Annotated in this window: 52 protein-coding genes, 4 tRNA genes and 2 pseudogenes (2 of these 58 cut by a window edge); 45 read left to right on the top strand and 13 right to left on the bottom strand. The window is 65.7% G+C overall.

The genetic code is table 11. The features are described from left to right. The 9 genes and pseudogenes from hflK to AC07PE_RS01395 form a co-directional block, all read left to right on the top strand. A protein-coding gene (gene hflK, locus AC07PE_RS01435) for an FtsH protease activity modulator HflK (protein ID WP_498760899.1) crosses the window boundary here: on the top strand, positions 1 to 738 show its 3' portion. Its footprint begins 615 nt before the window's first position; the window shows 738 of its 1353 coding nt (coding positions 616-1353); its start codon lies off the left edge, out of view; its stop codon occupies positions 736 to 738. Further along, a complete protein-coding gene (gene hflC, locus AC07PE_RS01430) occupies positions 738 to 1616 on the top strand; it encodes a protease modulator HflC (protein ID WP_498760898.1) in 879 nt (292 codons plus the stop codon). The genes hflK and hflC overlap by 1 nt, the downstream gene beginning before the upstream one ends. Before the next feature lie 210 nt (positions 1617 to 1826). After that, positions 1827 to 2981 (top strand): ATP phosphoribosyltransferase regulatory subunit, encoded by a 1155-nt coding sequence (locus AC07PE_RS01425; protein ID WP_498760896.1) that lies wholly within the window; start codon positions 1827 to 1829, stop codon positions 2979 to 2981. A gap of 3 nt (positions 2982 to 2984) precedes the next feature. Beyond that, positions 2985 to 4295 carry an adenylosuccinate synthase gene (locus AC07PE_RS01420; protein ID WP_498760894.1) on the top strand — a complete coding sequence of 437 codons (1311 nt, stop codon included), beginning with the start codon at positions 2985 to 2987 and terminating at the stop codon, positions 4293 to 4295. Positions 4296 to 4319: 24 nt separating this feature from the next. Beyond that, on the top strand, positions 4320 to 4862 hold the full coding sequence (locus tag AC07PE_RS01415; RefSeq protein ID WP_498760892.1) for a phosphoribosyltransferase: 543 nt from the start codon (positions 4320 to 4322) through the stop codon (positions 4860 to 4862). 138 nt (positions 4863 to 5000) lie between these two features. After that, entirely contained in the window at positions 5001 to 7805 is a 2805-nt protein-coding gene (locus AC07PE_RS01410; RefSeq protein ID WP_498760890.1) for a hybrid sensor histidine kinase/response regulator, read from the top strand. Then, positions 7802 to 8956 (top strand): annotated as a pseudogene (locus AC07PE_RS01405) (SH3 domain-containing protein); the annotation flags it as partial. The gene AC07PE_RS01410 and the pseudogene AC07PE_RS01405, both read left to right, overlap by 4 nt. Positions 8957 to 9248: 292 nt before the next feature. Beyond that, positions 9249 to 9845: a MarC family protein gene (locus AC07PE_RS01400; RefSeq protein WP_498760888.1), complete on the top strand. Its 597-nt coding sequence runs from the start codon at positions 9249 to 9251 to the stop codon at positions 9843 to 9845. A 22-nt stretch (positions 9846 to 9867) separates the two neighbouring features. Next, positions 9868 to 10314, top strand: a complete 447-nt coding sequence (locus AC07PE_RS01395; protein ID WP_498760887.1) for an FKBP-type peptidyl-prolyl cis-trans isomerase — start codon at positions 9868 to 9870, stop codon at positions 10312 to 10314. 2 nt (positions 10315 to 10316) lie between these two features. Here AC07PE_RS01395 and AC07PE_RS01390 read toward each other — a convergent pair whose 3' ends face one another. Further along, positions 10317 to 10808: a ricin-type beta-trefoil lectin domain protein gene (locus tag AC07PE_RS01390; protein WP_498760885.1), complete on the bottom strand. Its 492-nt coding sequence runs from the start codon at positions 10806 to 10808 to the stop codon at positions 10317 to 10319. A 296-nt stretch (positions 10809 to 11104) separates the two neighbouring features. On the opposite strand from AC07PE_RS01390, the gene AC07PE_RS01385 reads away from it, so the two are divergent. Both AC07PE_RS01385 and AC07PE_RS01380 read left to right on the top strand, forming a co-directional pair. Continuing rightward, the gene (locus AC07PE_RS01385; protein WP_498760883.1) at positions 11105 to 12205 is read left to right on the top strand and encodes a trypsin-like serine protease; all 1101 of its coding nucleotides are present in this window, start codon (positions 11105 to 11107) and stop codon (positions 12203 to 12205) included. A gap of 175 nt (positions 12206 to 12380) precedes the next feature. Next, positions 12381 to 13301, top strand: coding sequence for a hypothetical protein (locus AC07PE_RS01380; RefSeq protein WP_498760882.1), 921 nt, complete (start codon positions 12381 to 12383; stop codon positions 13299 to 13301). 62 nt (positions 13302 to 13363) lie between these two features. On the opposite strand, the gene uvrB is transcribed toward AC07PE_RS01380, so the two are convergent. After that, on the bottom strand, positions 13364 to 15448 hold the full coding sequence (gene uvrB / locus AC07PE_RS01375) for an excinuclease ABC subunit UvrB (protein WP_498760881.1): 2085 nt from the start codon (positions 15446 to 15448) through the stop codon (positions 13364 to 13366). Between the two features lie 107 nt (positions 15449 to 15555). On the opposite strand from uvrB, the gene AC07PE_RS01370 reads away from it, so the two are divergent. From AC07PE_RS01370 to AC07PE_RS01350, 5 genes are all read left to right on the top strand, one after another. Next, positions 15556 to 16767, top strand: a complete 1212-nt coding sequence (locus AC07PE_RS01370) for an amino acid aminotransferase (protein WP_498760879.1) — start codon at positions 15556 to 15558, stop codon at positions 16765 to 16767. A 44-nt stretch (positions 16768 to 16811) separates the two neighbouring features. Next, positions 16812 to 16887, top strand: a tRNA-Asn gene (locus AC07PE_RS01365). An 85-nt stretch (positions 16888 to 16972) separates the two neighbouring features. Then, positions 16973 to 17048, top strand: a tRNA-Asn gene (locus AC07PE_RS01360). Positions 17049 to 17165: 117 nt separating this feature from the next. Then, a complete protein-coding gene (locus tag AC07PE_RS01355) occupies positions 17166 to 17660 on the top strand; it encodes an Xre family toxin-antitoxin system antitoxin (RefSeq protein ID WP_498760877.1) in 495 nt (164 codons plus the stop codon). Beyond that, a complete protein-coding gene (locus AC07PE_RS01350; protein ID WP_498760875.1) occupies positions 17657 to 18142 on the top strand; it encodes an RES family NAD+ phosphorylase in 486 nt (161 codons plus the stop codon). Before AC07PE_RS01355 ends, AC07PE_RS01350 begins: the two co-directional genes overlap by 4 nt. Here the strand turns inward: AC07PE_RS01350 and AC07PE_RS01345 are convergent. Together AC07PE_RS01345 and purT are read right to left on the bottom strand one after the other, a co-directional pair. Continuing rightward, positions 18090 to 18728 (bottom strand): class I SAM-dependent DNA methyltransferase, encoded by a 639-nt coding sequence (locus AC07PE_RS01345; RefSeq protein WP_498760873.1) that lies wholly within the window; start codon positions 18726 to 18728, stop codon positions 18090 to 18092. The two genes, AC07PE_RS01350 and AC07PE_RS01345, sit on opposite strands and share 53 nt — an antisense overlap. A gap of 1 nt (position 18729) precedes the next feature. Continuing rightward, positions 18730 to 19944 carry a formate-dependent phosphoribosylglycinamide formyltransferase gene (purT, locus tag AC07PE_RS01340; protein ID WP_498760871.1) on the bottom strand — a complete coding sequence of 405 codons (1215 nt, stop codon included), beginning with the start codon at positions 19942 to 19944 and terminating at the stop codon, positions 18730 to 18732. 122 nt (positions 19945 to 20066) lie between these two features. Here purT and AC07PE_RS01335 point away from each other — a divergent pair. From AC07PE_RS01335 to AC07PE_RS01325, 3 genes are all read left to right on the top strand, one after another. Further along, a tRNA-Asn gene (locus AC07PE_RS01335) sits at positions 20067 to 20142 on the top strand. A 54-nt stretch (positions 20143 to 20196) separates the two neighbouring features. Further along, positions 20197 to 21324 carry an acyl-CoA dehydrogenase family protein gene (locus AC07PE_RS01330; protein ID WP_498760869.1) on the top strand — a complete coding sequence of 376 codons (1128 nt, stop codon included), beginning with the start codon at positions 20197 to 20199 and terminating at the stop codon, positions 21322 to 21324. Between the two features lie 13 nt (positions 21325 to 21337). Continuing rightward, positions 21338 to 21413: transfer RNA gene (locus tag AC07PE_RS01325), tRNA-Asn, on the top strand. 24 nt (positions 21414 to 21437) lie between these two features. Here AC07PE_RS01325 and AC07PE_RS01320 read toward each other — a convergent pair. Further along, a complete protein-coding gene (locus AC07PE_RS01320) occupies positions 21438 to 22337 on the bottom strand; it encodes a LysR family transcriptional regulator (protein WP_498760868.1) in 900 nt (299 codons plus the stop codon). Positions 22338 to 22442: 105 nt separating this feature from the next. On the opposite strand from AC07PE_RS01320, the gene AC07PE_RS01315 reads away from it, so the two are divergent. The 6 genes from AC07PE_RS01315 to AC07PE_RS01290 all read left to right on the top strand — a co-directional run bounded on the left by AC07PE_RS01315 (position 22443) and on the right by AC07PE_RS01290 (position 28631). Next, the gene (locus AC07PE_RS01315) at positions 22443 to 23462 is read left to right on the top strand and encodes an aldo/keto reductase (protein WP_498760866.1); all 1020 of its coding nucleotides are present in this window, start codon (positions 22443 to 22445) and stop codon (positions 23460 to 23462) included. A 4-nt stretch (positions 23463 to 23466) separates the two neighbouring features. Then, positions 23467 to 23904, top strand: a complete 438-nt coding sequence (locus AC07PE_RS01310; protein WP_498760864.1) for an SRPBCC family protein — start codon at positions 23467 to 23469, stop codon at positions 23902 to 23904. A 108-nt stretch (positions 23905 to 24012) separates the two neighbouring features. Then, positions 24013 to 25365 carry an MFS transporter gene (locus tag AC07PE_RS01305; protein WP_498760862.1) on the top strand — a complete coding sequence of 451 codons (1353 nt, stop codon included), beginning with the start codon at positions 24013 to 24015 and terminating at the stop codon, positions 25363 to 25365. Between the two features lie 24 nt (positions 25366 to 25389). Beyond that, positions 25390 to 26484, top strand: a complete 1095-nt coding sequence (locus AC07PE_RS01300; protein WP_498760860.1) for a tartrate dehydrogenase — start codon at positions 25390 to 25392, stop codon at positions 26482 to 26484. A gap of 42 nt (positions 26485 to 26526) precedes the next feature. After that, entirely contained in the window at positions 26527 to 26868 is a 342-nt protein-coding gene (locus tag AC07PE_RS01295) for an HNH endonuclease (RefSeq protein WP_498760858.1), read from the top strand. Between the two features lie 158 nt (positions 26869 to 27026). Next, on the top strand, positions 27027 to 28631 hold the full coding sequence (locus tag AC07PE_RS01290) for a response regulator (protein WP_498760856.1): 1605 nt from the start codon (positions 27027 to 27029) through the stop codon (positions 28629 to 28631). A 28-nt stretch (positions 28632 to 28659) separates the two neighbouring features. Here AC07PE_RS01290 and AC07PE_RS01285 read toward each other — a convergent pair whose 3' ends face one another. Together AC07PE_RS01285 and AC07PE_RS01280 are read right to left on the bottom strand one after the other, a co-directional pair. Next, complete coding sequence (locus AC07PE_RS01285; RefSeq protein WP_498760854.1) at positions 28660 to 29118, bottom strand: response regulator; 459 nt, start codon at positions 29116 to 29118, stop codon at positions 28660 to 28662. A gap of 18 nt (positions 29119 to 29136) precedes the next feature. Continuing rightward, complete coding sequence (locus AC07PE_RS01280) at positions 29137 to 31389, bottom strand: ATP-binding protein (RefSeq protein ID WP_498760852.1); 2253 nt, start codon at positions 31387 to 31389, stop codon at positions 29137 to 29139. Between the two features lie 247 nt (positions 31390 to 31636). Between AC07PE_RS01280 and AC07PE_RS01275 the strand changes: the two genes are divergently transcribed. After that, on the top strand, positions 31637 to 33538 hold the full coding sequence (locus AC07PE_RS01275) for a hybrid sensor histidine kinase/response regulator (protein WP_498760850.1): 1902 nt from the start codon (positions 31637 to 31639) through the stop codon (positions 33536 to 33538). A gap of 2 nt (positions 33539 to 33540) precedes the next feature. Continuing rightward, the gene (locus tag AC07PE_RS01270) at positions 33541 to 34461 is read left to right on the top strand and encodes a pyridoxal-phosphate dependent enzyme (protein WP_498760848.1); all 921 of its coding nucleotides are present in this window, start codon (positions 33541 to 33543) and stop codon (positions 34459 to 34461) included. Between the two features lie 61 nt (positions 34462 to 34522). On the opposite strand, the gene AC07PE_RS01265 is transcribed toward AC07PE_RS01270, so the two are convergent. Further along, positions 34523 to 35734: an esterase/lipase family protein gene (locus tag AC07PE_RS01265; protein ID WP_498760846.1), complete on the bottom strand. Its 1212-nt coding sequence runs from the start codon at positions 35732 to 35734 to the stop codon at positions 34523 to 34525. 189 nt (positions 35735 to 35923) lie between these two features. Next, positions 35924 to 37108 (bottom strand): dienelactone hydrolase family protein, encoded by a 1185-nt coding sequence (locus tag AC07PE_RS01260; RefSeq protein WP_498760844.1) that lies wholly within the window; start codon positions 37106 to 37108, stop codon positions 35924 to 35926. 250 nt (positions 37109 to 37358) lie between these two features. On the opposite strand from AC07PE_RS01260, the gene AC07PE_RS01255 reads away from it, so the two are divergent. The 11 genes and pseudogenes from AC07PE_RS01255 to AC07PE_RS01205 all read left to right on the top strand — a co-directional run bounded on the left by AC07PE_RS01255 (position 37359) and on the right by AC07PE_RS01205 (position 47587). Then, on the top strand, positions 37359 to 37838 hold the full coding sequence (locus tag AC07PE_RS01255; RefSeq protein WP_498760842.1) for a MarR family winged helix-turn-helix transcriptional regulator: 480 nt from the start codon (positions 37359 to 37361) through the stop codon (positions 37836 to 37838). Further along, on the top strand, positions 37835 to 39580 hold the full coding sequence (locus tag AC07PE_RS01250) for an MFS transporter (protein WP_498760840.1): 1746 nt from the start codon (positions 37835 to 37837) through the stop codon (positions 39578 to 39580). The genes AC07PE_RS01255 and AC07PE_RS01250 overlap by 4 nt, the downstream gene beginning before the upstream one ends. Before the next feature lie 21 nt (positions 39581 to 39601). Next, entirely contained in the window at positions 39602 to 40693 is a 1092-nt protein-coding gene (locus tag AC07PE_RS01245; protein ID WP_498760838.1) for an HlyD family secretion protein, read from the top strand. Then, the gene (locus tag AC07PE_RS01240; RefSeq protein ID WP_498760836.1) at positions 40690 to 42123 is read left to right on the top strand and encodes an efflux transporter outer membrane subunit; all 1434 of its coding nucleotides are present in this window, start codon (positions 40690 to 40692) and stop codon (positions 42121 to 42123) included. The genes AC07PE_RS01245 and AC07PE_RS01240 overlap by 4 nt, the downstream gene beginning before the upstream one ends. A gap of 139 nt (positions 42124 to 42262) precedes the next feature. Beyond that, a complete protein-coding gene (locus AC07PE_RS01235) occupies positions 42263 to 42886 on the top strand; it encodes an NADPH-dependent FMN reductase (RefSeq protein WP_498760834.1) in 624 nt (207 codons plus the stop codon). A gap of 37 nt (positions 42887 to 42923) precedes the next feature. After that, positions 42924 to 43544, top strand: coding sequence for a tRNA-uridine aminocarboxypropyltransferase (locus tag AC07PE_RS01230; RefSeq protein ID WP_498760832.1), 621 nt, complete (start codon positions 42924 to 42926; stop codon positions 43542 to 43544). 110 nt (positions 43545 to 43654) lie between these two features. Further along, a complete protein-coding gene (locus AC07PE_RS01225) occupies positions 43655 to 44866 on the top strand; it encodes a PA0069 family radical SAM protein (RefSeq protein WP_498760830.1) in 1212 nt (403 codons plus the stop codon). A gap of 108 nt (positions 44867 to 44974) precedes the next feature. Continuing rightward, on the top strand, positions 44975 to 45538 hold the full coding sequence (locus AC07PE_RS01220) for an AAA family ATPase (protein WP_498760829.1): 564 nt from the start codon (positions 44975 to 44977) through the stop codon (positions 45536 to 45538). A 35-nt stretch (positions 45539 to 45573) separates the two neighbouring features. Next, positions 45574 to 45864 (top strand): annotated as a pseudogene (locus tag AC07PE_RS01215) (RNA 2'-phosphotransferase); the annotation flags it as partial. 104 nt (positions 45865 to 45968) lie between these two features. Next, positions 45969 to 46136, top strand: a complete 168-nt coding sequence (locus AC07PE_RS01210) for an RNA 2'-phosphotransferase (protein ID WP_498760828.1) — start codon at positions 45969 to 45971, stop codon at positions 46134 to 46136. A 125-nt stretch (positions 46137 to 46261) separates the two neighbouring features. Further along, the gene (locus AC07PE_RS01205; protein ID WP_498760826.1) at positions 46262 to 47587 is read left to right on the top strand and encodes a diguanylate cyclase; all 1326 of its coding nucleotides are present in this window, start codon (positions 46262 to 46264) and stop codon (positions 47585 to 47587) included. On the opposite strand, the gene AC07PE_RS01200 is transcribed toward AC07PE_RS01205, so the two are convergent. From AC07PE_RS01200 to AC07PE_RS01190, 3 genes are read right to left on the bottom strand one after another with little or no spacing between them, the layout of a single operon-like run. Continuing rightward, on the bottom strand, positions 47584 to 48120 hold the full coding sequence (locus AC07PE_RS01200; RefSeq protein WP_498760825.1) for an ankyrin repeat domain-containing protein: 537 nt from the start codon (positions 48118 to 48120) through the stop codon (positions 47584 to 47586). The two genes, AC07PE_RS01205 and AC07PE_RS01200, sit on opposite strands and share 4 nt — an antisense overlap. 31 nt (positions 48121 to 48151) lie before the next feature. Next, positions 48152 to 48718 carry a gamma-glutamylcyclotransferase gene (locus tag AC07PE_RS01195; RefSeq protein ID WP_498760824.1) on the bottom strand — a complete coding sequence of 189 codons (567 nt, stop codon included), beginning with the start codon at positions 48716 to 48718 and terminating at the stop codon, positions 48152 to 48154. A 4-nt stretch (positions 48719 to 48722) separates the two neighbouring features. Next, positions 48723 to 49637 carry a LysR family transcriptional regulator gene (locus AC07PE_RS01190; RefSeq protein WP_498760823.1) on the bottom strand — a complete coding sequence of 305 codons (915 nt, stop codon included), beginning with the start codon at positions 49635 to 49637 and terminating at the stop codon, positions 48723 to 48725. A 92-nt stretch (positions 49638 to 49729) separates the two neighbouring features. Between AC07PE_RS01190 and AC07PE_RS01185 the strand changes: the two genes are divergently transcribed. Both AC07PE_RS01185 and maiA read left to right on the top strand, forming a co-directional pair. After that, positions 49730 to 50773, top strand: coding sequence for a fumarylacetoacetate hydrolase family protein (locus AC07PE_RS01185; RefSeq protein WP_498760822.1), 1044 nt, complete (start codon positions 49730 to 49732; stop codon positions 50771 to 50773). Further along, positions 50770 to 51414 (top strand): maleylacetoacetate isomerase, encoded by a 645-nt coding sequence (maiA, locus tag AC07PE_RS01180; protein ID WP_498760821.1) that lies wholly within the window; start codon positions 50770 to 50772, stop codon positions 51412 to 51414. Before AC07PE_RS01185 ends, maiA begins: the two co-directional genes overlap by 4 nt. Before the next feature lie 31 nt (positions 51415 to 51445). Here maiA and AC07PE_RS01175 read toward each other — a convergent pair whose 3' ends face one another. Further along, entirely contained in the window at positions 51446 to 51904 is a 459-nt protein-coding gene (locus tag AC07PE_RS01175) for a CBS domain-containing protein (protein ID WP_498760820.1), read from the bottom strand. A 164-nt stretch (positions 51905 to 52068) separates the two neighbouring features. Between AC07PE_RS01175 and AC07PE_RS01170 the strand changes: the two genes are divergently transcribed. From AC07PE_RS01170 to iscA, 5 genes are all read left to right on the top strand, one after another. Then, positions 52069 to 52836 carry a uracil-DNA glycosylase family protein gene (locus AC07PE_RS01170; RefSeq protein ID WP_498760819.1) on the top strand — a complete coding sequence of 256 codons (768 nt, stop codon included), beginning with the start codon at positions 52069 to 52071 and terminating at the stop codon, positions 52834 to 52836. Positions 52837 to 53164: 328 nt separating this feature from the next. Further along, positions 53165 to 53671, top strand: a complete 507-nt coding sequence (gene iscR / locus AC07PE_RS01165) for a Fe-S cluster assembly transcriptional regulator IscR (protein ID WP_498760818.1) — start codon at positions 53165 to 53167, stop codon at positions 53669 to 53671. Next, positions 53671 to 54927: an IscS subfamily cysteine desulfurase gene (locus AC07PE_RS01160; protein ID WP_498760817.1), complete on the top strand. Its 1257-nt coding sequence runs from the start codon at positions 53671 to 53673 to the stop codon at positions 54925 to 54927. The genes iscR and AC07PE_RS01160 overlap by 1 nt, the downstream gene beginning before the upstream one ends. A 24-nt stretch (positions 54928 to 54951) precedes the next feature. Continuing rightward, positions 54952 to 55350, top strand: coding sequence for a Fe-S cluster assembly scaffold IscU (gene iscU, locus AC07PE_RS01155; RefSeq protein ID WP_036168742.1), 399 nt, complete (start codon positions 54952 to 54954; stop codon positions 55348 to 55350). Between the two features lie 113 nt (positions 55351 to 55463). Beyond that, positions 55464 to 55651, top strand: partial view of an iron-sulfur cluster assembly protein IscA gene (gene iscA, locus AC07PE_RS01150; protein ID WP_498760816.1) — the 5' portion only. Its footprint extends 136 nt past the window's final position; the window shows 188 of its 324 coding nt (coding positions 1-188); the start codon lies at positions 55464 to 55466; the stop codon falls past the right edge of the window.

Raw genomic sequence — 55651 nt, 5'->3', positions numbered from 1 at the left:
GAAGGCCGCGACAAGCTGGCCGCCGAGGCCCAGCGCATGGTCCAGCAGATGCTCGCGCGCTATAAACTCGGCGCCGAGGTCACCGGCGTGACCGTGCAATCCCTGAGCGCGCCGGAGCAGGTCGCCGCCGCCTTCGAGGAAACCGTCAAGGCCCAGGAAGACCGTACGCGCGCCCGCAGCGAAGCGCAGGCCTATGCCGACGACATCATCCCGCAAGCCAGGGGCAAGGCTGCGCGCATGAAGCAGGATGCCGAAGCCTACCGCGCCACCACCGTCAACACGGCGGAAGGCAATGCGGCGCGCTTCAACCAGGTCGTGGCCGAGTACGCGAAAGCGCCGGCCGTCACCCGCGACCGCATGTACATCGACACCATGCAGCAGATTTTCTCCAGCACCAGCAAGGTCATGATCGACGCCAAGACCGCGGCGAACATCAACCTGCCGCTCGACCAGATGCTGACCCGCTCGGTCGCCAACGAGGCGGCCATGGGCAGCCGCTCCGGACCGGTGATGCCGCCGGCGGCGCCGATGGCGCCTGGCGCGCAGGCCGCGCCTGCCCAGCCGGCGCCGCCCGCCAGCGGCACCGTGACCGTGAACGGCAGCTCGGCGCAGCCGCAGGCGCAAGCCCAGACCCAGGCCCCGGCCGCGCAGCCGGCGCAGGAAGCCCGGCCGGCCGAAGCCGCGCACAAGATCGATCCGCGCAGCCGCGAATCCTCGCGTGACAGGGAGACCCGCTGATGAGCCGCCTGATTTCCATCGCCATCGGGGCGGCCATCGTCCTGACCCTGCTGGCCTCGAGCGTGTTCGTGGTCGACCAGCACCGCTATGCCGTGGTCTATGCCCTCGGCGAGCTGCGTGAAGTGATCACGGCGCCGGGCCTGCACGTCAAGCTGCCGGCGCCCTTCCAGAACGTGGTCTACCTCGACAAGCGCCTGCAGACCCTCGATACCGCCGACGGCGAACGCTTCCTGACGGCGGAGAAGAAGGACCTGCTGGTCGACGCCTTCGTCAAATGGCGCGTCAATGATCCGCGCCAGTACCTGACCGCCCTGGGCGGCGGCAATGCCGAGCGCGGCGCCGAGCGCGTGGCCCAGGTGGTGCAGGTGGCCATGAACGCCGAGCTGTCGACCCGCAAGGTCGGCGACGTGGTCTCCGGCCAGCGCGAGCAGCTGGCCGCCGCGCTGCGCGAGCGCGTTGCCGCCAACAGCCGCCAGCTGGGCGTCGAGATCGTCGACGTGCGCCTCAAGCGCGTGGACTTCACGGCCCAGGTGAACAACGCCGTGTACGAACGCATGAAGGCCGAGCGCATCCGCGCCGCCAACGAGACCCGTTCGACGGGCCAGGCCGAAGCCGAGGAAATCCGCGCCGACGCTGAGCGCCAGCGCAGCGTGATCCTGGCCGAAGCCCTGCGCGATTCCGAGACCATCATGGGCGAGGGCGAGGCCAAGGCGTCGCAGATCTACGCCCAGTCCTTCGGCAAGAATCCGGAGTTCTACCGTTTCTACCGCTCGATGGAAGCCTACAAGGCCACCTTCAAGAGCCGCAGCGATGTGCTGGTGCTGGATTCGAATTCGGAGTTCTTCAAGTATTTCCGGGGTCCCGGTAACGGTAAATGAATGCGTGGGCACGGGGTGCCCACCCTACGTGTCATCACGGTCGTAGGGTGGGCACCCCGTGCCCACGGAGCAACGTTAGCAATCGCTCTACGCATCTTCCCCGCCAATCCCGGCCGGTTTTCGGTTAAAATCGTCGATTCGGCGCAGAATACGCGTGCAAAGCCGCGCATTCTGTTGCCCAATCTTTAACAACTCCCATTCGCTTTGCCCATGCCTACCTGGCTATTGCCCGAGAATATAGCTGACGTCTTGCCGTCCGAAGCGCGCAAGATCGAGGAGCTGCGCCGCCTCATGCTCGACACCTTCCGTACCTATGGTTACGAGCTGGTGATGCCGCCGATGCTCGAGTACGTGGAATCGCTGCTGGCCGGGGCAGGGCAGGACACCGACTCCAAGACCTTCAAGCTGGTCGATTCGATGAGTGGCCGCCTGCTCGGCCTGCGCGCCGACATGACCACCCAGGTCGCCCGCATCGACGCCCACCTGCTGAACCGCGATACGGTCACCCGCCTGTGCTACGCCGGCACCGTGCTGCACACCCGCCCGTCGGGCCTGCACGCCACCCGCGAGCAGCTGCAGATCGGCGCCGAGATCTACGGCCACGCCGGCCTCGAAGCCGACGCCGAGATCCAGGAACTGGCGCTGGCCTGCCTGTCGCTGGCAGGCTTCGAGGAGCCGCGCCTGGACCTGTCGCACGCCGGCGTGCTGCGCGCGATCCTGGCTGAAGACCCGCTGGCCAGGCGCGACGAGCAGCTGCTGCACGGCCTGCTGAAGGCCAAGGACATGCCTGGCCTGGACGAGGCCACCGAACACTACGCAAGCGCGACCCGCGCCGCCCTGATGGCGCTGCCGAACCTGTACGGCGACGTCGACGTGCTGGCCCGCGCCAAGGAAGTGCTGCCGGCGCTGCCGGGCATCACGCGCGCGTTGGCCGAACTGGCCGCGCTGGCTGCGTCCATCATCGACCGCGCACAGATCGCGATCGACCTGGCCGACCTGCGCGGTTACCAGTACGAGAGCGGCGCCATGTTCGCGCTCTACGTGCCGGGCCTGCCGAACGCGGTTGCGCGCGGCGGCCGCTACGACCATGTGGGCGAAGCCTTCGGACGCGCGCGTCCGGCCACCGGCTTCTCGCTCGACCTGCGCGAACTGGCGCGGCTGCTGCCGACCGCCGACCGCAAGCACGCCATCCGTGCGCCGTGGGGCAATGCGCCCGAACTGCGCGAAAAAATCGCTGAACTGCGCAAGGCAGGCGAAGTCGTGATCCAGTCCATGCCGGGTCACGAGAATGTACAGGACGAGTTCGAGTGCGACCGTGTGCTCGTGCTCGAACAAGGAAATTGGATTCTCAAAAACTTAGGTTAAGTGATGTCAAATACTGCTAAGAACGTCGTTGTCATCGGCACCCAATGGGGCGATGAGGGCAAGGGTAAGATCGTCGACTGGCTGACCGACCACGCCGCCGGCGTGGTGCGTTTCCAGGGTGGCCATAACGCCGGCCACACGCTGGTGATCAAGGGCCAGAAGACGGCACTCCAACTGATCCCGTCGGGCATCATGCGCGAAGGCGTGGCCTGCTACATCGGCAACGGCGTGGTGGTCTCGGTACCGGACGTGATGCGCGAGATCGACAAGCTGGAAGCTGCCGGCGTCGAAGTCGCATCGCGCCTGAAGATCTCGGAAGCCTGCCCGGTCATCCTGCCGTACCACGTCGCCATCGACGTCGCACGCGAAGCCAAGCGCGGCGTGAACAAGATCGGCACCACCGGCAAGGGCATCGGCCCGGCCTACGAAGACAAAGTCGCACGCCGCGCGATCCGCATCGCCGACATGCTGAACGAGACCCGCTTCGCCGAGAAGCTGCGCGAGAACCTGGACTACCACAACTTCGTGCTGACCGGTTACCTGGGCGGCCAGGCAGTGGACTTCCAGAAGACCTTCGACGACGCGATGGCCCTGGTGCCGCGCCTGCGTCCGATGGTCGGCGACGTCTCCTCGGCCCTGTACGCCGCGCACAAAGCCGGCGGCAGCCTGCTGTTCGAAGGCGCGCAAGGCTCGCTGCTGGACGTCGACCACGGCACCTATCCGTTCGTGACCTCGTCGAACTGCGTGGCCGGCAATGCCGCCGCCGGTTCGGGCGTCGGCCCGGGCATGCTGCACTACATCATGGGCATCACCAAGGCCTACACGACCCGCGTGGGTTCGGGCCCGTTCCCGTCCGAGCTGCCGACCGACGCCGGCGTCGGCGAGCACCTGTCGCGCGTGGGCCACGAGTTCGGCACCGTGACCGGCCGTGCGCGCCGCTGCGGCTGGTTCGACGCCGCGCTGCTGCGCCGCTCGGTCCAGATCAACGGCGTGTCCGGCATGTGCCTGACCAAGCTGGACGTCCTGGACGGCATCGAGTCCCTGAAGCTGTGCACCGGCTACAAGATCGACGGCCGTGACGTCGACATCTTCCCGGTCGGCGCCGAAGAGGCAGCCGCCTGCGTGCCGGTCTACGAAGAGATGCCTGGCTGGACAGAAAGCACCGTCGGCGCCAAGTCGATGGAAGAGCTGCCGGCCAACGCCCGCGCTTACATCAAGCGCATCGAAGAGCTGGTCGGTATCCCGGTCGACATGGTGTCGACCGGTCCGGACCGCGTGGAAACCATCGTGCTGCGCCACCCGTTTGCCGCATAAGAACAACAAGGAATGTCTGAAACTATGAATACTCCTGCATCGACCGAAAAGGACCTGTGGGTCTCCTGGGACGAGTACAACCGCCTGGTCGAGCGCCTGGCGCTGCAAGTCTACGAATCGAACTGGAAGTTCGACATGGTGCTGTGCCTGGCGCGCGGCGGCGTGCGCCCGGGTGACGTCATCTCCCGCATCTTCGACGTGCCGCTGGCGATCCTGTCGACCAGCTCCTACCGCGAAGAAGCCGGCACCAAGCAGGGCAACCTGGACATCGCCAAGTACATGACGATGACCAAGGGCCCGCTGGCCGGCAAGATCCTGCTGGTCGACGACTTGGCCGATTCGGGCGTGACCCTGATGAAGGTGAGCGACCACCTGAAGGCCAACTATCCGGACGTGACGGAAGTGCGCTCGGCGGTCCTGTGGGTCAAGGGTACCTCGGCCTACAAGCCTGACTACCACCTGGAAGACCTGCCGCACAATCCGTGGATCCACCAGCCGTTCGAAGACTACGACGGCCTGCGCCCGCACCAGCTGGCGGCGTGGATGAAGAAGTTCGAGAAGAACTGATTCGTAACGCAGGACTAAAAGATCGGGGCCACGCGCCCCGATTTTTTTCGCCGTCAGCCCGTCCGCGCACACCGGCGCGCAGCTTGAGTATTTGCTATCATTGCCGCCTGCAATGAATACCCGACCTCGGAGCCACCCGTGCACGATCCCCTGCTGAATGCGAGCGGCGACCTTCATGCGCTGCTGTCCGAAGTCGATTGGGCGCGCTCGCCGCTTGGCGAACCTGCCGGCTGGCCCGGTCCCTTGCGGACCGTGCTGGAGCTGATGCTCAACTCGAATGCCGCGATGTTCCTGGTGTGGGGCGCGCAGCGCACCTTCCTGTACAACGAAGCCTATCTTCCGGTACTTGGCGCAAAGCATCCGTGGGCGCTGGCCCGGCCCATGCAGGAGAGCTGGAGCGAGGTGTGGAACGAGGTCGGCCCGCTGCTGGACCGCAGCTTCGGCGGCGAGTCTCTGCATTTCACGCGCCACCCCTTCACGATCGTCCGCAACGGCGGCCTCGAACAGGCCTGGTTCGATTTCTCGTACACCCCGGTCTACCTCGACAAGGGCATGGTCGGCGGCACGCTGTGCGTGCTGACCGAAGTGACGCAGCAGGTGCGCGCCGAGCGCAACCTGCGCGAACAGGCGGAGCAGTTGCAGCTGCTGTTCGAAAACGCGCCCGGCTTCATGGCCGTGCTGCAGGGCCCCGAGCACCGCTTCGAGCTGGCGAACAAATCCTACCGGCAGCTGATCGGCGCCCGCGCCCCGATCGGCAAGCCGCTGCGCGAAGTGCTGCCGGAGCTGGAGCACCAGGGTTTCTTCGAGCTGCTCGACAAGGTGTACGCCAGCGGCGAGCCGTATATCGGCCGGCGCGTGCCGGTCGGGCTGCAGCGGGTGGCCGATGCGGCGCTGGAGGAGCGCTGGGTCGACTTCGTCTACCAGCCCATGTTCGACTGCGACGGCAGCATACGCGGCATCTTCGTGCAGGGCGGCGACGTGACCGACCACGTCGAATCCGAAATGCGCTGCAAGGACGCGGCGGAGATGGCCGAGCGCCAGCGCGACCGCCTGGACACGCTGCTCGAGGCTGTCCCCAGCGGCATCCTGATCGCCGAAGCCAGCGGCAAGCTGGTGGGCGGCAACCGGGCGATGGACCGAATCTGGGGCGCCGGTTACCCGATGTCCGAGAGCTGGCAGGAGTACGCCGTCTACAAGGGCTGGTGGGCCGACGGCTCGGCGCGGCACGGCGAGCCGCTCGCGCCCGACGACTGGCCGATGTCGCGCGCGCTGCGCGGCGAGGAGGATGCCGGCGGCATCATCAACATCGAACCCTTTGACCGGCCCGGCACGCGCCGCACCGTCATGGTCAAGGCCGCGCCGCTGCGCGATGCGGCCGGCGGCGTCGACGGGGCGCTGGTGACGCACTTCGACATCAGCGAACAGGTGCGCGCCGAAGCCGCCCTGCGCGAAAGCGAGATCAAGTTCCGCGCCATCGCCAACGCCATCCCGCACCTGGTCTGGTCCTGCCTGCCGGACGGGATCCACGATTTCTTCAACGACCGCTGGTACGAGTATACCGGTCTGCCTCCCGGCCCGGCCGGGAGCGAGCGCTGGCCAGAGATCGTACACGCGGACGACCTCGCCCGTGCGGGCCAGCTCTGGCAGCAGGCACTGGCAAGCGGCGAGCCCTACGAGATCGAATACCGGCTGCGCTACCATCCGACGGGCGAATACCGCTGGTGCCAGACCCGTGCCGTGGCGGTCGACGGTCCCGACGGCCGGCGCTTACGCTGGCTCGGCACCGTCACCGATGTGCACGAGCAGCGCCTGGCCTCGGATGAGCTGCGGCGCGCCAGCGCGAAAAAGGACGAGTTCCTGGCAATGCTGGCGCACGAACTGCGCAACCCGCTGGCGCCGATCAAGGCCGCGGCCGATCTGCTCAAGCTGGGCGGCACGGACGGCCGGCGCCTGAGCCAGGCCGCCGGCATCATCGACCGCCAGGTGCGCCACATGACCGAGCTGGTGGACGATCTGCTGGACGTGTCGCGCGTGACCCGCGGCCTAGTCGAGCTCGAGAAGAAGCCGCTCGACATGAAGTCGGTGGTGTCGAGCGCGGTCGAACAGGTCAAGCCGCTGATCGAGGCGCGCGGGCACGCGCTGCACGTGCACGCCGGCGCGCGCCACGCGTCGGTGTGCGGCGACCATACGCGCCTGGTGCAGGTACTGGTCAACCTGCTGGGTAACGCCGCCAAGTACACGCCGCAGGGCGGCCGCATCGACGTCGAGGTGCAGGTCGAGGAGGGCGAGGTGCGGGTTGCCGTCGCCGACAGCGGCAGCGGGATCGAAGCCTCGCTGCTGCCCTTCGTGTTCGACATCTTCACGCAGGGCGTGCGCACGCCCGACCGCTCCCAGGGCGGGCTTGGCATCGGCCTGGCGCTGGTGAAGAGCCTGGTGGCCCTGCATGGCGGCGAGGTTGGCGCGCGCAGCGACGGGCCTGGCCGCGGCAGTGTGTTCGAAGTGTCGCTGCCCCGGCTGGAGGGTGCCGGCGGGCTGCCGGCCGACGAAGCGGATCCGGCCCGGCCCGGCGCCGTGGGGAAAGCCAAGCGCATCCTGGTCGTCGACGACAATGCGGATGCGGCCAGCACTCTGGGCGAACTGCTGGCGGCGCTGGGCCATGAGGTGAGGGTCCGCTTCGACGGCAGGTCCGCGCTGGCCGAGCTGCCGTCCTTCGTGCCGGAAGTACTAGTGCTGGACATCGGCCTGCCGGACATCGACGGCTACGAACTGGCGAGGCGCCTGCGCAGTGAACCGGCGACGGCGCAGGCGCGCTACCTGGCCTTGACGGGCTACGGACAGGCGCATGACCGCACGCTCGCCCGTGCGGCGGGCTTCGACCACCACTTCGTCAAGCCGGTCGACATTCTTGCACTGCAGGCGGTATTGGACGGAGACGAACGATGAAAACACGTGCGCTGGCCCTCATCCTGGCAATGACTTGCGCCGCACCGGCGGCACTGGCCGCGGACCCGCCGCTCCCCGCCGTTTCCGCTTCCGGCATCCCCGCCTTCAGCGAGGAGATGCTGAGCCCTGACTTCTGGATCGGCCGCCTGCTGGAGCCGAACGCCGTGCTGCTCGATGCGCGCCAGGCGGCAGCCAAGCGCATGCTGGTCTACGCGCAGGGCGGCGGCTTCGTCGACCTACAGCATGTCCCTGCATCCCTGGAACGCAGTCTGATAGCGGGCTGGGTCGAACAGGCCCGCCAGACCCCGGTGGACATCGGCAGCGACGAAAACGGCAAGCCGGTGAGCGCCGCGCTGCTGGCCTCCATCAACAAGAACGCCGCCGCGGAACGCATCGCAGCGAGCACGCCGGCCCGCTACGGCCTGAGCGTGCGCCGCGCCCAGCTGCGCTCACTGCCGACCGAGCGCACTTTCTACGCCGCCGCCGACCAGCGCGACTACGAGAGCCTGCAGGCCGGCATCCTTTTCCCCGGCGAGCCGGTCGTGATCGCGCACGCGAGCGCGGACCGCCAGTGGCTGCTGGTGATGTCGACGCAAGGCCCGGCCTGGGTGCGCGCGAACGACATCGCCGAAGGCACGCGCGACGAGGTGTTCGCGTATGCCACCAGGGCGCCCGGCCGCGTCGTCACCGGCGATCAGGTGCGCACCGTGTTCACGCCGGAAGCGCCCGAGGTGTCGGAAGTGCTGCTGGACATGGGCACGGCCTTGCCGGCCGCCGACGTCCCTCCAGGTGAACCGGTGAACGGCGCCAGCCCCTACGCTTCCTGGCCGCTGCTGCTGCCGGTGCGAGGGCAGGGCGGCAAGCTGGCCTTCAAACCGGCCCTGCTGCGCCGCAGTACGGACAGCGCGCCGGGCTACCTGCCGGTCACGCGCGCCAACATCATCCGCCAGGCCTTCAAGCTGCTCGGCGAGCGCTATGGCTGGGGGCACCAGTTCAATGCCCGCGACTGTAGCGGCCTGACCAGCGAGGTGTATCGCAGCATGGGCGTGCTGCTGCCGCCCAGCTCGGGCCTGCAGGGCGCCAGCAGCGCCTTCCAGCACAGGACCTTCACGGACAAGGACAGCCACGCCGAGCGCGTGAAGGCGCTGGCCGAGGCGCAGGTGGGCGACCTGATCGTGGTGCCCGGCCACGTGCTGATGATCATCGGCCAGGTGAAGGGCGAGCCCTACGTGATCCAGGACGTGCCCTATGCCGTGTTCAAGGATCCGCAGACCCAGCAGATCAGGAAGACGAAGCTGAACCAGGTGTCGGTGACGCCGCTGCTGCCGCTGTATGCCGACGACAAGACGCTGTACGTGGATGCGATGACGAGCCTGGTGCACGTGAGCAGGCCCTTAGGATGTGGCTATCGGTTAAGATTGCTGGAATTACCTCGGCCCGCTCATGACCCAAAGCTTCTTCCAGACCTTCATCCTGCTCCTGCTCGTTACCGACCCCTTCGGCAACGTCCCGCTGTTCGTCACCGCCCTCAAGGACGTCGCCCCGGAACGCCGGCCGCGCATCGTGCTGCGCGAGTGCGCGATCGCCTTCCTGCTGCTCCTGCTCTTCATGTTCTTCGGGCGCCACTTCCTGGCGGCGCTGCAGCTCACCGACATCTCGCTGCGCATCGGCGGCAGCGTGATCCTCTTGATCATCGCGATCCGCATGATCTTCCCGCATCCGGACGGCGTGCTAGGCCGCAGCGAAGGCGGCGAGCCCTTCATCGTGCCGCTGGCGATTCCGGCGCTGGCCGGGCCCTCGGCATTGGCCACCGTGCTGCTGTTCTCCTCGCAGACGACGGAGGAGGTGATGATCCACGTGGCCGCGCTGGCCGCCGTCGGCGTGGTCTGGCTGGCCGTGTTCCTGGCGGCGGAGCGGCTGCAGAAGGCTCTCGGCGCCCAGGTCATGACTGCCTTCGAACGCCTGATGGGCCTGATCCTCACGGCGATGTCGATCGAGATGCTGCTGGGCGGCGTGCGCGCCTTCGTCAAGACCCTCTGAATCAATCAACCGAAAGACCATCATGAAACGACTGCTTTCCGTCTGCGCCCTCGGCCTCACCCTGTCCTTCACCCTCGCCGCCTGCAAGCGCGGCGAAGCACCGGGCGCCGCCCCGGCCGACGCCACCCCGGCGGCCCTGCAGAAGATCGATACCGTGCCGGGCATCGGCAAGGAAGCGGTGGCCGGTTCCACCGTCGTCGTCCACTACACCGGCTGGCTGTATTCGCCCAACGCGGAGAAGCAGCACGGCGCCCAGTTCGATTCCTCGGTCGGCCGCGAGCCGTTCAGCTTCAACCTGGGCGCCGGGCAGGTGATCCCGGGCTGGGACCAGGGCGTGCAGGGCATGAAGGTTGGCGGCAAGCGCACCCTGATCGTGCCCGCCGCGCTGGGCTATGGCGCGCAGGGCGCCGGCCCGATTCCGCCCAACGCCAACCTGATCTTCGACGTCGAGCTGCTGGACGTGAAGTAAGCCTACATCGTCGGGATGTAGTTGCTGTGCCAGCGGTGCCCCTCCAGGCTCCGCCCGCACGGCGTCACCCGCATGCCGGTCTGCACGGCTTCCAGGCAGCGCGTGGCGCCCGTCTCGCGGTTCGTCAGGCGCATCTGGCGCGGGACATCGCTCACGCGTTCGAGATACCACTGTTGGCTGTCGGCCTTGCTGCAGGGCTCCATCGCCAGCGTGTTCTTGCTGTCGTTCGGATGCACGGCCAGGCAGACGCTTTCGCCGTCCGCCATCGTATGGAATTTGTCGAAGCCCGGCAGCTCGCCGCGGGTGGCGAACCACTGCTGGGTCGGCGCCTGGGTGCAGGCCATCATGGCGACGCTTGGGCCGGCCGTGCCAAGGCAGCGTCCGCGCCCGTCGAGTTCGTTCTGCAGGTAGGTGATATCCGGTGCTGCGAAGGCGGGGCTGGCTGCCAGATGGAACAGTGCGAGCGCCGCGGCGGCGATCAATCGAGCTTTCATGGGCATTCCTTTCTGTTTTGATAAGCCTGGATCGACATTAACACGAGGGTCTGAAACTTTTCCGTAAGATATGTAACGCTCTGTAGCGCCATGCATGATGGGTTTCTATGCGGACATAAATGTGTCTAAATGGAAAACGTGATGCGTCGAGAAATTTTACATTTTTTCCGTGTAAATACTTTACAAAATTCAATAAGAGATTGATTCCATAGGGAATTTTCTTCCTGGCACGTTTCCTGCTGATATGCTGCGGCGTACGTTACCGCACATAACGAGTTCTTATAAAAGGATACGAAATGCCGACACGGAAAACCATCTACCAGAAACTGTTCGGCGCTGCCGCCTTCATCGTTACCGCGATGGCCGCCGGCACGCAGGCGCAGGCCGCCGTCATCGGGTCGACCGGCTCGCTGACGCCGCTGATCGTCTCGGGCGCGCTGCCGGACACGCCGGCAAATCGCGTCGACCCGAACGTGGCATCGTCCGCGTTCTCTGGTGTGGTCAGCATTAACATCCGCTACTACAACGACGCCGGCGTGCGCGAGTCCTACATCTGCTCCGGCGCCCTGGTGGGCAAGCGCCAGGTGATCTCGGCCGGCCATTGCGTCGATACCAACGGCAACGGCGCCCTGATCGACATCAACCGTCCCGGTCAGGACGTGCGCGTCATCTTCAATAACCACGGCGCCGACTACCAGCTGATCAAGGCATCCGAAGTCTCGATGAATCCGGATTACGCCGGCTTCGGCAATTGCCCGGCCGGCGTCAAATCGTTCTGCGTCAACGATGACATCTCGGTCATCACCCTGAGCGAGGATGCGCCCGCCGACGCCAAGATCTACAAGGTCTCGGCCTCGCCGCTCAGCGAAGGCACGCACATCATCATGGCCGGCTACGGCACCTCGGGCGACGGCACCAACGGCTACTACATCAGCCCGAGTTTCTTCACCAAGCGCACCGGCGAAAACTACATCGACCTGTTCGATCTGGACGACGAGAAGCACTTCGCTTCCGGTAACCAGGAGGTGTACTACGCCGACTTCGACGGCGCGGGCAAGGATCTGTTCTGCGAGCAGTTCGGCATCTGCACCCCGCAGCTGGCGAACGACAAGGAAGGCAACATCGGCGGCGGCGACTCCGGCGGCCCGTCCTTCATCATGCGCAACGGCGAGCTGATGCTAGTCGCGAACAACACCTTCGGCGGCACCTGGAACGAAGGCGACGTCGACGGCGCCTTCGGCACCTATTTCGGCGGCATCGTGCTCGGCAGCTACACCGACTACCTGCTCGACGCCACCGGCGGCCACATCACCTTCGTGCCGGAGCCGGGCAGCCTGGCCCTGCTGGCCCTGGGTGGTGCGATGCTGGGTGGCCTGCGCCGCCGTCGCAAGCAGTAAGCGTTTTCGGCTTCGAAGAAGCGGCCTGCGGGCCGCTTTTTTTTGTCGATCGGGTGGCGCCGCACGCTACCCGAGGTGGTGCAGGGCGGGATGTGGCGGACTTCTCAAGCGGACTCTTCCGTCAATTGTTGAGCTCAGGCATTATTGCCACCGTGTTCAATACTCCATTCAAGCCGTGAAGCATTTCACCCTTCCTTCCGCTACCCGCTCCCTTGCCGCCGTGACGGTGCTGGCTGCAAGCTGCCTTGCCGGCTGCTCGCGCCATGAGGCACCGGCCGTACAGCGCCCGGCGCCGGCCAGACCGGCTGCAGTTGCCGCCGCGTCGGTTACTTCCGACCTGGCCGTCGAAGCCCCCAGCGTCGGCAAGGCGCAAGAGGCAGCGCTGATGCAGGCGATTTTTGGCGACGATTACCACGCTCAGGATGGCGCCGCCGTCGCCCAGATTGAGACTGGCGAAAACGAGGGCTACTGGCGCATGACCCTGTACGCGGCCAGGCGCTTGCCCGACGGGCGCACGGCGGTTGTCGTCAACGGCGGTCCGTCCGACGAGAATGGCGGCGACGCTGCTGCCCATGCGTCGCCGGGCATGTTGAACGTCTACACGCTGCGCCAGGCAGACGGGGCATGGCAGGTGATCGAGCGGCATCGGGAAGTCAGCACGATGGGCTCCAGCGGTAACATCGGCATGGTGAAGTGGATCGATCTCGGGGCAGGCAAGACAGGCATCGTCGTGTCCTCGGGCGGCACCTGGTTCGGCAGCACGATCGCCATCGCGGAAATATTCGATCTCGACCACGGCATGCGTAGCCTCGGTGGCTTCAAGGAGTTGTCCAGCAACGCGGGCGGCTGCATGCCGGAAACGGCAGATTGCTGGGACGTCGACGGTAAGATCGGCACCGTGCCGGCACCAGGTGCAAACGAATATCGCGATATCGTCGTCAGTTTCGAAGGCAAGCACTTCCGCGTGACCGAGGACGCGAAAGGCGATCTTGTCGAGCACCCCACGCACACGGTGCGCGAGACGGCGCGCTATCGCTTCAATGGCAAGGAATATGTGCTGGTGTCGGGCGAGAACCCGGTGCCGCCGATTGGCTGAGTCGGCGATGACATAAAAAAAGCGACCCGCGGGTCGCTTTTGCATTGTAGTTCCAAGACCGTTTATTTGCCCAGAATGGACACCACGTTGTCCGCCCCCGGCGCCCCAAATGCCTGCTGCTTCAGCACATGCAGCTGGTCGCGCACCTGGGCCGCCTTCTCGAACTCGAGGTTCTTGGCGTGATCCACCATGAGCTTCTCCAGCCGCTTGATCTCTTTCGAAATCTGCTTCTCGCTCATGCCCTCGATCTTCGCGGTCTCTTCGGCCTGCGACATGTTCTTGGCGGCGGCAGCGCTGTAGACGCCGTCGATCATGTCCTTGATCTTCTTGTTCACACCCTTCGGCGTGATGCCGTTCGCTTCGTTGAAGGCGATCTGCTTGGCGCGGCGGCGCTCGGTCTCGTCGATGGCTTTCTTCATCGAGTCCGTGATCTGATCCGCGTACAGGATCGCCACGCCGTTCAGGTTACGCGCCGCGCGGCCGATGGTCTGGATCAGCGAGCGCTCGGAACGCAGGAAGCCTTCCTTGTCGGCGTCCAGCACGGCCACCAGCGAGACCTCTGGCAAGTCGAGGCCCTCTCGCAGCAGGTTGATGCCGACCACCACGTCGAAGGTGCCCAGGCGCAGGTCGCGCAGGATCTCGACGCGTTCGACAGTGTCGATGTCGCTGTGCAGGTAGCGGACCTTGATGCCGTGGTCGCCCAGGTATTCGGTCAGCTGCTCGGCCATGCGCTTGGTCAGCGTGGTCACCAGCACGCGCTCGTCCTTGGCGATACGGTCGTTGATCTCGCCCATCAGGTCGTCGACCTGCGAGCGGGCAGGGCGCACGATCACCTGCGGGTCGACCAGGCCGGTCGGACGGACCACCTGCTCGACCACGTTGTCGGCCTTTTCCTTTTCGTAATCGGCAGGCGTCGCCGAGACGAAAATACACTGCCGCATCTTGCTCTCGAATTCCTGGAACTTCAGCGGCCGGTTGTCCAGCGCCGACGGCAGACGGAAGCCATAGTCGACCAGGTTGGTCTTGCGCGAACGGTCGCCGTTGTACATCGCATTCAGCTGGCCGACCATCACGTGCGACTCGTCCATGAACATCAGCGCGTCTTTTGGCAGATAGTCGATCAGCGTCGGCGGCGGCTCGCCCGGCATCGCGCCGGACAGGTGGCGCGAGTAGTTCTCGATGCCCTTCGTGAAGCCGACTTCGGCCAGCATCTCGAGGTCGAAGCGGGTGCGCTGTTCGAGGCGCTGTTCTTCCAGCAGCTTGCCCTGTTCGCGGAACTGTTCGAGGCGGTCGCGCAGCTCGGCCTTGATCGAGTCGACGGCGCGCAGCACGGTCGAGCGCGGGGTCACGTAGTGCGAGCCCGGGTAGACCGTAAAGCGCGGGATCTTCTGGCGCACCTTGCCGGTGAGCGGGTCGAACAGCTGCAGCGATTCGATCTCGTCGTCGAACATCTCGACGCGGATCGCGAGTTCCGCGTGCTCCGCCGGGAAGATGTCGATGGTGTCGCCGCGCACGCGGAAGGCGCCGCGCGAAAAGTCCATCTCGTTGCGCGTGTACTGCATCTGGATCAGGCGCGCGATGACGTCGCGCTGCGCGACTTTATCGCCGGCGCGCAGGGTCAGAATCATCTTGTGGTATTCGTTCGGATTACCGATACCGTAGATGGCCGAGACGGTGGCGACGATGACGACGTCGCGCCGCTCCATCAGCGACTTGGTGCACGACAGGCGCATCTGCTCGATGTGCTCGTTGATCGACGAGTCCTTCTCGATGAACAGGTCGCGCTGCGGCACATAGGCTTCCGGCTGGTAGTAGTCGTAATAGGAGACGAAGTACTCGACCGCGTTTTGCGGGAAGAACTCGCGGAACTCCGCGTACAGCTGGGCTGCCAGCGTTTTATTCGGCGCGAACACGATCGCCGGACGGCCCGCGCGGGCAATCACGTTGGCCATCGTGTAAGTCTTGCCGGAACCCGTTACACCCAGCAGCGTCTGGTACATCAGGCCGTCGTCGATGCCTTCGATCAGACCCTGGATCGCGGTCGGCTGGTCGCCGGCGGGCGGGAAGGGCTGGTGCAGCTTGAACGGGGAATTCGGGTAAGTGATGACGGTGGGCTCTGGGGTGTTAACGACCGATAGTTCTGCCATGAATTCAGACCTTTGCTAGAATGGGAATCCGCCTGCGGCACTGCAACATTCAAGCCGCTGTCTATACAACCGCTGCGAACCCAGCCGACAAACCAGAGTTTATCACGATGAATTCCACAGCTCCTGCCAGCATCTTTGGCGCCATTGCCATGGCCCCCCGCGACCCTATCCTCGGCATTACCGAAGCCTTCAATGCAGATACCAATCCGGCCAAGATCAACCTGGGCGTCGGTGTCTACTACGATGACAACGGAAAGGTGCCTCTGCTGGAATGTGTGCGCAAGGCGGAAGCGATGCTGATGGAACAACCGGCGCCGCGTACCTACCTGCCGATCGAAGGCCTGGGTACGTATGACAAGGCTGTACAAGAACTCGTATTTGGGGCCGACAGCGCCGTAATTCAAGAGAAGCGTGCAGTCACCGTGCAGGCCCTGGGCGGCACCGGCGCGCTGAAGATCGGCGCCGACTTCCTGAAGCGTTTCTCGCCGGGTTCGGATGTCTACATCAGCGACCCGAGCTGGGAAAACCACCGCGCGCTGTTCGAAAGCGCCGGTTTCAATGTCAACAACTACGCCTACTACGACGCCGCCACCCACGGCGTGAACTTCGAAGGCATGCTGGCCGACCTGCGCAACATGCCGGAAGGCGCGATCGTCGTGCTGCACGCCTGCTGCCACAACCCGACCGGCGCCGACCTGAACGCCGACCAGTGGGGCCAGGTAATCCAGGCCGTCAGCGAAAACGGCCTGATTCCCTTCCTGGACATGGCCTACCAGGGCTTCGGCTCGGGCATCGCCGAAGATGGCGCCGTGGTGCGCCGCTTCGTCGACGCCGGCGGCCCGCTGCTGGTGTCGAACTCGTTCTCGAAGTCCTTCTCGCTGTACGGCGAACGCGTGGGCGCGCTGTCGGTGGTGCTGTCGTCCGCGGAAGAGGCGGCGCGCATCATGTCGCAGCTGAAGCGCGTGGTGCGCACCAACTACTCGAACCCGCCTGTGCACGGCGGCAAGGTCGTCGCCACCGTGCTGTCGACCCCAGAACTGCGCCAGCTGTGGGAAGACGAGCTGGCCGGCATGCGCGTGCGCATCAAGGAGATGCGCGAAGAGCTGGTGAAAAAGCTGGCCGAAAAAGCACCTGGCCGCGATTTCGACTTCGTGCGCAAGCAGGTCGGCATGTTCTCGTACTCCGGTCTCACCAAGGAGCAGGTGGGCAAGCTGCGCGAGGAATCGATCTACGCCGTCGACACCGGCCGTATCTGTGTTGCCGCGATGAATTCGAAGAACATCGATCGGGTCGTTGACGCCATCGCAAAAGTTCTCTAAACTCTTGGCTCTTCCAATTCAGCACGCATGAATCGGAAGACGATTCCCTGATAGCTCAGTCGGTAGAGCGACGGACTGTTAATCCGCAGGTCCCTGGTTCGAGTCCAGGTCGGGGAGCCAAAGTTTCAAGCCTCGGCGAGGCGTGCACGGTTGGGAAGTTGCCCTGTGCAAGTCGCGATGGGGAAGCTATAATAGCAACATCAATTCCCTGATAGCTCAGTCGGTAGAGCGACGGACTGTTAATCCGCAGGTCCCTGGTTCGAGTCCAGGTCGGGGAGCCAGAATTCAGCAAGAGTTGTCAAAGGCCGCTTCAAACGAAGCGGCCTTTTTCATTTGGCGACGCCGCTTGTGCGCTCTGCTCATTTGATCTACTATTTCTGCTCAAAGGAGCAAAAATCATGACGATGGCAGCGCAGCAAGTTCTCCCTGAGTCCGATGATGACGGCAAGAGCCGCTGGCTCAACTTCCGTGAGCTTTATCAAACGACACCGGTCGACCGCATCGACCTCATCCGCAGCGGCGTCAGCGCCGCCGACTTCAAGAACTTCGTCAGCGGCCTCGATATCCAGCAAGAAAAAGTGTTCACGATGCTGGACATCGCCACCGCCACCGTCAACCGCAAGGCCAGCCGCAACGAATCGCTGTCGCGTGAAGACAGCGAAAAAGTCGTGGGCATGGCCAAGCTCATCGGCCAGGTCGAGGCCATGCTCGAGGAATCCGGCGATCCCGAGCTCATGCATGACTTCGACGCCGCCCGCTGGCTCACCCACTGGATGGAAGAGCCGATCCCCGCGCTCGGCGGCGCCTCTCCCGCCGACTACATGGACACCATCGAAGGCCAGGAAATGATCTCGCGCCTGATCGCGACGATGCAGACCGGGGCCTACGCTTGATCAGCGTCTGGCGTATCGCAACCGATGCGCCCGGCTACACCGCGGACGACCTGAGCGGCACCGGCGCCAAGCTATCGGGCGGCCGCTGGAACCGGCCCGGCAGCGCCGTGATCTATTGCGCCAGCAATATCTCGCTGGCCGTGCTCGAAACCTTTGTCCACCTGAATGCCGGCGGCCTGCCGCTGAACCGCTACCTTGTGGAGTTGGCGATTCCCGACGAGGTCTGGGCGAGAGCGAGCTCGCTGCTGCCGCCCGCGGTGGGCTGGGATGCCATTCCGGCCGGTAAAACCAGTCTCGACGAAGGCGACCGCTGGCTCAAGGCGAATAGCAGCGCGCTGCTGATCGTGCCCTCGGTAATCGTGAGCGAAGAAAGGAATGTGCTGATCAACCCGCTGCATCCGGATGCCGCCCGGATCGCGGCGCACAAGCTCAGGAAGTGGACCTACGATCCCCGGCTGATGCGCTCGGGCGCTGCACGGTGATCGTCAGGTGCTTGTGCGGCAACTGGTCGAATTCCAGGTGCCGGCAAACGCAGCCTGCCTCCGCGATGACCTCGAGCAGGCCCGGAATCCCGAGCGTGCCGTAATAAACTTCCGGCCCCATCGTCGAGTCGACGTGGCTCTCCTCGGCATCCAGGCCGCCGGCGGTGAAAATGAAAACGCCGCCATCTTTCAGCGCATGCATCAGCTTCAGCATCAGCGGGCGCTGCCGGTCCAGCCTGACGTGCCAGATGCTGTCCCAGGCCGAGATGAAGCGATAGCGGCGCGCGGGCTGCCATTCGCAGACGTCTGCGTGGTGCAGCAGGACGGTCGGGTCGGCGTCGCTGGCCAGGTCGAGCATGCGCTTCGAAATGTCGACGCCTTCGATGCGCAGGCCGCGGTCGCGCAGCAAGGCGTTGAAGCGGGTATTGCATCCGCAGCCGACGTTCAGCGCCCAGCCCTCGGCGCCGTCCTCGAGAAAGCGCAGTGCCTGCGCATGCTGGCGGATGCCGTTGCTCTGGCTGAACTGCCCGTCCAGCCAGCGGTCGGCAATCTCATCGTAGGCCGATGCGATTCCGGCATGGTCCATCTCAGGCTTTGCCCGGAACCGGCTTGACCTTGCCCGCCGCCTCCAGCGCACGCTGGCGCGCGGTGTCGACATCCGGCGCCGTCGCCAGCGCCACGCCCATGCGGCGGCGGCTGAAGGATTCCGGCTTGCCGAACAGGCGGATGTCCGCGCCCGGCACGCGCAGCGCTTCAGCCACGCCCTCGAAGGCGATGCCGCTTTGCTCCAGCTGGCCGTAGATGACGGCGGAGGCGCCCGGCGAGCGCAGTTCCGGATTCACCGGCAGGCCGAGGATGGCTTTCGCGTGCAGTTCGAACTCGCTCTGGATCTGCGTCGCCATGGTCACCATGCCGGTGTCGTGCGGGCGCGGGCTGACTTCCGAGAACCACACCATGTCGCCCTTCACGAACAGCTCGACGCCGAACACGCCGCGGCCGCCCAGGCTGGCGGTGACCTTGGTGGCGATCTCGCGCGCGCTCTCGAGGGCGCGCGGGCTCATCGGCTGCGGCTGCCATGACTCGACGTAGTCGCCGTGCACCTGCTTGTGGCCGATCGGCTCGCAGAACTGGGTGGCGATCTCGCCATTGCCGTTCGTCGCACGCACGGTCAGCAGGGTGATCTCGTAATCGAAATCGATGAAGCCCTCGACAATCACGCGGCCGGCATCCACGCGCCCGCCGGCGGCCGCATAGTTCCAGGCGTTTTCGACGTCGTCCGCGCTGTCCAGCTTCGACTGGCCCTTGCCCGAGGATGACATCACCGGCTTCACGACGTTGGGAAAACCGATTTCGGCGCAGGCCTGTTTCAGCTCTTCGAGGCTGCTGGCGAAGCGGTAGGGAGACGTCGCCAGGCCCAGTTCCTCGGCGGCCAGGCGGCGGATGCCTTCGCGGTTCATGGTCAGCTGGGCCGCGCGCGCGGTCGGGATGCAGGTGATGGCGCCGGCGGCTTCCAGCTCGGCCAGCTTGTCGGTGGCGATCGCCTCGATCTCGGGCACGACCAGGTCCGGCTGCTCGCGTGCGATCAGCGCGGCCAGGGCCTCGCCATCCGTCATGTCGATCACGTGGGCGCGGTGCGCGACCTGGTGGCCGGGCGCGTTCGCGTAGCGGTCGACGGCGATCACCTCGATGCCGAGGCGCTGCAGGGAAATGATCACTTCCTTGCCGAGCTCGCCTGAGCCGAGCAGCATGACCTTCGTGGCGGAAGGGGAGAGGGGCGTGCCGAGAATGGGTGCTTTCGTCATTGGTGTGGATGGTGTGGGGGGAAGTGGCCACTATAGCAAAGCGCGCGCAGGCGTGCCGGGCGGCCGCGATTCGCAAAAAAACTTGCCGGATTCTATCCAGCGGTTATAATGCGAGCCTCAATTCCCTGATAGCTCAGTCGGTAGAGCGACGGACTGTTAATCCGCAGGTCCCTGGTTCGAGTCCAGGTCGGGGAGCCAGAATACGGAAAGGCCGCTTCATCGAAGCGGCCTTTTTCATTTCCAGAGCACGCCATGATCTCCGCACTTTCCGAACACGACGCCGCAGCGATTGCCGAACATGCTTTTGAAGCCGACCGGGAAGGCTGGCTGCATCCGGCGCAGCAGGCGCTGATCATTGACCGCGGCTGGCTGCGCATGCTGGCGCCGCGCGCCGTCGGCGGCTTCGAACTGGCACTGCCCGAGGTCGTGCGGCTCGAGGAGTCCATCGCCCGCGTCGACGGCAGCATGGGCTGGACCGTGACCCTGTGCGCCGGCGCCGGCTGGTTCGCCGGCTTCCTGGCGCCGCGGCTGGCGCGCGAGATCCTGGCGACGCCGAATCTCTGCCTGGCCGGCAGCGGCGCCCCGACAGGCTACGCCGACCGCGAAGGGGAGGGCTGGCGGATCAACGGGCTCTGGGATTACGCCAGCGGGGCGCCGATGGCGACCCACTTCACTTTCAATGCTTTGTTACGTGAAAATGGCCAAGCACTGCTGGACGCCGACGGCATGCCGCTGGTGCGGGCCTTCGTGGTGCCGGCCGCGCTGGTCGAGATCGTGCCGCGCTGGCGCAGCATCGGCCTGCGGGCGACGGCTTCGCATGCCTACCGCGTGTCCGGGGAATGGGTGCATGCGGACCATGGTTTCGAGATCGATCCTGCGCGGGCTCGGGAGCAGGGCGCGCTGTATCGCTTTCCTTTCCTGGCGTTTGCGTTTGTCACGCTGGCGGCCAATGTGGCCGGCATGGCTTCGCATTTTGTCGAGTTAGCGGAGGAGTGCCTCGCGCACCGGCGCAACCGCTTTGGCGGGCAGGGCGAGCCGCTGATCGAAGTGCCGGCCGTGCGGGCGCTGCTGGATTCGACCGGTGCTTCTCTCGATGGCGTACGCGAACGCTTCTACGCGCGCCTGGACGCGACCTGGGCCCAGGTGGCGGCGGGGGCGCCGGTCAGCGATGAAGAAGCCACGCAGATGCAGGCGCTGTCCATGGAATGGGTGAGCGCCTCCCGCCGTGCGGTCGATGCGCTCTACCCCTACTGCGGCCTGTATGCGGCGCGCGAGGACAGCACCATCAACCGCGTCTGGCGCGATTTTCACACGGCGTCCCAGCATGCCTTGCTGATGCCGTGCACTGGCTCTGGTCAAACGGCAACTGAGCAGCTATAATCTGCGTCTCAATTCCCTGATAGCTCAGTCGGTAGAGCGACGGACTGTTAATCCGCAGGTCCCTGGTTCGAGTCCAGGTCGGGGAGCCAGAATACGGAAGGCCTTGTGCGAAATCACAAGGCCTTTTTTTTCGTCTGCAGAATCTCGCGGAAGGTGGCCACCAGCGGTCGCATGTTGATGCGGTGCCAGACCACCCAAAGGGGTGCACGGTGGCTGAACCATGGCAGTTCGCGCAGCGTCACGCCCGGCGGCGCCTGGTGCCGCAAGCCCTGCTGCACCAGCGCCACGCCCAGGCCGGCCGCCACCAGTCCAAGCGCCGTCGTCGGCTCGCTGGCTTCCATCCTGATATTGGGCGTGAAGCCGGCGCGCACGCAGGCGGCGACGAAGGCGTGATGGTGTTCGCCGGTTTCGTGGTGGCGCACGGCGATCCAGTCCTGGCCGGCCAGGTCTTCCGGCCGCAACTCTTTCACCCCACACAGCGGATGGCCGTCCGGCAGGGCAAGGATCATCGGATCGCTGAGCACTTGCGCGGCTTCCAGATCGGGGTCGCCGGGCGGCGGCGGATCGCAGACCAGCGCGATGTCCAGGCTGCGCTGGCGCAGGCCTTCCAGCTGCTCCGAAGTATGCAGGCTGTAGAGCGCCACATGCACCGATGGCCGTGTGGCGCGCAGGCTGCGCAGGCCGGCCGGCAGCACGCCGGCGTGCATGGCGTTTTCGATATAGCCGATGCACAGGCCGCCCTCGTCGCCGCGCCCGAGGCGCTTGGCCAGGGACTCCAGGCGTTTGGCGTGGGTAAGGAAAGCCTGCGCCTCGGCCAGGAAGGTGCGGCCGTCGCGCGTCAGCCGGATGCGTTGCTGGCTGCGTTCGAACAAGGTCAAACCAAGCTTTTCTTCGAGTTGGGCGATCTGCCGGCTCAGCGGCGATTGCGAGATGTGGAGCTTCTCGGCCGCCCGTCCGACGTGCTCTTCCTCGGCGACGGTAACGAAGTACTGCAGCTGGCGTATATCCAACATGTAAGACCTTTTGAGACTCAAGTCGTGCAAATTATGTCTTGGACAGTCTGATCTCGTCAACCTACACTTTGCTTCACGTTCTTCACTTCTTAAAAAGGAATCGAGATGAGCATTCGTCACAAGTTGAAAAGCAAACTGGGCTTCGGCGCCGCACCCCTGGGCAATATGTTCCGCAATATTCCCGACGCTGAGGCGCGGGCAACGGTCGACGCGGCCTGGGACCAGGGTGTGCGCTACTTCGACACCGCGCCGCTGTACGGCGCCGGCTTGTCGGAAATCCGGCTCGGCGACGCCCTGGCCGGTCACAAGCGCGAAGACTATGTATTGAGCACCAAGGTCGGCCGCGTGATCCTCGACGAGGTCGAAGACCCTGCCGCCCGCCAGCTGGGCGAGAAGGGCGGCGTGTTCCAGTACGGCCTTCCCAACAAGATCGTCAACGACTACAGCGCCGACGCCACGCTGCGCTCGATCGAAGACAGCCTGAAGCGCCTGAAGACCGATCACCTCGACCTCGTCTTCATCCACGACGTCGCGCAGGACTTCTATGGCGACGACTGGCTGGCCCAGTTCGAAACGGCCCGTACCGGCGCCTTCCGCGTGCTGGACCGTCTGCGCAATGAAGGCGTCATCAAGGGCTGGGGGCTGGGCGTCAACCGGGTCGAGCCGGTGGAGCTGATCCTGGACCTGAACGAACCGAAGCCCGACGTCATGCTGCTGGCCGGCCGCTATACGCTGCTCGACCACGAGCGCGCGCTGCAGCGCCTGATGCCGGCCGCGGCCGAGCGCGAGGTGGCGATCGTGGTCGGCGGCCCCTACAGCTCGGGCATCCTGGCGGGTGGGACGCACTTCGAATACCAGCAAGCCTCGCCGGCCATCATCGCCAGGGTCGAGCGGATCAAGGCGATCGCGCAAGCCCACGGCGTCAGCGTCAAGGCGGCGGCCTTGCAGTTCGCCCTGGCCAATCCGGCCGTTGCGGCGGTCATTCCCGGCGCCAGCCGTCCGGAACGCATCCTGGAAGACCACGCCGCGTTGAACGAAAAAGTGCCGGCCGCCTTCTGGCAAGAGATGCGCGAACAGGGACTGGTATCGAACGACGCGCCGCTGCCAGGCGATATGAAGGAGTAAGAACATGGCGAATACCATTGCAAGCATCGAACTACCGGTGGCTGCGGACCGGGTGTGGCAACTGATCGGCGGCTTCGATGCGCTGCCCGATTGGCTGCCCTACATTCCCCAGAGCGAATCGAGCGAAGGCGGGCGCGTGCGCACGCTTGCCAATCCGGCTGGCGAAGCCATCGTCGAACGGCTCGAAGCTTTCAACGACAAGGAGCGCTATTACAGCTATTCGATTTTGCGGGCCCCTTTCCCGGCCACCGATTATTGCTCGACGCTGCGCGTCAAGCCCGCCGGCGAAACGGCGTCGGTGGTCGAGTGGTCCGGCAGATTTACGCCGGCGGGCGCCAGCGAACAGGAGGTAACGCAGCTTTTCCTCGGCATTTACACCGACGGACTGGCCGCACTGAAGCAGAAGTTCATGCACATGGAAGGCGGCCAGCCGGGAATATAGCCCCTCCCCAGCAGACCTCGCCCAAGCCTCCTATAATCGGTCTTTTGTCGCGGGCCGAGCATGAAAACGCCAGTAAATACAGGTACTTACGAGAAACCCGCGACCTTGGTGGATGGACTTTCCGGCAGCCAGCTGATCTGGGCCGTGCTGGCCCTCTCGCTCGGCGTTGGCATGTCCGCGCTCGACACCGCCATCGCCAACACCGCGCTGCCGGCCATGGCCCAGCAGCTGCATGCCAGCCCCGCGGACTCGGTCTGGATCGTCAACGCCTACCAACTGGCGATGGTCGCGACCCTGCTGCCCATCGCGGCGCTGGGCGAGACCATCGGCTACAAGCGCGTCTATGTGGCCGGCATGGCGATCTTCACCGCGGCCTCGCTGGCCTGCGCGCTGGCGTGGTCGCTGCCGGTGCTGATCGTCGGGCGCCTGTTCCAGGGCATCGGCGCGTCGGCCCTCATGGGCGTCAACTCGGCGCTGATCCGCGCGGTCTATCCGGCCAAGCTGCACGGGCGCGGCTTCGGCAACAATGCGCTGGTGGTCGCGATCGGCTTCGCGCTCGGGCCGAGCCTGGCCTCGATCATCCTCAGCGTGGCGTCCTGGGAATGGCTGTTCGGGATCAACGTCATCCCCGGCATCCTCGGCTGGTTCCTGGCCCGCAAGGCGCTGCCGGAGACGGGGCGCGCCAGCCACAAGGTGGACGGCGTGGCCGGCCTGTACAACGTGGCCGCCTTCGGCATGGCCGTGCTGGCGTTGGGCGACGCCGCGCACCGCGTCGGCATGCGCACCCTGCTGCCCGAAACCCTGATTGCGCTCTTCTTCTTTTTCCTGCTGCTGCGGCGCCAGAAGGGCCATCCCGCACCGCTGCTGCCGATGGACCTGTTCCGCCTGCCGCTGTTCACGCTGTCGACGCTGACGGCGGTCTGCACCTTCGCGGCGCAGGCGCTGGCCTTCGTGGCGCTGCCGTTCTACTTCGAGAGCCAGCTAGGCCGCTCGGCGGTGGAGACCGGTTTCCTGCTGACGCCGTGGCCGGTCATGGTCGGCGTCATGGCGCCGGTGGCGGGGCGCCTCAGCGACCGTTATGCGCCGGGTCTGCTGGGCGGCGTCGGCCTGATGATCCTGGCGGCCGGGCTGGTCCTGTTGCTGGGCATGGGCGGCAATCCGTCCGCCTTCGACATCGGCTGGCGCATGGCGGTCTGCGGCGTCGGCTTCGGCTTCTTCCAGGCGCCCAACGTCAAGGCGATCATGAGCAGCGCGCCGGCCTCGCGCAGCGGCAGCGCCAGCGGCATGGTGGCGACCGCGCGCCTGGTCGGGCAGTCGACCGGGGCGGCGCTGGTGGCCTTCTGCCTGACCGTGTTCCACATGCACGGCACCTGGTATGCGATTGCCATCGCGGCGGCGTTTGCCGCGGTCGCCAGCATTGCCAGCTTTTCGCGGCTGGTGGTGGCTGCGCCGGCGCGTTGAGAAGACTGCTAGGATCGCATCACCATGACCCACACATTCAAAATTGCCGCCATCCCGGGCGACGGCATCGGCAAGGAAGTCCTGCCCGAAGGCCTGAAGGTGCTGGCCGCCGCCAGCGAACGCTTCGGCCTCGAGCTCGAAGTCACGCAGTTCGACTGGGCCAGCTGCGACTACTACCTGAAGACCGGCGAGATGATGCCGCCCGACTGGAAAGCCCAGCTGGCGGAGATGGACGCGATCTATTTCGGCGCGGTCGGCTGGCCGGCCACGGTGCCGGACCACGTCTCGCTGTGGGGTTCGCTGCTGAAGTTCCGGCGCGAGTTCGACCAGTACATCAACCTGCGCCCGGTGCGCCTGTTCGAGGGCGTCCCGTGTCCGCTGGCGGGTCGCAAGCCGGGCGACATCGACTTCTTCGTGGTGCGCGAGAATACCGAGGGCGAGTACACCAACCTGGGCGGCATCATGTTCCCGGGCACCGAGCGCGAGATGGTCATCCAGGAGTCGGTCTTCACGCGCCATGGCACCGACCGCGTGCTGCGCTACGCCTTCGAGCTGGCCAGGGCGCGGAAGCAGCAGCACCTGACCGTGGCCACCAAGTCGAACGGCATCGCCATCAGCATGCCGTGGTGGGACGGCCGCGCCGATGCGATGCATGCCGAGTACCCGGAGGTCACGGTCGACAAGCAGCACATCGACATCCTCACCGCGCGCTTCGTGCTGCAGCCGAACCGCTTCGACGTGGTGGTGGCCTCGAACCTGTTCGGCGACATCCTGTCCGACCTTGGCCCGGCCTGCACCGGCACCATCGGCCTGGCGCCGTCCGGCAACCTGAACCCGGACCGCAAATTCCCTTCGCTGTTCGAACCGGTGCACGGCTCGGCGCCGGACATCGCCGGGCAGGGCATCGCCAATCCGATCGCGATGATCTGGTCGGGCGCGATGATGCTGGCCTTCCTGGCGGCCGGCGCCAACGTGCCGGCCTGCTACGGCCAGGCCCACGACGCCATCCTCGCCGCCATCGAAGAGGTGCTGCGCACGGGGCCGCGCACGCGCGATCTGGGCGGAGACGCCAGCACGGTCGAGGTAGGCAACGCCATTGCGGCGCTCGTGCGCGGATAAGGAAAGTCTTTAAACCGCGGCGCCCGCCTCGATATGGGGAGGATGGCGCGCCGCTCCCGCATCCCCGATTACCCCGAGCCGTCCCCGGCCCCCGCCGAGGACGGCCTGTGCCCCCTGTGCGGCCGGCCGCTGGGCGGCGAGAACATCGACCGCCACCACCTGATCCCCAAGTCGCTCAAGGGCAGGGAGCAGTTCGCGATCCACAAGGTCTGCCACCGCAAGATCCACGCGACCTTTTCCGAAAAGGAACTGCTGCGCGCCTATCACACATGGGACGCCCTGCAGGGCCATGAGGACATCCGCTCCTTCATCGGCTGGGTGGCCAAAAAGCCGCCGGGATTTTACACTCGCACGTTTACGTCGAATAAAAAGAAGCAACGCTGATAGCTGGTATTTACAATCTTTTCGCCGACGATCCCTCAAATTCGACAAAAAACTGGGGCTTCATTGTAAGAAATAATGCTCGGCGATTATTCTTGGGTGTAAAATCAAGCCTTCCTATTTTGCAATTCGGGTCGCCCACTTCTCCTCACCGCTTTGCAATGACCCAAGACGACTCCAGCCGCTGCTCGGTTCTCCTCATAGACGACGAATCCTTTTCCCAGGACATCATCACCCACGGCCTGAAAGCCTGCGCACCGCATACGCTGCGGTATGCCAGCGAGCCGCAGATGGCGGTCGTGCTGGCCAAGGAGATCGGCGCCACGGTGGTGCTGGTCGACCTGCGCATGCCGGAGATCGACGGCCTGGAAGTCACGCGCCGGCTGCGCGCCGACCCGGACACCGAACACATTCCGGTCATCGTGCTGTCGTCCGAGGATGACCCCGACGTCAAGGCCAAGGCCTTCGCTGTCGGCGCCAACGACTACCTCGTGAAGTGGCCGGATCCGCGCGAACTGGTGGCGCGCGTGCGCTACCACAGCGACGCCTTCATCGCGCGGCGCCAGCGCGACGCCGCCTTCGTCTCCCTGCGCCACAGCCAGGAGCAGCTGGCGGCCAGCCAGTCGGCGCTGTTCCAGGCCCAGAAGATGGAAGCCATCGGCCAGTTGACCGGCGGCGTGGCCCACGACTTCAACAACGTCCTGCAGATCATCGGCGGCAACCTGCAGCTGCTGAAGCTGGTAGGCGGCATGAACGACGCCGGCAAGTCGCGCGTCGATACCGCCCTGGCCGGCGTCGAGCGCGGCGCCAAGCTGTCTTCGCACCTGCTGGCCTTTGCCCGCCGCCAGCCGCTGCAGGCGGTGGTGATCAATCCCGGCCACCTGCTGCGCGAGATGGACGACATGATGCGCCGCGTGCTCGGGCCGCGCGCCCGCGTCGTCACCGAGATCGAACACCGCCTGGGCAGCACCCTGGTCGATCCGAACCAGCTGAACAACGTGCTGCTGAACCTGGCCATCAATGCGCGCGACGCCATGGCCGGCAGCGGCACCCTGACCATCCGCGCCGCCAACGTTGGTCCGGACAGCGCGCTGCTGCCGCCGTCGCTGGCCGCCGGGCACTATGTGCTGATCGAAGTCGCCGACACCGGCCACGGCATGGCGCCGGACGTGCTGGAACGCGCCTTCGAACCCTTCTTCACCACCAAGCCGACCGGGCAGGGGACGGGCCTGGGCCTGTCGATGGCCTACGGTTTCGTGAAGCAGTCGGGCGGCGAGATCGTGCTGAAGAGCGAAGCGGGCAAGGGCACCAGCGTGCGCATCTACCTGCCGCGCAGCGAGGCCGAGCCGGCAGCGGCCGAGGACGTGGCCGCGGCGCCGCTGATGGGCGGGCCGGAGACCATCCTGGTGGTCGAGGACGAAGAAGACGTGCGCAGCGCCACCTGCGGCATCCTGTCGGCGCTCGGCTACCGCGTGCTGGAGGCGCCGGATGCGGCGGTGGCGAAGGGGATCGTCGAGAGCGGCGAGCAGATCGACCTGGTGTTCAGCGACGTCATCATGCCGGGGCCGGTCAGCAGCCTGCAACTTGGGGAAACGGTGCGCGCGCTGCTGCCGCAGGCGCAGATCCTGTACACCTCCGGCTATGCGGAAGGCGTGCTGGCGCACGAAGGGAAGATGGAAGCGAACGTCAACCTGCTGCAGAAACCCTACCACCCGGATGCGCTCAGCGCGCGCATCCGTCATTTGCTGCGTCGGCGCGCAACGTAGGGCGGGCACCCCGTGCCCGCGTTAAACCTTATTTGGTCGGCGGGATGTATTTCTGCGAACCCGGCGGCGGTTCGTTCAGCACGGCCCAGAAGATCCCCAGGTCGGCGATCGCGCGCACGAATTCCGTGAAGTCCACCGGCTTGACCACATAGGCATTCACGCCCAGTTCGTAGCTGTTCACCACGTCCTGTTCTTCGCGCGAGGAGGTCAGCATGACCACCGGCAGCGGTTTCAGGCCGTCGGTAGTGCGGATTTCCTTCAGCACTTCGAGGCCGTCGACTTTCGGCAGCTTCAGGTCGAGCAGCACGACGGCCGGATTGCCGGCCGGGCGCTGGGCGTAGTCGCCGCGGCGGTGCAGGTAGTCGAGCGCCTCGGCGCCGTCGCGCACCACGATCACCTGGTTCGCGAGCTGGCTTTTAGACAGCGCGATCAGCGTGAGTTCCAGGTCGTTCGGATTGTCTTCGACGAGAAGGATGGGCTTGAGCATGAATTCTTTCAGTGTATATCAGTCGTTCGGTACGTATTTGGGAAGTGCAAACGAGAAGGTCGCGCCTTCGCCCTGCACCGACTCGGCCCATACCCTGCCATTGTGCCGCTCGACGATGCGGCGGACGTTGGCCAGGCCGATACCGGTTCCCTGGAAGTCTTCCATACGGTGCAGGCGCTGGAACACGCCGAATAGTTTATGTACATACTCCATGTTGAAGCCGGCGCCATTGTCGGCAACGTGGAATATGGTTTCGTCGGGCGTGTCCTCAAAGCCGATGCGGATCTTGGCCGGGTTCTGCTTGCCGGTGAACTTCACGGCGTTCGACAGCAGGTTGAACACCGCCAGGTGCAGGAAGGCCGGGTCGGCGTACACCATCGGCAGCGGGGCGATGTCCCACTCGATGTTGCGGCCGCGCGTTTCCAGCGACAGCTTGTCGATGCAGGCGGCCACCAGGTCGCTCATGTCGACTTCGGTCGGGCGCAGCGAAGCGCGGCCCATCTGCGAGAACGACAGCAGGTCGTCGACCAGCTTGCCGGCCATGCGTGCGGCGTCCTTGATGTTTTTCAGGAAGCGCTGGCGCATCTCGCCGTTTTCGCTGCCGGCCGACTCGATCAGCAGATCGGCGAAGCCGACGATGTGGCGCAGCGGCGCGCGCAGGTCGTGGGATACCGAATACGAGAAGGCTTCCAGCTCCTTGTTCGAACGGGTCAGCTCTTCGGCCAGTTCGGCCATCTGCTCGGCGCGCTCGAGGACGATGCCCAGCAGGGCGGTGCGGAACTCCACTGCCAGCTCGATCTCGCCGCTGTGCCAGGGCACGCTGGTGCCGTGGATGGTTTCGCGCCAGGCGGCAAAGCTGGTGCGCGGCGACAGCTGCAGCGGCAGGCCGGCGGCGCTGGCCTGCACCAGCTTGTCGTGCGGGTTGCCGGCCCATTCGATGGTGCGCACGAACTCGGGACGGAACCACAGCAGGTAATGCTTGTGGATGCGCGAGATCGGCATCGCCAGCAGGCCGCTGGCGTTGCGGATGAACTTATCGGCGGCCGGCCATTCGGCGGACAGCTTGTCGGTGTGGTAGACGTCGCCGTGGTCGTGCACCGCCAGCCAGTCGACCAGTTCGAGGACGTCCTGCTCTTCGGGCGTGTCGCCGAAGGTCAGCACGCGCTCGTCGACCACCACCGCGACCCCGGTGGCGCGCGCAAAGCGCAGCAGCTCGGGGAAGACGCTGGCCAGGTTCTCGACGAAGTTGCTGCCCTGGGTCAGGCCGGCCAGCATGGTCACCATGATGCGGCGCACCTCGAGGCGGAACTGCAGTTCCTGGGCATCCTCGCGCGATTCGATGCATAGCGCCAGCAACTGGCCCAACTGTTCGCAGGCCGTGCGCTGCTCGAAGGGCACCGGCGACGGGCCTTCGTTGTGGCAGGAGATGATGCCCCACAGCTTGCCCTTGACCATCAGCGACACCGACATCGAGGCCAGCGTGTTCATGTTGCGCATGTACTGCAGGTGCACCGGCGAAACGCTGCGCAGCACCGCGAACGACAGATCGTTGGCCTTGCCCGTCACGGGGTTCGTGTTCGGCACCAGCGGCGCCGGCGTGTAGGTGGCGTCCTGGATCAGGCGGATCGGCGACAGCGCGTACAGCTGGCGCGCCTGGGCCGGGATATCGGAGGCCGGGAAATGCTGGCCCATGTAGGAGGCGTAGTCTTCCTGCTTCGCTTCTGCCATCACGTGGCCATGGCCGTCGCGGTCGAACTGGTAGACCAGCACGCGGCCGAAACCGGTGACCGAACGCACGTGGTGGCAGGCCAGCTGGGCCAGCGATTCCACGCTTTCGGCGCTGTTGACCTTCTTGAGGAAGTCGCCGATCAGCGAATACAGGTGGCGGAAGTCGGCCGTCGCGGCGCGCTCGGTCGGCTCGAACTCGAGGATGGTGACCCCGTCCCACTGGTGGCCGAGCACGTCGAAACGGCGGTTGTTCTCGGTCGTGACGGTCCCCACATAATAGGGGCGCTGGCCCAGCTTGGTCGCCAGCTCCGGCGCCAGGCGCAGTGCAGCGCCTTCGCCGATCACGTCGGCCAGCGGCCGGCCGATCGCGGCCTGGGCAGTATGGCCGGTCCAGTCGCCGAGGTTGGCGCTGGCCTGCAGCACTTCCATGCCGGCGGACAGGGTCAGCAGGAAGCCGTGCGGCTGGATGCTGCCGGGCGTGCGAATCGGCTCCCGGTCGCAGGCGGACAGGTCGAGTTCGGGGGCGGAAGGAGCCGGATTCATGTGTGTGAGAGGATTCGCGATCGTAAATTGCTAGTCCACCATTTTACAATGAAAAAGATAGCGGTCTTCCCTTAGGACATTTGACAATATTGACGATGCAGCGATATTGCAACATTTGCTGGCTGGTAAGAATGTGAAATCCATGACAGCGTGCGCGGACAAGATCAACGCCATCCGTGTATGATTAAATGGATTTGAATCAATACTTTAGTGCACTCGACACGAACGTTTAGCCATGAGCGAACACATGCAGCGGAAGAAAGTCTTGTCGGATGAGCGGCGCTACCAGTACCTGATCTCCGGCATCAACGACTACGCGATCTACATGCTCGACCCGCAGGGGCACGTGAGCAGCTGGAACGCGGGCGCCAACCGGTTCAAGGGCTACGTCGCGCAGGAAATCCTGGGCGAGCACTTTTCCCGTTTCTATACGGACGAAGATCGCGCCACTGGCCTGCCGACGCGCGCCCTCAAGACCGCGCTCGAGCAGGGCAAGTACGAATCGGAAGGCTGGCGCGTGCGCAAGGACGGCACCCGCTTCTGGGCCCACGTGGTGATCGACCCGATCTACAACGAGGAAGGCGTGCTGCTCGGCTTTGCCAAGGTCACGCGCGACGTCACCGAGCGCAAGGCCGCCGAGGACAAGCTGCGCGAGAGCGAGCAGCGCTTCCGCCTGCTGGTGCAGGGCGTGACCGACTACGCGATCTACATGCTGTCGCCGGAAGGCCTGGTCACCAACTGGAACTCGGGCGCCGAGCGCATCAAGGGCTATACCCACGACGAGATCGTCGGCAGCCACTTCTCGCGCTTCTATACCGCCGAAGACCAGGAGGCCGGCGTGCCCAAGCGCGCGCTGTCGACCGCTGGCAGCGCCGGACGCTTCGAGGCCGAGGGCTGGCGCGTGCGCAAGGACGGCACCCGCTTCTGGGCCCACGTGATCATCGACGCCATCTACGACGACGACGGCAAGCTGATGGGCTTTGCCAAGATCACCCGCGACCTGACCGAGAAGAAGCGCACCGCCGAGGCGCTGGAAGCGGCCAACGCCGCGCTCTATCAGGCGCAGAAGATGGAATCGATCGGCCAGCTCACCGGCGGTATTGCACACGACTTCAACAACCTGCTGTCGGTCCTGTCGAGCGGCCTGGAAGTGCTGGCCCTGCAGCGCGGCGGCGAAGCCGGCAGCAGCCGCACCGTCGACAGCATGCGGCGCGCGGTCGACCGCGGCGCGCGCCTGACCCAGCAGCTGCTGGCCTTCGCGCGCCAGCAGCCGTTGCAGGCCGAGACGCGCAGCCTGAACCGCGTCATCACCGCCTTCGAGCCGGTGCTGCGGCGCGCCGTCAATTCGTCCATCGAGTTCGAGGTCGACCTCGACCGCAAGGCGCACAGCGCCGTGATCGACAGCGCGCGCTTGGAGTCGGCGCTGCTGAACCTGGTGGTGAACGCGCGCGACGCCATGCCGGACGGCGGCCGCATCGTCATCGCCACGCGCAACGTCACGCTCGGCCACCACGAAGCCGGCAGCCTGCCGGCCGGCGATTACGTCAAGGTGACGGTCAGCGATACCGGCACCGGCATGCCACCCGATGTGGTGTCGCGCGCCTTCGAGCCTTTCTTCACCACCAAGGAAGTGGGCAAGGGCACGGGCCTGGGCCTGTCCCAGGTGTACGGCTTCATCAAGCAGTCGGACGGCGACGTCGTGATCGAGAGCCGGGCGGACGAGGGCACCACCATCGCGATCTACCTGCCGGCAGTCGTGTCCGAGGCCCAGGAAGACCGCCGTCCCCACGTCGAGCGCGTGCTGATCGTCGAGGACGAGCCCGACCTGATGGACGTGGCGGCCTCGCTGTTCACCAGCATGGGCTATGAGGTGCTGACCGCCTCCAACGGCCGCGAGGCGATGGACGTGCTGGAGCAGCGTGACGTCGACATCCTGTTCACCGACGTCGTCTTGCCGAACGGGATGGACGGCCTGCAGCTGGCCGCCTACACGCGCACCCATTATCCGGACACCAAGATCATGCTCGCTTCCGGCTATCCGCTGCCGGCGCTCAAGCAGAGACACGGCCAGGACCTGAACGACTTCGCCTTCGTCAACAAGCCTTACCGGCTGGCCGACCTGGCGCGGACCCTGCGTTCGGCGATCTGACGATGCTGCACATCGAAACGCCGCTGATCGAGTCCGGCGCGATGCCGGTGCGGGCCGGCCAATCCGTGTGGCTGAAGATGGAAGCGCTGCAGCCGTCCGGTTCCTTCAAGCTGCGCGGTATCGGACACGCTTGTGAGGAATACGCGCGGCGCGGGGCGCGCCGGTTCATCTCGTCCTCGGGCGGGAACGCGGGCATCGCCGCTGCCCATGCCGGGCGCCGTCTCGGCCTGCCGGTGACCGTCGTGGTGCCGGAAACGGCCAGCGCGCGGGCGCGCGAGCTGATTGCCCGCGAGGGCGCCGAGATCGTGGTCCACGGCGCTTCGTTCCAGGAGGCGAACGCGCTGGCCTTATCGATGCTGGGCGCCACGGACGCCTTCATTCACCCCTTCGACGATCCCTTGCTGTGGGAAGGACACGCCACGATGATAGCCGAGGTGGCGCGCGCCGGCTTCACGCCCGACGCGGTGGTGCTGTCGGTGGGCGGCGGCGGGCTGCTGTGCGGCGTGGTCGAGGGCTTGACGCGCAATGGCCTCGATGCGGTGCCGGTGATCGCGGTCGAGACGGTGGGCGCGGATTCGTATGCGCGCTCGCTGGCGGCCGGCGAACGGATCGAGCTGCCGGGGATCAGCAGCATCGCCACCTCGCTGGGTGCGCGCAAGGTGTCGGAACAGGCCTTCGAACTGGCGCGCCGCCATCCGGTCGAATCGGCGATGGTGAGCGACCGCGAGGCCGTCGAGGCCTGCCTGCGTTTCATGGACGACCACCGGATCGTGGTGGAGCCGGCCTGCGGGGCGTCGCTGGCGCTGGCCTATCGCGCCAATGAGGCTTTGGCGCGCTTCGAGCGGGTGCTGGTGATCGTGTGCGGCGGGGTGACTGCTACTGTGGAGCAGCTGCAAACCTGGGGGCGGACGCTGCCGCGTTAAGCGTGGGCTCGGGGAGCCCACCCTACGTGAGCTTGTAGGGTGGGCTCCCCGAGCCCACGCATTACAAGCCGAAAATAATGTCGCAGATGCGGTCATACACCGGATCCGCCGACGGCCCCGGATTCGGCCAGTTCAGGATATCGAAGTGGTCGTAGCCCTCGTAGGTCCCGAGAAAATTCCAGCTGCCCCGCACCGCCTTGCCGTCGTAGTCGCGCGCCGGATGGCCGGCGGGCGCGCGCATGCTCACCGTGTTGACCACGCCGTCGCTGGCGAACCAGCTGCTGTCGATGCGCACCCGGCCCAGCGCCGACTGCGTGTATGAGCCCATGCCCGGCTGCGCCAGCGAGCCGACGATCAGCTCCCCCGAGAACAGTTTGAAGTAGGGGATCATGTCCTCGCGCGGGTACTGGAACTGGCTGCTCTGGACCGGCGCGACCGCGCGGTCGCTGCCGTTGCAGCACCAGGGGCCGGCCACCGTCGCCTGCGTCCCCACCGAAAAATAATAGACCGAGGGCGAGGTCAGCGCCCAGCGGTTGAATTCGCGCGCGCCGTCCGGCGCCAGTTCCCAGTGCGCCAGGCGATTGTCGAGGATGTCGCGCAGTGGGCTTCTCAGATCATTTTTTAGCATAGGCAGCACGTCCAGCACCGCATCGCGCAGGGTGGTGCCGTTGTGCGGCGCCGAGATCGTCACCACGCTCTTCACCCAGCCGGTCTTGCCTCCGCGGTAAAGCTCGCCGCCGCCTTCGTCGCCGTCGGGCGAACCATGTTCCAGCAATTGGATCAGGGCGCGGATGGTGGTGCCGCCCTGGCTGTGGCCGATCAGGTGGATCGGGTGGGCCGCATCCCATTGCGGGTAGAAGGCGAGGGGATAGTCATGCGGATTGTTGTTCGGATCGGTGGCCCAGCATTTGCCGGGCGGCTGGCGCGCCTGGCCGGGATAGCCGTAGCGGGCGACGTGGGTGGCGCCGTAGTCGACGCAGCCGCCCTTGATTTGCGCGTACAGCTCGGCGGCGCGGTCCCAGTTCGAGCTGATCGCGCCGACGCCGGCCGTGTAGACCGCATGCGGGCCCTTGTAGAGCTGCATGCGGGCGGCGATGTCGTGATAGCCGCCCCAGTAGAGGAAACCGTTGCCGGGAAAGGTGTCCGGCCCGAAGCCGAGGAAGCCGTGGACCAGCACGACCGGGTGATTATTGGCGGCCCCGGCCGGCGCAGCGTTCAGCAGGCAGGCCAGGGCCAGCAGCGCTCGGGTGCAGAGGGTGTTGATGGACGACATGTGGCTCTCCCATTTCGGGTGGCGGGCTCTACATTGTCGTTTTGGTATTAGTGGGGGAGCTTGAGCGACCCCAAAACGTCATTCCCGCGGAAGCGGGAATCCATATGCCGCGTGACTAGTGGCTCAGCATGGATTCCCGCCTTCGCGGGAAGTCAGGTCGGGCAATGCCCGGCATGACATGGTTTTATGTTAGTTGGTGACAGCCGCCGTACTACCCATCTGCGCGGTACCGGCCCCATCGCCCACCGGCGCCGGCGTGTTGGACGCCGTCACCGCCGCCTTTTCCGCCAGGTCCGGGTTCCACACCACATGCTCGTCGATCGAGTACAGGCGGCACGGCTTGTCGCTCTTGGCCGAGCAGGTAGCCAGGGCGCGGGCTTCCGGGTCTTCGCCTTCTTCGGCCCAGCACCAGGCGCCGCTGCTTGACACCGCGAAGGCGCGCGGCGTCATCTTGGTCAGGTACTCGGCATAGGCGCGCTTGCCGTTTTCGCTCAGGAAGGGCACGGCCTGGACGTCGCCGACCTTGGCGAAATTGGTCGGCTGCGGCATCGGCGGCTCGGGCACCTTGTAGATCACCTTGGTCGGCATGCCGACGCGATCCAGGAACTGCATGGTGTCGGCCAGCCAGACCTTTTCGCCGTCGCGGCTGGCCAGCATGCCGTGCGAATCGCGCTTGAAAGCCGCGTACTCGACCAGGCGGGCCTTGCCGCCGGCCTGTTCGAAGGCGTCGTGCATGCGCGCCACCAGTTCGGGGCCGAACAGCGAATCGTTCTGGCCGTACATCCACAGGCTCGGGACCTTGTTCTGCGAGCCGTATTCGGCAAACGCCGAGACCAGGGCCGAGCGCCAGCCGCAGCCGTTGCTGTCGTCGCGCAGGCCGCCGGCAAAGTTGATCAGGCCGCGCACGCCCGGCAGCTCCTCGGTGCCCAGCGCCATCGTCGCCAGGCCGCCATAGGACTGGCCGGCGACCACGATGCGGTCGGCGTCGATCCATTTCTGTTCGCGGGCGTATTCCAGGGTGTCGCGGATGTCTTCGGCCTGGGTGTAGCCGTTGGCCGTCATGTCGCAGCCGTGGTCGCGGTAGCGCCCGGTCGAGTTGGCGAAGCCCTGGCGCATCGGCACCATCACCGCATAGCCGCGCGCGACGAAGGCGTGGGCCATGTGATAGAAACGGTCGCGCGGCTGCAGGTTCGGGTGACCCGGATCCTTGCCGTGGTTGATGATGATCAGCGGGAACGGACCAGGACCGTTCGGCTGGAACACCGTCGTCTCCAGGCGCGCCTGATGATTGCGGCCGGCCGGGATCAGGACGATGTGCTCGTTGATCCTGTAGTCGAGTTGCAGCTCCTGCTCGACCGAGAAGCCGGGCAGCATGGCAAGGACCACAATCGCTGCGGAGGTAATTTTGCGAACAGATGCAGGTGCTCTAAACATGGAAAACTCTGGAAACGGGGCTCACGGATGTGTCCGTTTGAAACCAATTGCTTAGCGGAATGAGTTGATTTTAAGCACTGTAATTTCTGAGAGCAATATCCGTTTAACCAATTCGCGCATTAAATCTTCGCGTGTGGCCACATTTGCCAGAACAGGCAGATAATTTGGTCGTCCAACGATTTGGTGGCCTATGCTTACTCCGGATGAACGGCTGAGCGAACACATCAGTGAGCGATTCACCCAGGCTCTGCAGGCGGGCGGGCGCGCGTGGCACAAGGCGCTCGAACGCCAGCTCAAGGCCTGCGGCCTGACCGCGGCCGGGTGGAGCGCCATTGCCGCGCTGGCGGAGATGCAGCGCGCCGCCGGCGCCGAAGACGCGCGCCCGCCCTCGCAGACCGCGCTGGCCCAGCAGCTGGGCGTGGACGGCGCAACCCTGGTCGCCACCATCGACCGCCTGGCAGCGGCCGGGCTGATCGAACGGATTCCGAGCAGTCAGGACCGCCGCGTCAAGCTGGTGGTGCTCACGCAACAGGGCAGCGAACTCGAGCAGAAGGTGAGGGTGCAGGCCGACACCTTGCGGCGCGAGGCGCTGGCGCGGCTGGATCCCGGCGAAGTCGCGCTGGCCGCCGGCGTGCTGGAGCGGCTTCAACAGGTGCTGGAGAACGCATGAGCGACAAGTACGCCCCGCGCGAATGGCACCCGGACGAACGGCCGACCATGCCGGGCGGCCCGTCCTTTCCCGCTCACACCACGCCGCGCCGCATCGCCTTCTTCCTGGTCGGGACCCTGGTCACCCTGACCGGCGGCCTCGGCAATGCGCTGGTGACGGTCAACCTGGTCAACCTGCAGGGCACGCTGGGCGCCTTTGCCGCCGAGAGCACCTGGCTGCCGACCGCCTACGTGATGACGAACGTCTCGATGAACCTGCTGCTGGTGAAGTTCCGCCAGCAGTTCGGGCTGCGCGCCTTCACCGAGTTCTTCCTGGTGCTGTATGCGCTGGTGACCTTCGCCCACCTGTTCGTCAACGACCTCGGCTCGGCGATCGCGGTGCGGGCGGCGCACGGCATGGTCGGCGCGGCGCTGTCCACCCTCGGCCTGTACTACACGCTGCAGTCCTTCACCAAGGCCTGGCGTCCGCGCGGGATCATCATCTCGACCGGCATCTCGCAGCTGGCGCAGCCGATCGCCTATCTGTTCTCGACGCGGCTGCTGGAAGTGGCCGAGTGGCGCGGGCTCTACGTGTTCGAACTGGGCCTGACCCTGGTGACGCTAGGCGCGGTGCTGTGGCTCAAGCTGCCGCCGGGCGACCGCTTCAAGGCCTTCCGCCCGACCGACTTCCTCACCTTTGCCCTGTTCGCGCCCGGCATGGCGCTGCTGTGCGCGGCCCTGAGCTTCGGCCGCGTGCTGTGGTGGACCCAGGAACCCTGGATCGGCGTGGCGCTGGCCGTGTCCATCGTCCTGATCCTGGCGGCGGTCGCCGTCGAACACAATCGCAAGAACCCGCTGCTGAACCTGCGCTGGCTCACCAACGGCATGATCGCGCGCCTGTTCATCGCCATGATCCTGGTGCGCGTGGTGCTGTCCGAGCAGAGCGTGGGCGCGGTCGGCTTCCTGCGCATGGTGGGCTTGAACAACGACCAGCTGCAGACCCTGTTCCTGGTGGTGCTGCTGGCGACGCTGCTCGGCATCGCGATGTCCGCGCTGACCCTCAATCCGCAGCACCTGATGGCGCCGCAGGTGATCGCCCTCCTGATCATGGCGCTGGGGGCCTGGATCGACTCGCACGCCAACAGCCTGACGCGCCCCGAAGAGATGTACGTCAGCCAGGGCCTGCTGGCCTTCGGCGGCGTGTTCTTCCTCGGGCCCTTGCTGCTCACCTTGTTGGGCGCGGTGATTTCGAACCCGGCCAACCTGATCACCTTTTCGGTGCTGTTCGGCCTGACCCAGAACCTCGGCGGCCTGCTCGGCTCCGCGCTGCTGGGCACCTGGCAGGTGATGCGCGAAAAATTCCACTCGTCGAACCTGGCCGACCACCTCAGCAGCCTCGATCCGATGGTGGCTGCCCGCATCCAGCAGGGCGGGGCGGCCTACGGGCGGGTTCTTGCCGATCCGTCCTCGCGCACGCGCCAGGGCATCTCGGTGCTGACGCAGACCGCCACCCGCGAAGCCAACATCCTCGCCTACAACGACGTGTTCCTGGCGATCGCCATCCTCGCCGCCGTGCTGGCCGTCTGGATTTTCGCGCGCGCGTTGTGGCTCAAGTATGTGGCGCCGCCGCCCGCCGCAGCGCCCGCGCCTGCACCCAGCGCCGTGGCGCCGGCGCGCGACACCGTCACCGATTCGCCGATCGCCAACGCCGTGGGCGATCCGCCCGAGCCGGAAGCCGCAGCCACCGCAATCCGCCCATCATGAACAGCTGAAGCAGAAGACACCATGGCCGAGACCACGACTAGCAATACCAAAGAGCAGCAAAAATCGAACCGCCACGTCATCGTCAGCGGCGCCGTGTTCGCGCTCATCGCGCTGATCGGCGTGCTGATCGTGCTGTATGCCTGGGACCTGCCGCCCTTCCGCAGCACCATCGAGAGTACCGAGAACGCGACGGTGCGCGGGCAGGTGACCATCATCAGTCCGCAGCTGTCCGGCTACGTGGTCGAGGTCGACGCACAGGACTTCCAGCACGTGAAGCAGGGCCAGCTCCTGATGCGCATCGACGACCGCATCTACCAGCAGCGCCAGGAGCAGGCGCGCGCCCAGCTGGCGGCCCAGCGCGCGGCGCTCGCCAATTTCGCCCAGAGCCAGAAGAGCGCGGCCGCCACCATCGCCCAGAACGAGGCGGCGGTGGCGAACGCCGGCGCCCAGGCCCAGCGCGCCCAGGCCGACCTGCGCCGGGTCGAGGAGCTGGCGGCCGACGGCTCGCTGTCCGCGCGCGAAAGGGATGCCGCGCGCGCCGCCCATGCGCAGGCGGTGGCGCAGACCGCGCAGTCGCGCGCCGCGCTGGAGATCTCGCGCCAGAGCCTGCGCACGGTGGACGTCAACCGCGCCTCGCTGGAGGCGGCGGTGAGCAACGCCGAGGCGGCCGTGAAGCTGGCCGAGATCGACCTCACCAACACCCGCATCCTCGCCCCACGCGACGGCCAGCTGGGACAGGTGACGGTGCGCCTGGGCGCTTTCGTGAACGCCGGCGCCCAGCTGACCGCCCTGGTGCCGCAAACCATGTGGGTGGTAGCGAACATGAAGGAGACGCAGATGGCCGGGGTGCGCCTGGGCCAGCCGGTCACCTTCACCGTCGACGCGCTGAACCACGCGAAGATGCGCGGCCACGTCGAGCAGATCGCGCCGGCCACCGGCTCCGAATTCTCGGTGATCACGCCGGACAACGCGACCGGTAACTTCGTCAAGATCGCCCAGCGCATCCCGGTGCGCATCAGCATCGACCCGAACCAGGAACTGGCGGCGCGCCTGCGGCCGGGCATGTCGGTGGTGGCCAGCATCGATACGGCTGCGCAAGGACAGCAGCGATGAGCAGGGTGGTTCGCCTATCGCTGGCCTCGGGCGCGGCCGCGCTGCTGCTGGCCGGCTGCCGCATCCCGGTGCAGGAGCGGCCTGCGTCGACGATCGAGGTGCAGGCAGGCTGGCGTGCGCCGTTGCAGGTCGGTCCCAACGCCGCCGTCGAGCAGGAGTGGTGGCGGGCCTTCGGCGATCCGGTGTTGGACACCCTGGTGGCGCAGGCCCTGGCGCACAACGGAGACCTGCGCACGGCGCGCTCGCGGCTGCAGGAATACCAGGCGCGCATCCGCGTGGCCCGCTCGGCCCAGGAACCCAGCGTGTCGGTGAGCGCGGGGCCGACCCGGGCGCGCGCCATCGGGCCGCTGGGCACGCCGGTCGAATCGACGGCGGTCACGGGCAACGTGCAGGCCGCCTACGAATTCGACCCGTGGGGCCGGCTCGAGGCGGCCACGCAGGCGGCGCGCTTCGACTATGCGGCCCAGCAGGCGGCGGCGGACGCGGTGGCGCTGTCGGTGGCGGCCAGCACCGCATCCGGCTACCTGAACCTGCGTGGGCTGGACGCCCAGCTGGCGCTGGCCCGCCAGACCCTGCAATCGCGCGAGCGCTCGCTGGCGCTGGCGCGGCGCCAGTTCGAGGTCGGCTACAGCTCGCGCCTGGAGCTGTCCCAGGCCGAAGCCGAGTACCGCAACACGGCCGCCGTCGTGCCCCAGCTGGAGCGTTCGATCACCCAGCAGGAAAACGCGCTGAACCTGCTGGTGGGCGCCAGCCCCGGCCCGGTGGCGCGCGGCGCCGAGCTGACCAGCTTGCGCCCGCCAGGCATCGCGCCCGGCCTGCCGTCCGAACTGCTGCGCCGCCGCCCCGACATCGCCCAGGCCGAGCGCAGCATCGCCGCCGCGGACGCCAGCCTGGCCGCGGCGCGCGACCAGATGCTGCCTTCGCTGCGCCTGACCGCCTCGGTCGGCGGCTACGCGCACAGCCTGCCGGACCTGCTGGGCTCCGGCACCACGCTGTGGAGCGTGGGCGGCAGCGTGCTGGCGCCGATCTTCGATGCCGGCCGTCTGCGCGCCCAGGCCGAGATCTCGGCGTCCTTGCGCGACCGCGCCGTGTTCGCCTACGAATCCGTGGTGCGCAATGCCTTTGCCGAGACCGAGAACGGCTTGTCGGCCGTGCAGCGCCTGCGCGAGCAGCTGGAACAGGCCGAGGCGCGCCGCGTCGCCACCGCCGAGGTGCTGCGCATCGCCCACAACCGCTACCGCAACGGCTATTCGTCCTATCTGGAAGAGCTGGACGCGCAGCGCAATGCCTTCAGCGCGGAGACCAACGTGCTGCAGCTGCGCGCCAGCTGGCTGGCCGCGCACGTGGACTTGTATCGCGCGCTGGGCGGCGGCTGGCCTGGAGCGTCTGACAGAGTCCATGGCGGCGTTGCACCCGTCTCGCCGTACTAGCGTACTGTCTTCGCCGGTGCGCCTTGCCCTGGGCTCTGTCAGACGCTCCAGGTCGCTATATCGGGCGCGCTGTCGAAGGAGCACTGACTAGAATCGACTAAACGATTTAAAACATTTTTTTAAATAAACGGAGGCTGGCATGATCAACATTGCAGTGATAGTGGGCAGCACCCGCCCCGGACGCAAGGCGCTGGACGTGGCGCGCTGGGTGATGGAATGCGCGGGCACGCGCGGCGACGCCGCCTTCGAACTGGTCGACATCCAGGATTTCCAGCTGCCGCTGCTGGACGAGCCGGTGCCGCCTTCGATGGGCCAGTATTTGCAGCCGCATACGAAAGCCTGGGCGGCGAAGATCGCCGAGTTCGACGGCTTCGTGTTCGTCACGCCGGAGTACAACCACGGCACCTCGGGCGCGCTGAAGAACGCGATCGACTTCCTGTACAAGGAGTGGAACAACAAGGCGGCAGGCTTCGTCGGCTACGGCAGCGCGGGCGGCGCGCGCGCGATCGAGAGCCTGCGCCTGGTGATGGGCGAGCTGATGGTGGCCGACGTGCGCGCCCAGGTCATGCTGTCGCTGTTCACCGACTTCGAGAATTTCACGACCTTCGACCCGGCCGAGCACCACGAGCGCGCGGTCGAGACCATGCTGGACCAGGTGGTGCACTGGGCCGGCGCCCTGAAGCCGCTGCGCAAGGACGATCCGCCGGTGCCGGTGCCGGACAACATGCCGCCGCGCGGGGAGCGGGTCGGCGGGAGCTTCTGAGTTCGATGTGCGAGGCGCGCGGGTACAATCGCCGCCCATGACGACATCCGAATCCCGCCGCCCGACCTGCGCCGCCTGCCTGCGAGCACAGAGCGCCTGCATCTGCCGCTTCGTGACTCCGCTGGCCAGCCAGGTCGAGCTGCTGGTCCTGCAACATCCGCTCGAGGTGCACAACGCCAAGAACAGTGCGCGGCTGCTGCACCTGTGTCTGCCGTCCAGCCGGCTGCTGGTGGGCGCGGTGTTTCCTTTGACGGAACTGGATGCGGCCCTGCATGCGGACGAGCGCATGCCGCTGCTGCTATATCCGCAGACGGCGGGCGAGGCCGAGCTCGGGCTGCCGGCGCCGCCTGTGCTCGATCCTTCGCTGCTGAGCGCGCCGGAGATGCTGCGCCTGGTGCTGCTCGACGCCACCTGGCGTAAGAGCCGCAAGATGCTCTACCTTAATTCCTCACTGCAAGCCCTGCCGCGCCTAACCCTGCAGGACTTGCCACCCTCGGCTTATCGGATTCGCAAGGCCCATGCGCCGGACCAGCTGTCCTCACTGGAAGCGGCTGCATTTGCACTTTCGCAACTGGAAAAGCGGCCCGAACACTACGCACCGTTGTTCGAGAGCTTCAACGGGTTTGTGGAACAACAATCCCAGCGATTTCGCGCTTGAACCCGTAGTAAAGCGGGTGTACGATACTGTATATCCATACAGTACTCGGGAGCGCCATAGTGAATCGCCAACAAGCTTGGGCTGAAGACGTGGAATTGCAAGGGCAGGTCATGATCCCTCCGCGGCCGTTGACGCCGCACAAGGGCCGTGGCGCCGTGTCCAACCTCCAGGGCCGTTACGAAGTCCACGGCCGCGAGCGTTTCGACGACGGCTGGACGGTTCCGGGACTGAAGACGGACGAGCCGGCGCCGCCGAAGACCATCGTTACGGATGAGTTCGCCAAAACCATCCTGACGCGTAACGCCTCGCCGGACATTCCCTTCAATGTCTCGATCAACCCCTACCGGGGCTGCGAGCATGGCTGCATCTATTGCTTCGCCCGGCCTTCGCACAGCTACCTCGGCCTGTCGCCGGGGCTGGACTTCGAGAGCCGCATCTTCGCCAAGGTGAATGCGGCCGACCTGCTGCGCCGCGAACTGGCCAAGCCCGGCTACGTGCCCGAGAGCATCGCCATCGGCGTGAACACGGACGCCTATCAACCCTGCGAGCGCGAGCGCGGCATCACGCGCGAAATACTGCAGGTGCTGGGCGAGTGCAATCACCCATATGGGCTGATCACCAAGTCGGCGCTGATCGAGCGCGACATCGACCTGATCGCGCCGATGGCCGAGAAAGGCCTGGCCGCCGCCGCCATCACCCTCACGACCCTGGACGGCGAGATCGCGCGGACGCTCGAGCCGCGCGCGGCAGCGCCCGCACGCCGCCTGCGCGCGATCCGCACCCTCACGGACGCCGGCATCCCGGTCAGCGTCAGCGTGGCGCCCATCATTCCCTTCATCACGGAACCGGAAATCGAGCGCATTCTCGAGGCCGCCAGGGACGCGGGCGCGGTTGGCGCCCACTACACGGTGTTACGCATGCCGTGGGAGGTCAACCCCTTGTTCCATCAATGGTTGTACGCTCATTTTCCAGACCGGGCGCAACGCGTGCTGAACCGCATGAAGGATATGCACGGCAACAAGGAATATGACAGCGAGTTCGGCAAGCGTATGAGCGGCGAAGGCATCTGGGCCGACCTGATCCGCCAGCGCTTTACCAAGGCCATCAAACGCCTGGGCATGGATGGCTACAATGGCCGCTTCAGCAAGATGAACGGCGAGCAGTTCCGCCGGCCGCTGGTGGTGCCCTCGGCGGCTGCCTGCCAGCGGCGCGACGAGGACGTCACCCAGCTGGACCTGTTCGGCGGGGCGCCGGCGGCTGAAGGGGGCGGCAAGCCGGCCAGCAAGAAGACCAAGGCGAGTCCGCAGCTGGATTTGTTCTGACCGGGCGGGCGATCCCGGGCTGGCGTCTTGTGGAGGGCGCCGCCGTCGGCTAGGATGGCGCTCTCGTCTTTCTGGACGGCACTAGCAAGCAGGTATTTCGATCACGGGATGCATATGGAAGAGCAGGGCAGCAGCACAGCAGGGCAGGTCAAGCGGGTCGTGTTCGTCGGCGCGGAATCGACCGGCAAGTCGACCTTGTGCGAGTACCTCGCGCGCCAGTACGGCAGCGTTGCCGTGCCCGAGATCGGCCGCTACATCTGGGAAGACAAGCAGGGCCAGCTGAACGCGGACGACTACGTCGATATCGCCCTGCGCCACCGCGAAGCCGAGGACGAGCAGATGCCCTATGCCAGGCGCTACCTGTTCGTCGACACGAATGCCCTGACCACGCTGCTGCTGGGCCTGGAATTCGGCCAGGTCACCGAGCCGGTGCCGGCCGAGCTGCTGCGTTGCGCCGACGAGTGCCGCGAGCGCTACACCCATACCTTCGTCTGCGCCGACGACATTCCCTACGAAGAGCAGTCCGCGCGCGAGAACGAAGCCTGGCGCGGACGCATCCACCAGCTGGTGCTGAAGGACCTGGAAGCGCGCGGTATTCCCTACACCCTGGTCAGCGGCAGCGTCGAGGAGCGCGCGCTGCAGGTCCGGCGCGTGATCGAAGGCGTCGTGTAATACGGGCCCGGCTGCGGCCGGCCTATACTCGGTCCATGAAGGACCCCGTCGTCGCCACCAGCAAGCTGCTCAGCTACGTACTGCGCCACCGCCCGGACAGCATAGCCCTGACGCTGGACGCCCACGGCTGGGCGGACGTCGACGAACTGCTGGCCTGCCTGGCCGCCCACGGCAAGCCGCTCGACCGCGCGCTGCTCGAGCGCGTGGTCGCCGGCAACGATAAGCAGCGCTTCGCCTTCAGCGAGGACGGCAGCCGCATCCGGGCCAGGCAGGGCCATTCCATCGCCGTCGACTTGCAGCTGAGGGAGGCCGAGCCGCCCGCCGTGCTCTACCACGGTACGGCCAGCCGCTTCCTGAAGGCGATCCTGGCGTCCGGGCTGCGGGCCGGGCGCGTCATCACGTCCACCTGTCCGCCGACGTGCAGACCGCCATGCGCGTCGGCGCCCGCCATGGTTTTCCCGCCATGCTGCGCGTCGACGCGGCGCGCATGCGTGCGGACGGCATTGCTTTCTACCAATCGGACAACGGCGTCTGGCTCACCGGCGAGGTGAAGCCGAAATACCTCAGCCAGGCCCCAGTGCCTACCCGAATTGCATAGTCCGGGTGTTGTTGTTGCGCCATGTCAGGATGCGGCATCAAAAAAAGTTTCCATTTTTTATACCATTCAGGGCAATATCCTTGTATGTTATCCGTGCAACTTTTGCATCCGATGGACCCTGCAACATGCCAAGCCCCGTCCCGCTTTATAAATATCGCGCGCTGCTCCTGTCGCAAAATTTCTTCATCAAGGACAACGCGGCCGAGCTGCGCCTGCACGCGCACAAATACGACTTCGACATGGCCTTCTTCAGCGAAGTCAGCGAATTCGTGGCGGCGGTGGAGGGCGACACCGGCAACGGCCTGTTCGTGATCGACCTGGATGCCCTGCACAACATGCAGTCGGACATGCAGGACAGCCGCAAGACGCTGATGCTGGGCGAGCTGCTGCAGCGCCTGCCGGCCGGCAAGGAATACGTCTATCTGCAGAGCAGCCGCCAGGGCGGACGCTACCTGCTGCAGCAGAAGCTGGTCGACTGCCACTGCCTGGCCTATGCCGAAAAGCCGATCGCCAACGACGTTCTGGTCGACAAGCTGTTCAAGCTCTTCGTCCAGCAGAAGCGCGGCGACATGGTGCGCCTGATGCACCTGGGCGACATGGGCAATATGGATGAGAATTGCCTGCGCCAGGCGCGCATCGAGCTGATTCCGCACGACCAGGCCCAGACCCTGCACCTGCGGGTGCGCGAGCTGCAGCCGGACCTGGTACTGGTCAGCGATGACGAGTTCGCCCGCACCGATTCGCTGGCGCGCGTGCTCAAGAAGAATATCGAAGCCGATCCGGTGCGCGAGATCGTGCTGCTGCAGCGCCAGCCCGACGCCGCCCTGATGCAGCGCGCGCTGGCCAACGGCTTCGACGCAGTGCTGCCCGCCGGCGGTGCCGAACTGCTCTGCGCCCAGCTGGTCAACCGGGCCAGCAAGATCCGCGTCAGCAAGGATCTGATCTCGAAAGACCGCGCGACCGGCCTGCTCAACAAGGTCGGCCTGCAGCAGAAGGCCCAGGAACTGATCCGCCAGGCGGCGCAGGAAGAACGTCCGCTGGCCTACGGCGTGATCGACATCGACAAGTTCAAGACCATCAACGATACCTGGGGCCATTATTTCGGCGACATCGTGCTCAAGCGCCTGGCGGTCTGCCTGGCGGCCCATCTGGGCGAGCGTGACCTGCTCAGCCGCTTCGGCGGCGAGGAATTCGTGGTCGTGTTCTGGGATTGCACGGTGGAGGAGGGCTGGGCGCGGCTGGATGCGATGCGCCGCGCCTTCGGCGGCTTGCCTTTCGAAGTCCGCGCCGGCGACGTGCGGCGCTTTTCCTTCAGCGGCGGCATGGCGGGCTATCCGGCCTGCCAGACGGAGAACGCGCTCTTCCTGCGCGCCGACGCCATGCTCTACGAAGCCAAGCAAGGCGGGCGGGACCGCATCTGTCCGCAGCCGGCGGCGCAGGCCGCAGCTTAACGTTCGTTCGTCACGGCCGCCAGCAGTTCCAGCGTATCCATCGCCCCCATCTTGCGGGCCGCATCCAGCATCGACACGCCGTCGGCATCCAGGCGGAAGGGGTCTGCGCCGCGCGCCAGCAGCAGCCGGGCGATGTCGCTGCGGTTGAACATGGCGGCGAACATCAGCGCCGTCTTGCCGTTCGGGCCGGCGCTGTCGGCGGCGGCGCCGTGGTCCAGCAGCAGCGTCGCAACTTGCAGATCGCCCTTGAAGGCGGCGCCGTGCAGCGGGGCCTGGCCGGCGTCGTTCATGATTTCCGGATCGGCCCCGTGTTCCAGCAGGACTTTGGCGGCGTCGTGGTGGCCGTGATAGCAGGCCAGCATCAAGAGGCTGTCGCCGCGTTCGTTGCGCAGGTTGGGCGGCAGGCCCTGGTCCAGCAGGGTGGCCAGTTTGGCGGCTTCGCCGGCGCGCGCGAAACCGAATACGCGGCGCACGAAGGCGAGCGTGTCTTCATCGAGTTCGCTGGCCGAGGGCGGGCGCGGTGCTTCCTGCATCGTTGTCTCCGTGTCGAATCGAGTTCCGAGCTTAGCCTAGAAAGGCAGCCAGATGGCGCTCGATCTCGAACACGTGCTCGTCGAACTTGCCCAGTTCGCGCAAGGCCTTGGCCAGTTCCAGCAGGTATTCGCTGTTCGGGCCGCTCGGGCCGCAGGCAGCAGCGATCTGGCGCGCGATATCGCGCTCGCTGGCCGGGCCCAGGTAGGCCGCGTTCTCGTGGGTGGCGATGTAGACCAGGCCCTCGGTCGCGCTGCCGTCCTCGAAATGAATGTCGGTGGCAAGGCGCAGGTAGCCGTTCTTTTCGCGGTAGTCGAGGTGGGCGAATTCCTCGGGCGTCACCAGGTAGGCCATGCCGTGGCAGACGGCGTCCGTTTGCGGCACCAGGGTCACGACCCGGCCGGGCGCGGTCTCGGTGCCGCGGTGGTCGTGCGAACCTTGCCAGAAGCGCCGGGTCCAGCCGCCGATGTGGGCGGGACGGCGCTCGAGGTAGGGGAAGTCGGCCTTGAAGATCAGGGAACCGTAGCCGAACAGCCAGACGCTGGCGTGGCTGTCGAAGCGGTCCATGGCCCGGTTGATGGCGATGGTATTGAAGGACATGCCGCTATTCTAGCGACTGGCGCGGCAGTCCGCCGCCGACGTACTCTTCCAGATGCGCGACAAAGGCCTCGGCCGCCGGCGACAGCGAACGCTGGCCGCGTGTATAGATGTAGAAGCGGCGCGTCAGCACCGGCGCTTCCAGCGGCCGGCTCAGCAGACCGTAGCGCTGCACCAGCGCCGCCGCGTAGGGCATGCAGACCGTGACCCCGAGGCCGGCCGCCACCATCGCCAGCGCGGTAGTCATGAAGTTGACCTCGTGCTCGGGTTTCAATGTCGCTTCGCGCAGCGCTTCGCCCATGTCGGCCAGCAGGCGCTCGGTGAACTGGCCGCGCAGCGAGATGAAGGGGTAGCCGGCCAGGTCGCTCCAGGCCAGCCGTTTGCGGCCCGCCAGCGGATGATCCGGCGGGATCACGGCTTCGAAGGGCATGTCGAGCAGCAGGCGGGCGTCGAGCTCGGGTGTCTCGTCGCGCTCGGGGGCGATGCCGCAGTCGACTTCGCCGGACAGCACCCGCGCCGTGACATTCTCGACCCCGCTGTCGGCAAGGCTGACCTTGACGTCCGGGTGGCGTTCGCGCCAGGCCGCGATCGCCTGCGGCAGCAGGGTGCAGGCCATCAGCTGGGGCGCGGCGATCCGCACGACGCCCTTTCTCAGCTGGGCATGATCGGCGACGTTCGCCAGCGCGCGGTCGAGATCGTCGATCATCTGGTTGAATAAGGGATAGAGCTCGTTGCCCATTTCCGTCAAGGCGATCCGGCGCGTACTGCGGTCGATCACGCGGGCGCCCAGCGTTTGTTCGAGTTCCTTGATCAAACCGGACAATGCGGATTGTGTGACGTGCAGGAACTGCGCCGCAAGCGTAAAGTTACCGGTTTTGGCCACGGCGATGAAAGCGCGCATCTGGCGCAGGGTTGGATTCATCAGATAATCCGATAAATAGGGCGAAAAATATTGTTTGTATGATAGTCCGTTTTCATTTTTAATTGGACATCATTCAATCGCTGAGGAATCCCATGAAACTCGCCACCCTGAAAGCCGGCGGCCGCGACGGCACCCTGGTCGTCGTCAGCCGCGATCTCGTCACCTGCCAGGCCGTTCCCAACATCGCGCGCACCCTGCAGGCCGCGTTGGACGACTGGGAGCGCGTCGCGCCGAAGCTGCAGCAGGTGTACGAGCAGCTGAACCAGGGCGTGGCCCAGGACGCCGACTCCTTCCTGGAAGAAGAGTGCGCCTCACCGCTGCCGCGCGCCTACCAGTGGGCGGACGGTTCCGCCTACATCAACCACGTCGAGCTGGTGCGCAAGGCGCGCGGCGCCCAGGTGCCGCCGTCCTTCTACCAGGATCCGCTGATGTACCAGGGCGGCTCGGATTCCTTCGTCGGCCCGCGCGACCCGATCGCGGTGCTGTCCGAGGACTGGGGCGTCGACCTCGAAGCGGAAGTGGCGGTCGTCACCGGCGACGTGCCGATGGGCGCCAGCCTCGAGCAGGCAGCAGGCGCGATCCGCCTGGTGATGCTGGTGAACGACGTCTCGCTGCGCAACCTGATCCCGAAGGAGCTGGAAAAGGGCTTCGGCTTCTTCCAGTCAAAGCCGGCCAGCGCCTTCTCGCCGGTGGCGGTGACGCCGGACGAGCTGGGCGATGCCTGGCGCGACAGCAAGCTGTGCCTTCCATTGCAGGTCACGCTCAACGACGCGCCCTTCGGCCGTCCGAACGCCGGCGACGACATGACCTTCAGCTTCGCCCAGCTGGTCGCGCATGCCGCCAAAACGCGCGAGCTGGCGGCCGGCAGCATCATCGGTTCGGGCACGGTGTCGAACAAGCAGGGCGGGTTGCACGGCTCCAGCATCGCCAACGGCGGCGTCGGCTACTGCTGCCTGGCCGAGCTGCGCATGTACGAGACCATCGAGCAGGGCGCGCCGCAGACGCCTTTCCTGCGCTACGGCGACACGGTCCGCATCGAGATGCTGGACGCAAACGGCGCGAGCATCTTCGGCACCATCGACCAGGAAGTCGTCCGTTACCACGCTCGCGCGCACAATCACGGGAGCAAGGCATGAAGCTCTACACCTATTTCCGCAGCTCGGCCGCGTACCGGGTCCGCATCGCGCTGAACCTGAAGGGCCTGGCTTATGAAGCGATTCCGGTGCACCTGCTGCGCGGCGGCGGCGAACAGCTGCGGGACGAATACCGTGCGATCAATCCGAGCGGGCTGGTGCCGGCCTTCGTCGATGAAGGGATCACGCTGACGCAGTCGGTCGCCATCCTCGAGTATCTGGAGGAAGCCTATCCGCAGACGCCCATCATGCCGGCGGACGCCATCGGGCGCGCCCGCGTGCGCGAGCTGGCGCAGATCGTCGCCTGCGACATCCATCCGGTGAACAATCTGCGCGTGCTGCGCTACCTGGTGCGCGACCTGGGCCTGTCGGAAGAGCAGAAGACGGAGTGGTACCGCCACTGGCTGGTCGGCGGCCTGGAGGCGCTCGAGAAGCACCTGGCGCGCGATGCGGATGCCGGCCAGTTCTGCCACGGCGACACGCCGACCATCGCCGACTGCTGCCTGGTGCCGCAGGTCTTCAATGCGCAGCGCAACGGGATCGATATCGCCGCCTATCCGACGATTGCGCGCATCAACGCGGCCTGCAGCGCGATGCCGGCCTTCGTCGCGGCCCATCCTTCGAACCAGCCGGACGCGGAATAATCTGCGGCCGGCTGGCGCGCTCAGTTTCGGCTCAGTGCCGGGTCTGCGAGCCGAGCGTCGAGCGGTCCGGCTCGGAAGGCGTCGACACCTCTTCCAGCGCGTGGTCGATGCCGGCCGAGTGCTTGGTCGCCATGTCGCCCATCGAGACGATGCCGACCACTTTCTGCGACTTTTCGTCGATCACCGGGACGCGGCGAATCTGCACGTCGCCCATCTGGCCAAGCACTTCGTCGACGGTCTGGTTGGGCGAGCAGGTGCGCACGTCGGTGCTCATCACGTCGCCGACGCGGGTGCTGCCCGGCGCCTGGCCGGCGGCGGTGGCGCGCACGGTGATGTCGCGGTCGGTGATCATGCCGACCAGCTTCTGGCCGTCGAGCACGGGAATCGAGCCGACGTTCAGCTCATCCATCATCTGGGCGGCGCGCTGTATCGTTTCCTGCGGCGAGATGCTTTGCACGTCGCGGGTCATCACATCCTGGATCGTTTGCATGAGGCTCTCCTGTGGGTTGCAAGATGCGGGCGATGATGCACCGTTTTTCGAAACCCGGACGCGAGCTTGACGCGCGGAACAGTCCGCAAAAAAAGACGGTGCGCGCTCTTGGGTACGGCCCGGTCGGCTACAATCTGCGTCCTTTTCAGCTTGCCGATCCGACCATGCCGACGACCGCCATCCCCGCAGCCATCCTCGGCGCCCTGGGCCTTGCCGATCCCTCCTGGCGCCCGCACCTGGAAGCCGGCCTGCGCGCCATGATGGAAGCCGACCCGGCCTACCTGCCGGCGCTGGCCGAAGACGATTACCTGCCGACCGGCGGACGCCTGTTCGCGGCCTTCTCCTTGCCGCTGCAAAAGGTGCGCTACGTGCTGGTGGGGGAGGGGCCGTATCCGCGCCCGGAAAGTGCGACCGGCGTGTGCTTCATGGACGGCGCGGTGGGCGAGCTGTGGTCGGAGACGGGCCTGTCGAAGCCGGTCAACCGCGCGACTTCATTGCGCAACTTCATGAAGATGCTGCTGGTGGCGGATGGGCAACTGAATATCGACGATACCGGCGGCGCGGCGCTGGCGCCGATCGCCAAAGCGGCGCGCGAAGGCGGCGCGATCCAGACCCTGGCCGAGCTGCAGGACAAGCTGGTCGGGCAGGGCTTCCTGCTGCTGAATGCCTCGCTGGTGTTTCGCAAGCATGTCGCCCCGGTGGTGGACGCCCGCGCCTGGCTGCCATTCCAGCGCGCCGTGTTCGCGGCCCTGGGGGAGTGCAAGGAAAAGCCGACTCTGGTCCTGTGGGGCAAGATCGCCGAGCAACTGAAGAAAGTGCCGGAAGCCGACAACTTCCCGCAAATCCACGCCGAACACCCCTACAACCTCAGCTTCATCGGCCACGAAGGCATGCACAAACTGTTCGGCCCGATGCAACTGCTCCACCCCTAAATTCGGGGTCAGAGCACTTTTTCGAGCAATTGATCCGCAGACAGATGGCGACGCCGATTTGGGCAGCGGCAAAGGGAAGGCTGGACAACAAACGGACAGAAGTTACACAGAGACTATTGCCAGAAAAAGTGCTCTGACCCCGAATTAGCCCCGAATTAAGGGGCTGGCCGGTTTTGGGGCCTCCAAGACAAACCCCGCCGAATGCGCTATACTTGACTAAATCAATCAACTAATCAGGTTTTTATTCTTGCTAATGCAGGAAATGCACTTGAGGACGTTGAAGAGAAGCAAGATTTTAACACTGTTTGGATACCTACCCGGGGTTGTGATGCGTCTGACCACCAAAGGCCGTTTTGCTGTTACTGCGATGATCGATCTTGCCCTGCGTCAGGGCAATGGTCCCGTCACGCTGTCGGGCATCAGCCAGCGCCAGGCCATTTCGCTGTCCTATCTGGAACAGCTGTTCGGCAAGCTGCGCCGGCACGAGATCGTCGAGTCGGTGCGTGGCCCGGGCGGCGGCTACAGTCTGGCGCGAACCGCCGACAAGGTGACCGTCGCCGACATCATCATCGCCGTCGACGAACCGCTCGACGCCACCCAGTGCGGCGGCAAGGAAAACTGCCACGGCGCCGATGCCGCCAGCGGCACCCGCTGCATGACCCACGAGCTGTGGGCCACGCTGAACGCGAAGATGGTCGATTACCTCGATTCGGTCACCCTGCATGACCTGGTCGAGCAGCAGAAACAGAAAGAGCAGAAGGAACAGAACGTGGTGGTCATGCACCGCCACGCTCCTTCGGAAAATACTGAAGCAAAGCATATTGGAGTGAACTGATGAACGCGCCCCTGGACAAAAAAATCGAGCAGAGCTTCCAGACTGCACCGCACTTCCCGATCTACATGGACTACTCGGCCACCACGCCGATCGATCCGCGCGTCGCCGATGCGATGATCCCGTTCCTGCGCGAGCAGTTCGGCAATCCGGCATCGCGCAGCCACGCCTATGGCTGGAGCGCCGAAGCGGCCGTCGAGGAAGCGCGCGCCAATGTCGCCGCCCTGGTCGGCGCCGATCCGCGCGAGATCATCTGGACCTCGGGCGCGACCGAATCGAACAACCTAGCCCTGAAGGGCGCCGCTCACTTCTACAAGTCGAAGGGCAAGCACATCATCACGGTCAAGACCGAGCACAAGGCCGTGCTGGATACCGTGCGCGAACTGGAACGCGTCGGCTTCGAGGCGACCTACCTGGAGCCGCAGGACAATGGCCTGGTATCGGTCGAACAGCTGGAAGCGGCGATTCGTCCGGACACCATCATCGTTTCCGTCATGCTGGTGAATAACGAGATCGGCGTGATCCAGCCGATCAAGGAAATCGGCGAACTGTGCCGCAAGAAGGGCATCATCTTCCACAGCGACGCGGCGCAAGCCACCGGCAAGGTCGAGATCAACCTGGAAGAGCTGAAGGTCGACCTGATGAGCTTCAGCGCGCACAAGACCTATGGCCCGAAAGGCATCGGCGCGCTGTACGTGCGCCGCAAGCCGCGCGTGCGCCTGGAAGCGCAGATGCACGGCGGCGGCCACGAGCGCGGCCTGCGTTCGGGCACGCTGGCGCCGCACCAGATCGTCGGCATGGGCGAAGCCTTCCGCATCGCCAAGGAAGAGATGGACACCGAGCTTGCACGCATCAAGGCGCTACGCGACCGCCTGGCCAAGGGCCTGATGGAGATCGAAGAGGTCTACATCAACGGCGACATGGAACACCGCGTGCCGCACAACCTGAACGTGTCCTTCAATTTCGTCGAAGGCGAATCGCTGATCATGGCGGTCAAGGACCTGGCGGTGTCGTCGGGCTCGGCCTGCACCTCGGCCTCGCTGGAACCGTCCTACGTGCTGCGCGCCCTGGGCCGCAGCGACGAACTGGCGCACAGCTCGATCCGCTTCACGATCGGCCGTTTTACGACCGAAGAAGACATCGACTTCGCCATCAAGCTGCTGAAGGAAAAAGTCGGCAAGCTGCGCGAACTGTCGCCGCTGTGGGAGATGCACAAGGATGGCATCGACCTGAGCACGATCCAATGGGCCGCCCACTAATTTACGAATTCAAGGAGCACTGACATGGCATATTCCGACAAAGTCCTCGACCACTACGAAAACCCGCGCAACGTCGGCTCGTTCGACAAGAATTCCGACGACGTCGGCACCGGCATGGTCGGCGCCCCGGCCTGCGGCGACGTGATGAAGCTGCAGATCAAGGTGAACGAAGCCGGCGTGATCGAAGACGCGAAATTCAAGACCTACGGCTGCGGCTCGGCGATCGCTTCGAGCTCGCTGGTGACCGAATGGGTGAAGGGCAAGTCGCTGGACGAAGCGCTGTCCATCAAGAACACCCAGATCGCAGAAGAACTGGCGCTGCCGCCGGTGAAGATCCACTGCTCGATCCTGGCAGAGGACGCGATCAAGGCCGCCGTGGCCGACTACAAGCACAAGCACGCAGCCGAAGAAAAAGCCGCGTAATTTGCGGGACCGCGTGGGCACGGGGTGCCCACCCTACAATGCACAACGATGACGTAGGGTGGGCTCCCCGAGCCCACGTAGCAAGCAACTGAATCAAGCTGGAGAATCAAGAGATGGCAATCACCCTGACCGAAAAAGCCGCGCGTCACATCACCCGTTACCTCGAACGCCGGGGCAAGGGTGTCGGCTTGCGTTTCGGTGTGCGCACGACCGGCTGCTCCGGCCTGGCCTACAAGCTGGAATACGTCGACGAGCCGGCCGCTGAAGACAATGTCTTCGAGTCGCACGGCGTGAAGGTCTT

This window comes from Telluria sp. GW821-FHT07G12 (assembly GCF_059418525.1).
The sequence above is the reverse complement of the archived record's forward strand: the minus strand, read 5'-3'. Positions and strand labels throughout refer to the sequence as shown.

What these genes read in the sequence shown, in the direction of transcription:
- hflC (WP_498760898.1), top strand. Translation starts at nt 738, where the DNA reads ATGAGCCGCCTGATTTCCATCGCCATCGGGGCGGCCATCGTCCTGACC.
- AC07PE_RS01425 (WP_498760896.1), top strand. Translation starts at nt 1,827, where the DNA reads ATGCCTACCTGGCTATTGCCCGAGAATATAGCTGACGTCTTGCCGTCC.
- AC07PE_RS01420 (WP_498760894.1), top strand. Translation starts at nt 2,985, where the DNA reads ATGTCAAATACTGCTAAGAACGTCGTTGTCATCGGCACCCAATGGGGC.
- AC07PE_RS01415 (WP_498760892.1), top strand. Translation starts at nt 4,320, where the DNA reads ATGAATACTCCTGCATCGACCGAAAAGGACCTGTGGGTCTCCTGGGAC.
- AC07PE_RS01400 (WP_498760888.1), top strand. Translation starts at nt 9,249, where the DNA reads ATGACCCAAAGCTTCTTCCAGACCTTCATCCTGCTCCTGCTCGTTACC.
- AC07PE_RS01395 (WP_498760887.1), top strand. Translation starts at nt 9,868, where the DNA reads ATGAAACGACTGCTTTCCGTCTGCGCCCTCGGCCTCACCCTGTCCTTC.
- AC07PE_RS01390 (WP_498760885.1), bottom strand. Translation starts at nt 10,808, where the DNA reads ATGAAAGCTCGATTGATCGCCGCCGCGGCGCTCGCACTGTTCCATCTG.
- AC07PE_RS01385 (WP_498760883.1), top strand. Translation starts at nt 11,105, where the DNA reads ATGCCGACACGGAAAACCATCTACCAGAAACTGTTCGGCGCTGCCGCC.
- uvrB (WP_498760881.1), bottom strand. Translation starts at nt 15,448, where the DNA reads ATGGCAGAACTATCGGTCGTTAACACCCCAGAGCCCACCGTCATCACT.
- AC07PE_RS01370 (WP_498760879.1), top strand. Translation starts at nt 15,556, where the DNA reads ATGAATTCCACAGCTCCTGCCAGCATCTTTGGCGCCATTGCCATGGCC.
- AC07PE_RS01355 (WP_498760877.1), top strand. Translation starts at nt 17,166, where the DNA reads ATGACGATGGCAGCGCAGCAAGTTCTCCCTGAGTCCGATGATGACGGC.
- AC07PE_RS01345 (WP_498760873.1), bottom strand. Translation starts at nt 18,728, where the DNA reads ATGGACCATGCCGGAATCGCATCGGCCTACGATGAGATTGCCGACCGC.
- purT (WP_498760871.1), bottom strand. Translation starts at nt 19,944, where the DNA reads ATGACGAAAGCACCCATTCTCGGCACGCCCCTCTCCCCTTCCGCCACG.
- AC07PE_RS01330 (WP_498760869.1), top strand. Translation starts at nt 20,197, where the DNA reads ATGATCTCCGCACTTTCCGAACACGACGCCGCAGCGATTGCCGAACAT.
- AC07PE_RS01320 (WP_498760868.1), bottom strand. Translation starts at nt 22,337, where the DNA reads ATGTTGGATATACGCCAGCTGCAGTACTTCGTTACCGTCGCCGAGGAA.
- AC07PE_RS01315 (WP_498760866.1), top strand. Translation starts at nt 22,443, where the DNA reads ATGAGCATTCGTCACAAGTTGAAAAGCAAACTGGGCTTCGGCGCCGCA.
- AC07PE_RS01310 (WP_498760864.1), top strand. Translation starts at nt 23,467, where the DNA reads ATGGCGAATACCATTGCAAGCATCGAACTACCGGTGGCTGCGGACCGG.
- AC07PE_RS01300 (WP_498760860.1), top strand. Translation starts at nt 25,390, where the DNA reads ATGACCCACACATTCAAAATTGCCGCCATCCCGGGCGACGGCATCGGC.
- AC07PE_RS01295 (WP_498760858.1), top strand. Translation starts at nt 26,527, where the DNA reads ATGGCGCGCCGCTCCCGCATCCCCGATTACCCCGAGCCGTCCCCGGCC.
- AC07PE_RS01290 (WP_498760856.1), top strand. Translation starts at nt 27,027, where the DNA reads ATGACCCAAGACGACTCCAGCCGCTGCTCGGTTCTCCTCATAGACGAC.
- AC07PE_RS01285 (WP_498760854.1), bottom strand. Translation starts at nt 29,118, where the DNA reads ATGCTCAAGCCCATCCTTCTCGTCGAAGACAATCCGAACGACCTGGAA.
- AC07PE_RS01280 (WP_498760852.1), bottom strand. Translation starts at nt 31,389, where the DNA reads ATGAATCCGGCTCCTTCCGCCCCCGAACTCGACCTGTCCGCCTGCGAC.
- AC07PE_RS01275 (WP_498760850.1), top strand. Translation starts at nt 31,637, where the DNA reads ATGCAGCGGAAGAAAGTCTTGTCGGATGAGCGGCGCTACCAGTACCTG.
- AC07PE_RS01270 (WP_498760848.1), top strand. Translation starts at nt 33,541, where the DNA reads ATGCTGCACATCGAAACGCCGCTGATCGAGTCCGGCGCGATGCCGGTG.
- AC07PE_RS01265 (WP_498760846.1), bottom strand. Translation starts at nt 35,734, where the DNA reads ATGTCGTCCATCAACACCCTCTGCACCCGAGCGCTGCTGGCCCTGGCC.
- AC07PE_RS01260 (WP_498760844.1), bottom strand. Translation starts at nt 37,108, where the DNA reads ATGCTGCCCGGCTTCTCGGTCGAGCAGGAGCTGCAACTCGACTACAGG.
- AC07PE_RS01255 (WP_498760842.1), top strand. Translation starts at nt 37,359, where the DNA reads ATGCTTACTCCGGATGAACGGCTGAGCGAACACATCAGTGAGCGATTC.
- AC07PE_RS01250 (WP_498760840.1), top strand. Translation starts at nt 37,835, where the DNA reads ATGAGCGACAAGTACGCCCCGCGCGAATGGCACCCGGACGAACGGCCG.
- AC07PE_RS01245 (WP_498760838.1), top strand. Translation starts at nt 39,602, where the DNA reads ATGGCCGAGACCACGACTAGCAATACCAAAGAGCAGCAAAAATCGAAC.
- AC07PE_RS01240 (WP_498760836.1), top strand. Translation starts at nt 40,690, where the DNA reads ATGAGCAGGGTGGTTCGCCTATCGCTGGCCTCGGGCGCGGCCGCGCTG.
- AC07PE_RS01235 (WP_498760834.1), top strand. Translation starts at nt 42,263, where the DNA reads ATGATCAACATTGCAGTGATAGTGGGCAGCACCCGCCCCGGACGCAAG.
- AC07PE_RS01230 (WP_498760832.1), top strand. Translation starts at nt 42,924, where the DNA reads ATGACGACATCCGAATCCCGCCGCCCGACCTGCGCCGCCTGCCTGCGA.
- AC07PE_RS01225 (WP_498760830.1), top strand. Translation starts at nt 43,655, where the DNA reads ATGATCCCTCCGCGGCCGTTGACGCCGCACAAGGGCCGTGGCGCCGTG.
- AC07PE_RS01220 (WP_498760829.1), top strand. Translation starts at nt 44,975, where the DNA reads ATGCATATGGAAGAGCAGGGCAGCAGCACAGCAGGGCAGGTCAAGCGG.
- AC07PE_RS01210 (WP_498760828.1), top strand. Translation starts at nt 45,969, where the DNA reads ATGCGCGTCGGCGCCCGCCATGGTTTTCCCGCCATGCTGCGCGTCGAC.
- AC07PE_RS01205 (WP_498760826.1), top strand. Translation starts at nt 46,262, where the DNA reads ATGCCAAGCCCCGTCCCGCTTTATAAATATCGCGCGCTGCTCCTGTCG.
- AC07PE_RS01200 (WP_498760825.1), bottom strand. Translation starts at nt 48,120, where the DNA reads ATGCAGGAAGCACCGCGCCCGCCCTCGGCCAGCGAACTCGATGAAGAC.
- AC07PE_RS01195 (WP_498760824.1), bottom strand. Translation starts at nt 48,718, where the DNA reads ATGTCCTTCAATACCATCGCCATCAACCGGGCCATGGACCGCTTCGAC.
- AC07PE_RS01190 (WP_498760823.1), bottom strand. Translation starts at nt 49,637, where the DNA reads ATGAATCCAACCCTGCGCCAGATGCGCGCTTTCATCGCCGTGGCCAAA.
- AC07PE_RS01185 (WP_498760822.1), top strand. Translation starts at nt 49,730, where the DNA reads ATGAAACTCGCCACCCTGAAAGCCGGCGGCCGCGACGGCACCCTGGTC.
- maiA (WP_498760821.1), top strand. Translation starts at nt 50,770, where the DNA reads ATGAAGCTCTACACCTATTTCCGCAGCTCGGCCGCGTACCGGGTCCGC.
- AC07PE_RS01175 (WP_498760820.1), bottom strand. Translation starts at nt 51,904, where the DNA reads ATGCAAACGATCCAGGATGTGATGACCCGCGACGTGCAAAGCATCTCG.
- AC07PE_RS01170 (WP_498760819.1), top strand. Translation starts at nt 52,069, where the DNA reads ATGCCGACGACCGCCATCCCCGCAGCCATCCTCGGCGCCCTGGGCCTT.
- iscR (WP_498760818.1), top strand. Translation starts at nt 53,165, where the DNA reads ATGCGTCTGACCACCAAAGGCCGTTTTGCTGTTACTGCGATGATCGAT.
- AC07PE_RS01160 (WP_498760817.1), top strand. Translation starts at nt 53,671, where the DNA reads ATGAACGCGCCCCTGGACAAAAAAATCGAGCAGAGCTTCCAGACTGCA.
- iscU (WP_036168742.1), top strand. Translation starts at nt 54,952, where the DNA reads ATGGCATATTCCGACAAAGTCCTCGACCACTACGAAAACCCGCGCAAC.